48 protein-coding genes (1 of these 48 running past the window's edge) are annotated in these 57,671 nt (G+C 70.1%); 18 read left to right on the forward strand and 30 right to left on the reverse strand.

Going from position 1 to position 57,671, the window contains the following annotated elements; translation table 11 throughout:
* Positions 1–255: 255 nt before the first annotated feature.
* Both MU407_RS02405 and MU407_RS02410 read left to right on the forward strand, forming a co-directional pair.
* Complete coding sequence (locus tag MU407_RS02405; RefSeq protein ID WP_246955019.1) at positions 256–1,110, forward strand: BRCT domain-containing protein; 855 nt, start codon at positions 256–258, stop codon at positions 1,108–1,110.
* Positions 1,111–1,130: 20 nt separating this feature from the next.
* Positions 1,131–2,321 carry a PD-(D/E)XK nuclease family protein gene (locus MU407_RS02410; RefSeq protein WP_246955022.1) on the forward strand — a complete coding sequence of 397 codons (1,191 nt, stop codon included), beginning with the start codon at positions 1,131–1,133 and terminating at the stop codon, positions 2,319–2,321.
* Positions 2,322–2,336: 15 nt separating this feature from the next.
* Here MU407_RS02410 and MU407_RS02415 read toward each other — a convergent pair whose 3' ends face one another.
* The gene (locus MU407_RS02415) at positions 2,337–3,209 is read right to left on the reverse strand and encodes a GIY-YIG nuclease family protein (RefSeq protein ID WP_246955025.1); all 873 of its coding nucleotides are present in this window, start codon (positions 3,207–3,209) and stop codon (positions 2,337–2,339) included.
* Between the two features lie 237 nt (positions 3,210–3,446).
* Between MU407_RS02415 and MU407_RS02420 the strand changes: the two genes are divergently transcribed.
* Positions 3,447–4,631 (forward strand): aminotransferase class I/II-fold pyridoxal phosphate-dependent enzyme, encoded by a 1,185-nt coding sequence (locus MU407_RS02420; RefSeq protein ID WP_246955028.1) that lies wholly within the window; start codon positions 3,447–3,449, stop codon positions 4,629–4,631.
* A gap of 108 nt (positions 4,632–4,739) precedes the next feature.
* A complete protein-coding gene (locus MU407_RS02425) occupies positions 4,740–6,005 on the forward strand; it encodes a DUF4143 domain-containing protein (RefSeq protein ID WP_246955031.1) in 1,266 nt (421 codons plus the stop codon).
* A 33-nt stretch (positions 6,006–6,038) separates the two neighbouring features.
* Here the strand turns inward: MU407_RS02425 and MU407_RS14300 are convergent, their stop codons facing one another.
* The 5 genes from MU407_RS14300 to MU407_RS02455 form a co-directional block, all read right to left on the reverse strand.
* Entirely contained in the window at positions 6,039–7,268 is a 1,230-nt protein-coding gene (locus MU407_RS14300; protein ID WP_281507554.1) for an amino acid deaminase, read from the reverse strand.
* Positions 7,269–8,090: 822 nt separating this feature from the next.
* Positions 8,091–8,696 carry a hypothetical protein gene (locus MU407_RS02440; protein WP_246955034.1) on the reverse strand — a complete coding sequence of 202 codons (606 nt, stop codon included), beginning with the start codon at positions 8,694–8,696 and terminating at the stop codon, positions 8,091–8,093.
* 507 nt (positions 8,697–9,203) lie between these two features.
* Positions 9,204–9,857 carry a DUF6318 family protein gene (locus tag MU407_RS02445; protein WP_246955037.1) on the reverse strand — a complete coding sequence of 218 codons (654 nt, stop codon included), beginning with the start codon at positions 9,855–9,857 and terminating at the stop codon, positions 9,204–9,206.
* 179 nt (positions 9,858–10,036) lie between these two features.
* Positions 10,037–10,180 (reverse strand): hypothetical protein, encoded by a 144-nt coding sequence (locus tag MU407_RS02450; protein WP_158239449.1) that lies wholly within the window; start codon positions 10,178–10,180, stop codon positions 10,037–10,039.
* A gap of 96 nt (positions 10,181–10,276) precedes the next feature.
* Positions 10,277–10,486, reverse strand: a complete 210-nt coding sequence (locus tag MU407_RS02455) for a CsbD family protein (protein ID WP_102236720.1) — start codon at positions 10,484–10,486, stop codon at positions 10,277–10,279.
* A gap of 135 nt (positions 10,487–10,621) precedes the next feature.
* Between MU407_RS02455 and MU407_RS02460 the strand changes: the two genes are divergently transcribed.
* From MU407_RS02460 to MU407_RS02470, 3 genes are all read left to right on the forward strand, one after another.
* Entirely contained in the window at positions 10,622–11,644 is a 1,023-nt protein-coding gene (locus tag MU407_RS02460; protein ID WP_246955039.1) for a LacI family DNA-binding transcriptional regulator, read from the forward strand.
* Position 11,645: 1 nt separating this feature from the next.
* Positions 11,646–12,896, forward strand: coding sequence for an alpha/beta fold hydrolase (locus MU407_RS02465; protein ID WP_246955041.1), 1,251 nt, complete (start codon positions 11,646–11,648; stop codon positions 12,894–12,896).
* Between the two features lie 645 nt (positions 12,897–13,541).
* Positions 13,542–14,090 (forward strand): DUF559 domain-containing protein, encoded by a 549-nt coding sequence (locus MU407_RS02470; protein WP_246955043.1) that lies wholly within the window; start codon positions 13,542–13,544, stop codon positions 14,088–14,090.
* Between the two features lie 127 nt (positions 14,091–14,217).
* On the opposite strand, the gene MU407_RS02475 is transcribed toward MU407_RS02470, so the two are convergent.
* Entirely contained in the window at positions 14,218–15,081 is an 864-nt protein-coding gene (locus MU407_RS02475; RefSeq protein WP_348647998.1) for a formylglycine-generating enzyme family protein, read from the reverse strand.
* Positions 15,082–15,437: 356 nt separating this feature from the next.
* On the opposite strand from MU407_RS02475, the gene MU407_RS02480 reads away from it, so the two are divergent.
* Positions 15,438–16,907 (forward strand): DUF1343 domain-containing protein, encoded by a 1,470-nt coding sequence (locus tag MU407_RS02480; RefSeq protein ID WP_246955045.1) that lies wholly within the window; start codon positions 15,438–15,440, stop codon positions 16,905–16,907.
* Between the two features lie 186 nt (positions 16,908–17,093).
* Positions 17,094–18,788, forward strand: coding sequence for a glycoside hydrolase family 3 protein (locus tag MU407_RS02485; protein ID WP_246955047.1), 1,695 nt, complete (start codon positions 17,094–17,096; stop codon positions 18,786–18,788).
* A 172-nt stretch (positions 18,789–18,960) separates the two neighbouring features.
* Here MU407_RS02485 and MU407_RS02490 read toward each other — a convergent pair whose 3' ends face one another.
* Positions 18,961–20,103 carry a DUF4185 domain-containing protein gene (locus MU407_RS02490; RefSeq protein ID WP_246955049.1) on the reverse strand — a complete coding sequence of 381 codons (1,143 nt, stop codon included), beginning with the start codon at positions 20,101–20,103 and terminating at the stop codon, positions 18,961–18,963.
* Between the two features lie 116 nt (positions 20,104–20,219).
* On the reverse strand, positions 20,220–21,791 hold the full coding sequence (locus MU407_RS02495; RefSeq protein ID WP_246955051.1) for an MFS transporter: 1,572 nt from the start codon (positions 21,789–21,791) through the stop codon (positions 20,220–20,222).
* A gap of 182 nt (positions 21,792–21,973) precedes the next feature.
* On the opposite strand from MU407_RS02495, the gene MU407_RS02500 reads away from it, so the two are divergent.
* Positions 21,974–22,603, forward strand: coding sequence for a helix-turn-helix transcriptional regulator (locus MU407_RS02500; protein ID WP_102236728.1), 630 nt, complete (start codon positions 21,974–21,976; stop codon positions 22,601–22,603).
* Here MU407_RS02500 and MU407_RS02505 read toward each other — a convergent pair.
* Positions 22,533–23,624: a DUF4185 domain-containing protein gene (locus MU407_RS02505; protein WP_246955053.1), complete on the reverse strand. Its 1,092-nt coding sequence runs from the start codon at positions 23,622–23,624 to the stop codon at positions 22,533–22,535. The genes MU407_RS02500 and MU407_RS02505 overlap by 71 nt on opposite strands.
* A gap of 259 nt (positions 23,625–23,883) precedes the next feature.
* The gene (locus MU407_RS02510; protein ID WP_246955055.1) at positions 23,884–25,104 is read right to left on the reverse strand and encodes a DUF4185 domain-containing protein; all 1,221 of its coding nucleotides are present in this window, start codon (positions 25,102–25,104) and stop codon (positions 23,884–23,886) included.
* A 211-nt stretch (positions 25,105–25,315) separates the two neighbouring features.
* Here MU407_RS02510 and MU407_RS02515 point away from each other — a divergent pair, with 211 nt between their 5' ends.
* On the forward strand, positions 25,316–26,170 hold the full coding sequence (locus MU407_RS02515; protein ID WP_246955057.1) for a glycosyl hydrolase family 32: 855 nt from the start codon (positions 25,316–25,318) through the stop codon (positions 26,168–26,170).
* A 56-nt stretch (positions 26,171–26,226) separates the two neighbouring features.
* On the forward strand, positions 26,227–26,619 hold the full coding sequence (locus MU407_RS02520) for a hypothetical protein (protein ID WP_146007757.1): 393 nt from the start codon (positions 26,227–26,229) through the stop codon (positions 26,617–26,619).
* A 25-nt stretch (positions 26,620–26,644) separates the two neighbouring features.
* Here MU407_RS02520 and MU407_RS02525 read toward each other — a convergent pair whose 3' ends face one another.
* From MU407_RS02525 to MU407_RS02535, 3 genes are read right to left on the reverse strand one after another with little or no spacing between them, the layout of a single operon-like run.
* Complete coding sequence (locus MU407_RS02525; protein ID WP_199173917.1) at positions 26,645–27,538, reverse strand: carbohydrate ABC transporter permease; 894 nt, start codon at positions 27,536–27,538, stop codon at positions 26,645–26,647.
* Between the two features lies 1 nt (position 27,539).
* The gene (locus MU407_RS02530) at positions 27,540–28,523 is read right to left on the reverse strand and encodes a sugar ABC transporter permease (RefSeq protein WP_102236740.1); all 984 of its coding nucleotides are present in this window, start codon (positions 28,521–28,523) and stop codon (positions 27,540–27,542) included.
* Positions 28,524–28,531: 8 nt separating this feature from the next.
* Entirely contained in the window at positions 28,532–29,887 is a 1,356-nt protein-coding gene (locus tag MU407_RS02535; RefSeq protein ID WP_246955059.1) for an extracellular solute-binding protein, read from the reverse strand.
* Between the two features lie 307 nt (positions 29,888–30,194).
* Between MU407_RS02535 and MU407_RS02540 the strand changes: the two genes are divergently transcribed.
* The 4 genes from MU407_RS02540 to MU407_RS02555 all read left to right on the forward strand — a co-directional run bounded on the left by MU407_RS02540 (position 30,195) and on the right by MU407_RS02555 (position 34,971).
* A complete protein-coding gene (locus tag MU407_RS02540) occupies positions 30,195–31,319 on the forward strand; it encodes a glycoside hydrolase family 172 protein (RefSeq protein ID WP_102236742.1) in 1,125 nt (374 codons plus the stop codon).
* A 26-nt stretch (positions 31,320–31,345) separates the two neighbouring features.
* On the forward strand, positions 31,346–32,995 hold the full coding sequence (locus tag MU407_RS02545; protein WP_246955061.1) for a fucose isomerase: 1,650 nt from the start codon (positions 31,346–31,348) through the stop codon (positions 32,993–32,995).
* Positions 32,996–33,005: 10 nt separating this feature from the next.
* Positions 33,006–34,019, forward strand: a complete 1,014-nt coding sequence (locus tag MU407_RS02550) for a LacI family DNA-binding transcriptional regulator (protein WP_246955064.1) — start codon at positions 33,006–33,008, stop codon at positions 34,017–34,019.
* Positions 34,020–34,083: 64 nt separating this feature from the next.
* Positions 34,084–34,971, forward strand: a complete 888-nt coding sequence (locus MU407_RS02555) for an aldo/keto reductase (protein WP_246955066.1) — start codon at positions 34,084–34,086, stop codon at positions 34,969–34,971.
* 64 nt (positions 34,972–35,035) lie between these two features.
* On the opposite strand, the gene MU407_RS02560 is transcribed toward MU407_RS02555, so the two are convergent.
* Positions 35,036–36,520 carry an Hsp70 family protein gene (locus MU407_RS02560; RefSeq protein ID WP_246955068.1) on the reverse strand — a complete coding sequence of 495 codons (1,485 nt, stop codon included), beginning with the start codon at positions 36,518–36,520 and terminating at the stop codon, positions 35,036–35,038.
* Between the two features lie 251 nt (positions 36,521–36,771).
* Between MU407_RS02560 and MU407_RS02565 the strand changes: the two genes are divergently transcribed.
* Complete coding sequence (locus MU407_RS02565) at positions 36,772–37,269, forward strand: FBP domain-containing protein (protein WP_246955070.1); 498 nt, start codon at positions 36,772–36,774, stop codon at positions 37,267–37,269.
* 6 nt (positions 37,270–37,275) lie between these two features.
* Here the strand turns inward: MU407_RS02565 and MU407_RS02570 are convergent, their stop codons facing one another.
* The 14 genes from MU407_RS02570 to MU407_RS02635 all read right to left on the reverse strand — a co-directional run bounded on the left by MU407_RS02570 (position 37,276) and on the right by MU407_RS02635 (position 56,206).
* Positions 37,276–37,908 (reverse strand): nucleoside/nucleotide kinase family protein, encoded by a 633-nt coding sequence (locus tag MU407_RS02570; RefSeq protein WP_102236747.1) that lies wholly within the window; start codon positions 37,906–37,908, stop codon positions 37,276–37,278.
* Between the two features lie 51 nt (positions 37,909–37,959).
* A complete protein-coding gene (locus tag MU407_RS02575) occupies positions 37,960–38,226 on the reverse strand; it encodes a type II toxin-antitoxin system RelE/ParE family toxin (RefSeq protein ID WP_246955073.1) in 267 nt (88 codons plus the stop codon).
* Complete coding sequence (locus MU407_RS02580) at positions 38,223–38,453, reverse strand: DUF6290 family protein (protein WP_102236749.1); 231 nt, start codon at positions 38,451–38,453, stop codon at positions 38,223–38,225. Before MU407_RS02580 ends, MU407_RS02575 begins: the two co-directional genes overlap by 4 nt.
* A 9-nt stretch (positions 38,454–38,462) precedes the next feature.
* A complete protein-coding gene (locus MU407_RS02585) occupies positions 38,463–41,654 on the reverse strand; it encodes a UvrD-helicase domain-containing protein (protein WP_246955076.1) in 3,192 nt (1,063 codons plus the stop codon).
* Positions 41,655–41,657: 3 nt separating this feature from the next.
* On the reverse strand, positions 41,658–44,345 hold the full coding sequence (locus MU407_RS02590) for a PD-(D/E)XK nuclease family protein (protein ID WP_246955078.1): 2,688 nt from the start codon (positions 44,343–44,345) through the stop codon (positions 41,658–41,660).
* A gap of 9 nt (positions 44,346–44,354) precedes the next feature.
* Positions 44,355–44,876, reverse strand: coding sequence for a hypothetical protein (locus MU407_RS02595; protein WP_246955080.1), 522 nt, complete (start codon positions 44,874–44,876; stop codon positions 44,355–44,357).
* Entirely contained in the window at positions 44,873–46,327 is a 1,455-nt protein-coding gene (locus MU407_RS02600; protein WP_246955082.1) for an arylsulfatase, read from the reverse strand. The genes MU407_RS02595 and MU407_RS02600 overlap by 4 nt, the downstream gene beginning before the upstream one ends.
* Positions 46,328–46,359: 32 nt before the next feature.
* The gene (locus tag MU407_RS02605) at positions 46,360–47,499 is read right to left on the reverse strand and encodes an SPFH domain-containing protein (RefSeq protein ID WP_102236754.1); all 1,140 of its coding nucleotides are present in this window, start codon (positions 47,497–47,499) and stop codon (positions 46,360–46,362) included.
* Positions 47,500–47,558: 59 nt separating this feature from the next.
* Complete coding sequence (locus MU407_RS02610) at positions 47,559–48,470, reverse strand: PfkB family carbohydrate kinase (RefSeq protein WP_246955084.1); 912 nt, start codon at positions 48,468–48,470, stop codon at positions 47,559–47,561.
* Between the two features lie 26 nt (positions 48,471–48,496).
* Positions 48,497–50,506: an NADPH-dependent 2,4-dienoyl-CoA reductase gene (locus tag MU407_RS02615; RefSeq protein ID WP_246955086.1), complete on the reverse strand. Its 2,010-nt coding sequence runs from the start codon at positions 50,504–50,506 to the stop codon at positions 48,497–48,499.
* A gap of 134 nt (positions 50,507–50,640) precedes the next feature.
* Positions 50,641–52,233: an HNH endonuclease signature motif containing protein gene (locus tag MU407_RS02620; RefSeq protein ID WP_246955088.1), complete on the reverse strand. Its 1,593-nt coding sequence runs from the start codon at positions 52,231–52,233 to the stop codon at positions 50,641–50,643.
* A 102-nt stretch (positions 52,234–52,335) separates the two neighbouring features.
* Positions 52,336–54,927 carry an ABC transporter permease gene (locus tag MU407_RS02625; protein ID WP_246955090.1) on the reverse strand — a complete coding sequence of 864 codons (2,592 nt, stop codon included), beginning with the start codon at positions 54,925–54,927 and terminating at the stop codon, positions 52,336–52,338.
* Positions 54,915–55,622, reverse strand: a complete 708-nt coding sequence (locus tag MU407_RS02630) for an ABC transporter ATP-binding protein (RefSeq protein ID WP_246955092.1) — start codon at positions 55,620–55,622, stop codon at positions 54,915–54,917. Before MU407_RS02630 ends, MU407_RS02625 begins: the two co-directional genes overlap by 13 nt.
* Positions 55,619–56,206 carry a PadR family transcriptional regulator gene (locus tag MU407_RS02635; RefSeq protein WP_102236760.1) on the reverse strand — a complete coding sequence of 196 codons (588 nt, stop codon included), beginning with the start codon at positions 56,204–56,206 and terminating at the stop codon, positions 55,619–55,621. The genes MU407_RS02630 and MU407_RS02635 overlap by 4 nt, the downstream gene beginning before the upstream one ends.
* Before the next feature lie 120 nt (positions 56,207–56,326).
* Here MU407_RS02635 and MU407_RS02640 point away from each other — a divergent pair, with 120 nt between their 5' ends.
* Complete coding sequence (locus MU407_RS02640; RefSeq protein ID WP_246955094.1) at positions 56,327–57,517, forward strand: AAA family ATPase; 1,191 nt, start codon at positions 56,327–56,329, stop codon at positions 57,515–57,517.
* Between the two features lie 13 nt (positions 57,518–57,530).
* On the opposite strand, the gene MU407_RS02645 is transcribed toward MU407_RS02640, so the two are convergent.
* On the reverse strand, positions 57,531–57,671 hold the final stretch of the coding sequence (locus MU407_RS02645; RefSeq protein WP_246955096.1) for a MerR family transcriptional regulator. The gene runs 900 nt beyond the window's last position; 141 of the gene's 1,041 nt are visible here — the last part of the coding sequence; its start codon lies off the right edge, out of view — the gene reads right to left on this strand; the stop codon is at positions 57,531–57,533.

Genomic DNA, 57,671 nt, shown 5'->3' on the forward strand with positions numbered 1-57,671 from the left:
AGCCGCGCAGCGTTTCGGAGTTGACTCCGAGTTGCTCGCCGACCCGGCGGAAGACTCCGCGCTGGGAGCCGGGGTCGTCTTCGAGCGCATCGAGAACCATACGAACCGCTCGCTCACGCAGCTCGTCGGGGTACTTGCGTGGTGCAGGCATGACAGGGAAGTCCTTTCCGTGGCTTCACTGCCTCCATCATCCCCGGGGCGATCCACACCATGGCGCGCCGCGAACTGACGCTCGGCTCGTACAGACTTCCGTTCGTGGCTCGAGCGCTTGACCTGCCCGTGCTCCCCCACCACGACGCAGCTGCTGATGCGCTCCAGGCTGCACGCATCGTGCTCGCCCTCGCGAAGCGCCGCGGGGCCACCTCGCTGGCGCAGCTCGGAGCGACTGCTGTGCCTGGCGTCGCCCCCGGAGGTGGGGCACTCCGTTCCACCGGTGATTTCTCCGCGCTCAGCGCGAGCGACGTCATGGCCGGGGAAACGGTCGTATTCACCGGCAAACTGTTCATGTCCACGCGGTCCGAAGCGGAGGCGCTGGTTGAGCGATTCGGCGGGATCGCGCAGAGCGGGGTCACGAAGAAAACCACCATCGTCGTCACCGGAGACCTCGACCCCGCCACACTGCGCCCGGGGGCCACGATGTCCACCAAACTCGCGAAGGCCATGGCGCTCGCCGAGAAGGGGCAGCCCATCGAGATCTGGACCGAGGACGAGTTCCACCAGCATCTGGAGGTCGGCGAGGAAGAGCTGGAGGCCGCAATTCGGGCGCAGCGCGTGGTCGCGCAGGCCAGCAGCCTGCCGAGCTACGTGCTCGATCAGGCGCGAGCAGCTACGGCGTGCGGAGAGGACTATTACGGCTGGCTTCGGGCTGCGCTGAAGCACCCCGCCGGACGTGCTGCAGCCGGTGACCGCTGCGTGCGCTGTGACGGTGAGATCGAGCCCGGCACACCCTGGCGGCTCAGCGAACGGCATGTGTGTTCCAGGGACTGCAATGAGCGACTGAAGAGCGCAGCGAAGCGCCGTTTCCGTCGTGAGGGGATCAGCTACCCGAAGCCGCCGGAGTACACCGGTTGGAGGAACCGGGATCGCACCAACCCGGCGTTCGGCGTGTGACCGTCAGCTACCCTCTCCCCATGACCACCCCCGGCGTTCACTGGGACTCGATGGTGACGGGACTGCTCCCGTCGCTGTCACGCAGCCTCGCGGAGGAGTTCAACATCTTCCGCGTGATGCGTCACGGCACCCACGAGAAGCAGCTCTCGAACGTCTTCGCATGGCTGCTGGATCCTGTGGGCACGCATGAGCTCGGTGGCCGGATCCAGGAGCGGTTCCTTCGGCGCGTGAACGCCCAGCGCCCGGATCGTTCCGCGCTCCCGCTCACCGGGTATCGCGTACGACAGGAGGTGGACACCCGCACGCCGGATGAGATCGCGGCCTCGGCCGGGATGGATATCGCAGACATCGTCCTCCTCCAGCCCGGGGCTGCCGTCGTCATCGAGAACTACGGCACGTCCGACGGACACGGCCACGGCTTCACCCGCTACCAGCAGTTCGCTGCCGCGGGGGAGCGAGACTCCGCGGTGGTGCTGCTGTGCGGGCAGCACGAACAACACCTCCTACACGACGGCTGGGAGAACGCCATCGTCATCACCTACGACGACCTCGTCTCCGACGTGAGCTCCTTGGTCCAGCATGACCGCGCCTGGCAGCGCTCTCACCCGGAGCAGCTGTTCTTCATCCGTCAGATGCACCACCACTTCGTGGAAGGACCCGCCGCCGTGAACGCCGACGACCAACTGGACTTCCTCCTCACGATGTGTGAGACGGGGGAGAGCGCCCGGTATGCCTACCGGCCGCAGGACAGGGCGGCTGATGAGTTCGCCGAGCTTGTCGCGGAGCACGCGCGGCGGCAGTTCGCGGACGGTCGCGCGATGCTGCAGGTCCTCAAGGCGAACCTGCGGTCGTTCGCGCGCGGCGTTCTCATGGCGCAGCTGAACGAGGTGCTCGACGATGGCCCGGTCCTTGCGGTGAGCACCAGGTTCGTCGGGACCTGGGAGTGGATCGTGGAGCTTCAGCGGCCGGAAGGCTTCGACGATATGCGTATACCCTTCGGGCCGTCGGCTGTGGCCGAGAATGCGACGATGCCCGAACCACTTGCGACCCCCGACTACTCGCGGGTGTTCGTGAGCCTTGGTGGTCGGGACCGTGCGGCACACGTGCTCCAGACCGATGTCCCGCTGCGCGAGGTCCACGCCGGGCTCGATGTCCAGGACACGCGTCTGCGGGATGCCGTCTTAGAGCTGCTGAGGCAGACCTCCCGCTGAGGGGCACCCCGCCCCTCACTCCTCCCACGCCGCGAACGTCCGCCCGTCGTCGGTGATCCATGCGGTGCGGCCATTGAGCGACACCCGCCCCAGCACCACCGCCCCCGCCTGCGACGGCGAAGAGAAGACGACGTCGCGGGTGAGCCGGGCGGTGCCATCGGTCAAACGCTTGATCGAACCATCCTCGAGCAGCGCCTCATGCTGAGCTCGCCGTGCCTCGAGCTGGCGCTCCGTCGAGGTGCTCACGCGGCGCGGTGTGCCCACCTTCGCCGCGACGGTGGAGCCGGTCAGGACCGTGAACTCGCCGTCGATCACCTGCGCCCGGGCATCGATGCCCCGCTTGGGCTGGAGCAGGCGGAAGACCGGCGACTCTTCGGGCTTCGGCGCCGGAGACTCCTCCATCGGCAGTTGCGGAGCGGTCGAGGCCGGGGACGAGACCGGCCGCGTCGCGCGACCGCGAAAGAGATCCACGCCGAGCACCGGCAGGATCACCTTCACCTGCTCAATGAAGTACTGCATGTCCGAGGCATCGGCCTCCGGTAGATCCGCCCCACCCGTCGGCCGGTTTCCGTTCACCAGCGGCACCCGGCCGATCGACTCTGCCAGGGCGATCAACCGTGACTCCAGGTAGCGAGCATGCGCGCTCGTGATGTTTGCATCCTTGCTGGTGATCAGCAGAACCTCGGTCCAAAAGTCCTTCTTGCGCTCATGCTCGTACAGGCGGGTGGCGATGTTGTCGCTCTGCCCGATATACCCCAGTCGGCGTGAGGGATCCTCCGGGTCATCGCCCAGCAGGATGTAGACGCCGGTGCGCTGCGCTTCCGGGCGCTGGCGAATCGCCTCGAGCTTCTCTCGCTTGCCCTTGAGGACGTGGCCCGTCCAGTTCATGATGACTGGACTGCCACTCGGGTGTCGGCGGCGGAGGTTCCAGCCCTGATCGCTGGGGTCAAGGGGATGGACGGCCGCGGCTACAGCGGGGAGCACCTGCGTGAGCTCATCGCGCAGCCGCCGGAGGATAAGTGCACGAGTGCCGAGCTCGGCCTTCCCGTCGACGACGGTGATACGCCCACAGCCCGGTGAGAGACCTGCCCCCGTCGGCCCCCACCCATACGGCACGATGGATCCATGTCCGAGCCTCGCACCCCGCCCACCGACCCGTCGGCCCTGGATGCCATCACCCTGGATGACCTGCGCACACGAGGCGCCATGAAGTGGAGCCTGCCCGATGGGGCGATCGGCGCGTTCGTCGCCGAAGCGGACTTCGGCACCGCCCCCGCGGTGATCGACGCGGTTCACGCGGCGGCCGATGAGGGCCTGCTCGCCTACCTCCCGCCGCACAAGCTCGCCGCGCTGCGCGAGGCGACCGCGCAGAAGCAAGCTGGTTACGGCTGGGACGTCGACCCCGGCTGGGTGCAGGGGCTGCCGAGCGTGCTGGCCGGCTACCGCGCCGCGCTCGACCACCTGCTGCCCGCCGATGGCGCGATCATCATCCCCACCCCGGCGTACATGCCGTTCCTGTCGCTCGCGCGGCTCCACGGCCGGGAGGTCATCGAGGTGCCGATGCGGTGGGAGGGGGAGCGGCACGTCAACGACCTGGACGGCATTGCCCGGGCCTTCGATGCGGGCGGCCAGGTGCTCGTGCTGTGCAGCCCGCACAACCCCACCGGCCGCGTCTTCGACCGCCGCGAGCTCGAACAGGTCGCCCAGGTGGTCGAGGCCGCCGGCGGCACCGTCCTGGCCGATGAAATCTGGGCGCCGCTGACCCTGGATGGTCGGCGCTACCTGCCCTACGCCTCCCTCAGCGACGCGACGGCGCAGCACACCATCACGCTCACCGCCGCGTCCAAGGCGTTCAACATTCCCGGGCTGATGTGCGCGCAGATGATCCTCAGCAGCGCGGCGCATCGGCAGCGGTGGGAGGCTCTCGCGCCGGAGTTGAAGGAGCGGCCGTCGGCCCTGGGGATCGCCGGCACCATCGCCGCGTACCGCGACGGGCAGGAGTGGATCGACGGGATCGCGCGGTACCTGGAGCGCGGGCGCGACCTCACCATCGAGACGATCGAGCAGGGGCTGCCGCTCGCGCGCATCACCCACGCCGAAGGCACCTACGTGGCGTGGATCGACCTGAGCGCCTACGACCTGCCCGGCGGGCCCGCCCAGTTCCTGCGCGAAAAGGCGGGCGTGGCCTGCACCGACGGGCTCGCCTGCGGGGAGATCGGGGCAGGGTGCATCCGGCTGATCACCGCCATGCCGCACCCCGTGCTCCGCGAGGCGGTGGGGAGGATCGTCGCGGCGGTGCAGGGGCGGTGAGGGGGTCTGCAGTTTTCCGGTTGGCAGTCCTGCAATCGTCCGCTTAGGAGTCCTGCAAAGTTCCGGTTAGAGGGCCTGCATTCTTCCGGTTAGCGTTACGATGGTTGCGTGGATACCTACGCTGTACTGGGCAGACGCTACGAGCCGCGGATCATCGATCGGCAAGTCACTGAGCTGCTTCGGACTGCGGGCGCGGTGGTCATCGAAGGACCGAGAGCCTGCGGTAAGACCATGACGGGACTGCACCACGCCAAGTCCCTCGTGCAGCTGGACAGCCCAGGGGCCCAGTTCTTCATCGACAGCGATCCACAAGCTCTGCTCGCGGGAGAGGCGCCTCGCCTCCTGGATGAATGGCAGCTGGCACCCCAGCTGTGGAACATGGTGCGCCGTGCCGTGGATGCTGCATCGGCCCCGGGCCGGTTTATCCTCACCGGTTCCGCTGTTCCGGCAGACGACATCTCCCGCCACACCGGCGCCGGACGCTTCCTGCGACTGCGCGAACGCACCATGACCTGGTATGAGCGCGGCGCGAGCACCTCTGCTGTGCCCCTGGAAGGGCTGTTCGCCGGAGAGGCCATGGTGCCCGATCCCAGCACCCCCAGCCTGCAGAGCGTGGTGGACAACCTCAGCACTTCTGGGTTCCCTGCGATGACCGAGCTGACTCTCGAGCGCCAACAGACTCTCCTGCGCGGTTACCTCGAAGAAGTGGCAAGAGCGGACCTCCCGCGCCTTGGCAGGATTCGGCAAAAGCCCGCCGTGCTGAGCCAGCTGCTGCGGTCTATCGCCCGCATGACAGGTGCGGAACTGAGCTACTCGGCGCTTCTGGCGGACACGAGGGCCGTGGCTCCTGACATCCGGCTCGAGACCGTGTCCAGCTATGTCGAACTCCTCGGGCGACTGTTCATCGTCGAGCTAATCCCGCCGTTCGCCACCAAGCTCCGCTCACGGGCTCGCCTGCGCACTACCCCGAAGATCCACATGGCCGACCCGGCACTCGCGATCGCCGCGCTGGACGCGGACCCCGCCGATCTGACTGCTGATCCCGCGACCCTCGGGTTCCTCTTCGAGTCCGCTGTCATTCACGACCTCACCGTGATGGTCGAAGCAATGGGCGGGCGCCTGTCCCACTACCGCGACTCCAACGGGCATGAGATCGATGCCGTGCTGGAGCTCCCCGGTCGAGGCTGGGCAGCCGTAGAGATCAAGCTCGGCGGCAGGCGTGCTATTGAAGCCGCTGAGTCGTTGCGGCGAGCGGTCGCGCAGATCGATGCCCCGCAGCCGCCCGCGTTCATGGCTGTGATCACCGGAACCGGATTCACCGCACCTATCGGTGATGATGTCGTGACTTTCCCGCTCGGGGCGCTCTGTCCGTGAGCGACGGGCTGCCGTACCCGCTGGCGATCTCTCTCAGAACAGCGTCTCCACAGCCTCCCGCACGCGTCCGTTCTCATCGACGACGGGGATCAGCCGCCAGCGGTCGAACGCCGTGCACGGGTGCGAGATGCCCAGGCGCACCACATCGCCGACGCGTAGCTGCGGGCCGTCGGCTGTGTGCAGGAAGGCGTGCTGGTCGTTTAGCGCCGTGATCTCCCCGGCGAGAGCCTCCTCAGGCCCGCCGAGCGTGCGGGCGACCGCGCGGGGGATCGGCAGTCCGTCATCGAAGGGGACGTCGCGCCGGCCCGCATCCAGCAGCGTGAGCCCCGGCTCCGGGGCGGAGACGACACGCGCGAAGACGCTCATCGCCGGGCGGAGGCTCTCCTGTGCCGGGTCGGTGCGGCGCGGATCCAGGGGTGAGACGGAGCTGTAGAAGCCGTCGTCGTGCGTGATGTACGTGCCGCAGCGCAGGATCCGACGGTGGCCCGTGAGCGGCGCGAACGCCTCCGCCACCAGGTCCGGGTAGGCGCTGCCGCCCGCCGAAACCCAGGTGGAGCCGTCGATATCTGGGGCGATCAGCTCCGCCAGGCGCGCCAGATCTGCCAGGTAGCGCGTGATCCGGTCCAGCGACTCTGTGGTGAGGTCATGGGCGAGCGCGCCCTCGTAGCCGGCGGCGCCGCGCAGCGTCAGCACCGGTGAGACGGCAACGCGGTGGGCGAGGTCGCGTGCCTGCTCGACGCTGCGGGCACCGGTGCGTGCCCCGTCGGCCCCCAGCTCCGTGAGCACCCCGACCCGCGCCTCCGCCGGAAGATGATCCTCCAGCAGGTCGATCGTCTCCGGGCTGTCCGCCCAGACCACGAGCTCCTGCTCCGGGTGCGCGACCAGATGCGCGCCGAGCGCCCGCAGCTGCTGCGGGTCCGCGCACGTGTTCGCCAGCTGCACCACCGGCACCCCCGACGTGAGCGCCACTAGCGCCTGCCAGCCCGTCGCCGCCGTGATGCCCGACGCGCCCGCCCGCAACTGCCGCTCCCACAGCACCGGGGACATCGTCGTCTTCCCATGCGGCATCAGCTCCAGGCCGCGCTCATCGCACCAGCTCTGCATGAGGGCGATGTTGTGCGCGAGCGCCGGGCCATCCAGCACCAGCAGCGGCGTGGAGAACTCCGCGAGCTCGAGGTCCAGGTGGGCTGCGGGCAGGCCCGCGGCGGCGGGCGGGAAGGACTTGTCGGTGAGGGCGATCGTGCGCGGGGGAGCGATGGTCATGGTGGCGGGGCCTTGGGGGGGGGGGGGGTGGTGGCTGCCAGTATCGCGGTTATCCGCAACCGTGCGGTGGCTCACGGCCCCGTGCTGCCCTCTATCTGGAAGTCCCGCGACACCGCTGAGGCCCGAGACCCGCGCAGCGTGACGGTCCCAGAGCTGGATCCCTTCACCGACCGGCTGCTGGACCTGGTGATCGAGGAATACGGCCACCTCAGCGGCAGGCAGCTCAGCGCGATGACCCACCAGGAGCTGCCCTGGCGACAGGCCCGCGGAGGCCTTTCCGCCGGTGAACCCTCCAGCGCCCCCTCTGGATCCGAAGCTGATCACGCAGACGTTTTGCACCGAACATGTTCTGTGTGGAAGCAGCGCCTCCGAGCTCGCGGTGCTGGGGCTGCCCGCGGCTGAGGAGCCCGCGGCCGATGCGCCAATCGGGATCCCTTCCATTCCGGTGGATGACATGCCTGAGGATGAATGGGGCGGAGCGAACCTCGTGGAACCGCGGCCGTCTGCTGCGCGCTGACGCTCGCCGATGCACCAAGTACTTTGCATGAGCAGGGGCAAAGGCTTCTTGAAGGACTATCGCGAGGGGAAGCTGAGCGGCAGCGTGGCGGTCCACGCGCCCGCCGGGCTGCTGTCGTGGCTGCGTGCGCAGCGACGCGGCGTGCGGCCGGGGTCCCGGTAGCGGGGGAGGCCGGCGTTGGCATGCCGGGCGAGTGTTACTCCTTCTCGCCGCGCGGCGCGGTCGGTGTCCTCGTCCGTCCTGGGGGAGGCGGAGTGGCAAGGCGCGGGCATGCCGTGCACCGCGTGCGTCGCACCGGTGCTTGTTCAGACCCTCCGGTGGTGGGCTTCGGGGTCGATGGGGCCTTCGGTGTCGGGGGTGCGCTCGGGGATCCAGGGTTCTTCCTCGTCCTCATCCTCCTCGTCATCGGTGGTGCTGCCGTTGACGAGGCGGGACTCGAGCGACTTTGCGAACAGCTCGACGGGATCGGATTCGATCTCGATGCTGCCCTCGATGTCCTGCCATTCGCCGCCGTCGACGGAGAACTGTCCGGTGAAGGTGGTGGTGAGGGTGATGTCGTACCAGCCCTCAAACCGGTACTCGGAGGAGATGCGCTCCGACGGGAAGGGCTTGCCGGGATCGGTGGTGGTGATGGTGTTGCCGTCGCCTAGGTCCCAGTGGAACTCGACCGGGACGGCGCGGATCCGCACCGGGGTGCCGAGCAGCTCGGTCTCCAGCTCCTGGGTGTCGGCGTCGGTGTGCAGGACGTTGACCATGTTCACCGGCAGCCAGCCGCGCTCAGGGCCGGCGTGGGCGGCGGGGGCTTTGACGGGGAGTTCGGCGAAGTCCTCGGCTGTGATCACGATCTGTGCCGCGGGGCTGCCTGCCTCGGGGGCGCCTGGGCGGACGCAGTCCCAGCCCAGGTCCGTCACCGTGTTCTCTTTCCGGTTGATCTGCGTGCCGCGAACCGTGGAACCCTCCCGAGGAGCCCCACCGGCACGCTTGACTCCAGCAGTCAACGTGAAGACGTCATCCCCGCTAACTCGATAGTCCGTGGACGCCCCACTTCCCTCGTGGCAGCTGTTCGTCGGAGGCGCACACGAGATCCGATGCCCAGCCCCCGTCGCACACTCGATGTTGCCCGGGTCCTCGATCACGGACCAAGTGGTCACTATGTGTGACAACTGGGTTCTCGTCCTGACGTTACCGGTTGTGTCGGCGCCGATTTGGGACTGTCGGGTCTCTATGATATCGATTGATGCGGCAAAAGCTGGTGGCCTATTCTCGCTGTCTTGTGGAGATGTTTTAACACCATCTAAGGGGTCTGAGCCGTCGGCGATGGCGTGGGTTTGGGCCAGGAGGGCGGCTAGTAGAAGTGTCAAACTAAGAATGGCGGCACGGTACCAGCTGCGTAGTCTGTGGTGGGTGCGCATCGCCGATCACGCTCCCGCCTGGGTTTCGGTTATCTGAATTTCGTTTACGAGCCACGAGCCGTTGGACCATGTCATTCCGCCAAGGGAAGTGTACTTCTCCTCGGCGATATTGTGCACCTTGCCGTCAGGGGTTGCGATGGAGTGCTCGCCGACGATGTATATATACCCAACCTCAATCTCGTAATTTTCTGACTTGTAGTGCTCGGCACTCTCGGTCGTGATGGGTACCGGGCTCCAGTCGTAATCCTTGTCGATGCTGATCTCGACCTGGTCGATGAGGTCATCGCATCCACTGCAATCTTCGGAGTGAAGATTATTGAGCTTGCTGGTGGAGCCATCCTGATGACTCCAATACACCATCGCGATGTAGTAGCGGAATGCCTCCACTGCTCCGGAATGTGTGTGCTTATCCATCCCTGGGAAATCTTCTGGGTCGGGCGCCGGAATGTCGGGGGCCGCCCGAGTTTCTCCCTCGTCGCTGGCCCCGGCGTCGCCCCCGCCGTCGCTTGCGCCGCTCTCGTCGCCCCCGCCGTCACTGGTCTGGGGCTCGAAGCCGAGATCCGGGGGCGGGGTGGTCACCGGGCCTTTGCCGTCGTCGCAGGCGGCGAGGCCGAGGATAAGCACAGCGGATGCCGTGGCGGCGAAGAGGCGTCGGGTCATGAGGAGAGCTCCCTGTGTGTGTCCTGGAACACGGCCACGGTAGCGACCCTGCTCCACCGCGTCAGCCAACTCCCCAAAATTGTGGATAACTTTCCCAGGGAAGCCCCTCCGGGGTCGGCGTGCCGTTTGGCCCACGCCATGCCGCCACAGAAGGGGCGCGTCCAGTCGCGGTCGCCTGCTCACGCGACACCGAGGATCCTCGGCGCCTCCCCCGCGCCGCGCGCGAACAGCTCCGCCGCCGCAGCCTCCGGCATCGGCCCCAGCTGCCCGAACGCCTCCGCGCTGATCGGCCCCACCAGCAGCGCCCACGCGCTCACCGCCACGACCCACCCAGACGCGACAACGGCGGCCTCCCCACCCAGGGAGGCCGCCGCAGGTTCCGGCGCTCCGTGCGCCAGCTGCCGCCGTCGACGCAGGCGTCAGTTCTTTGTGTCGTCGCCGAACAGGCTCTTCGCCGCGCCCTTCACGGAATCGCGGGCGTCCTGCACCTTGCCGCGCGCATCGGCCTTGCCCTGATCGGTCTTGCCCTCGGCCTCGGTCTGCTTATCGCCGGTCAGCTTGCCCAGGCCCTCCTTGATCTTGCCGCCCATCTTGTCGCTCGTGTTCTCGAACTTCTCGTCGACGCTCATTGCGCCTCCTCACACTTGGGGATTGTGGCCGGGAGCATAGCCGGAACGCAGCTGCGGGAGCTGACCTATCGGTCCAGGCCGATGTGGCCAGTAGGATCAGCGCAGCTGTCCCGCGAGGAGGAGGTCACCGCACGCATGCCGCGCAGCCCCGTCACCCTCGCCGAAGTGGCCCGCGCTGCCGGAGTCTCTCCGGCCACCGCGAGCTTCGTCCTCTCCGGGCGCGGCGGCTCCCGCTCCGCCGGCTCCGCCGAGACCAAGAAGAAGGTCCGCGCCGCCGCCCAGGCCCTCGGCTACGTCCCCAACCGCCACGCCCAGGCCATGCGCACCGGCCGCGGCGGCGGCATCGTCCTCGCCCTCGGCGACGTCGAAGACCCCTGGGGCCTGCAGCTCGCCCACCAAGTCCGCGAGGACGCCCTCCCCCATGACCTCTCCACCCTTCTGCTCGCCGACGAACGCTGGTACCAGTACCTCCTGGGGGCCAGCGCCGACGCCGCCCTGGTCACCTCCATCGACTTCCTCCCCGACGGCCCCGACCAGGTGCGCCGCCTCGCCAGCTCCACCCAATCCGGGATCGTCGCCTTCAGCGTGCGCATGCAGCCCGACGGCTTCGACGTCATCGCCTCCAGCCCCTCGACCGCCATCGGCGAGGCCTACCGCCGCCTGCGCGCCCGCCACGACGTCGTCCACCTCCTCGCCCCCGAACTGCTCGACCGTCCCGGCGGCAGCCTCGCCCACCCCCGCACTACCGCCTTCCTCAACGCCGCCCGCGACGCCGACGACGGGCCCGTCGAAGACCTCGTCACCGTCGCCCCTGCGACAGGGCGCGGCACCTACCAGGTCAGCGTCGACTGGCTCGATGGCCCGCAGCGCCCCAGCGCCGTCGTCTGCTTCACCGCCTTCCAGGCCGTCTCCCTCCAGCTCGCTGCTGAGCGCGCCGGGCTGCGCGTCCCCGAGGACCTCGAGCTCATCTCCATCGGCGACGTCCCCGAAGCCTCCCAATACCTCGGTCCCATCAGCTACTACGGCGTGAAAGACGTGTTCGCCCGCATCTCCGCGGTGCTCATCGAGCGCGCCACCGACCGCACCGACCGCCCCGGCGAGCTCCACACCTTCGACTGGCAGTTCTTCCCCGGGGTGACCACCCGAGAGGAGACCTGACATGCAGCGCACCACCTGGACCGTGCCCGGCCTCGAGCTCACCGACCTCACCCTCGACGTCCCCCTGGACCACGACCGGCCAGGCGGCGAGCAGATCTCCGTGTTCGCCCGGATTGTCGCCGAACCGGGGGCCGACGACAAGCCGTACCTCGTCTACCTGCAGGGCGGGCCCGGCTCCGAAGCGCCGCGCGTAGGGTCGATCGGCGCCGTGCCATGGCTGGCACGGGCGCTGCGCGAGCACCGCGTGATCATGCTCGACCAGCGCGGCACCGGCCGCTCCACCCCCGTCGGCCCGCAGATCCTCGAGGGCCGCAGCGCCCGCGAGGCCGCTGAGTACCTCACGCACTTCAGGGCCGATGCGATCGCGCGCGACGCCGAGCTGCTGCGCGAGGCCCTCGGCGTGGAGAAGTGGTCGCTGCTGGGCCAGTCCTTCGGCGGCTTCACTACCCTGCGCTACCTGTCTGCGCACGGTGAAAGCGTGGAGAAGGCCCTGTTCACCGGCGGGATTCCCGCGCTCGGACAGCAGCTTGATGACGTGTATACGACGACGTGGCGCGGCATGATCGCCCGGTCCGAGCGGTACTGGGCGCGCTTCCCCGGCGACCGCGACCGTTTCCGTGCCCTCGCCGATCGGGCCGAGGCCGGGCAGCTGCGCCTGCCGGACGGGCAGCGCGTGGGCGTGGAACGGCTGCGCCGCCTGGGCCTCATGCTGGGCGGCACCGGTGGGGCGGAGCGCCTGCATCACCTGCTGGAGCTCGACCCCGAGGCCCCGGCCTTCGCGCATGACCTCGCCGCCGCCCTACCGTTCTCTGGCCGCAACCCCATCTACGCGGTGCTGCACGAATCCTGCTGGGCCGACGGTTTCGCCACCCGCTGGGCCGCCGACCGGACGAAGCCGCGCGAGGTCGCCGAGGACCCCACCCTCCTGGGCGGCGAGCATGTGCACCGCGACCTGTTCACCGAGGACCCGGAGCTGGCCGTCTGGGCGGAGGTCGCAGATGTGCTGGCCGAGCATGAGTGGCCGCGGCTGTATGACGAGGAGGCGCTGCGGGGGTGCGAGGTGCCCGGCGCCGCGGCCGTCTACTACGACGACGCCTACGTGCCGCGTGAGTTCTCCCTGGCCACCGCTGCGCTGCTGCCCCGGCTGACGCCGTGGATCACCAGCGAATACGAGCACAACGGGCTGCGGCACGGCGGCGCGCACGTGGTGGGGCATCTGCTGGACCTGGCCGCGGGGCGGCGGGAGGCCTGAGGCCGGGGCCGATTCCACGGAAGGGACTCTCCTGACCGGCCGCGTGCAATATGCAGGCGGCCGGTCATCTGCGTACCGTCCGTGGAAGTGCCCAGCGGGTAGTCCAGGGGCGGACGGCGGGGCCGGACGGGCCACGAATGGCGGGTGGCGGGGATAGCCGGACCGGAGCGGCTGCTGCAGGCGACCTCTCCTCCCCAATGCCCCGTCATCCACAGGCCGCCGCCACGAGCTGCGAGGATGGCCAGTGGCTGAGATCTTCTGGGCATGAATGACAGCAGCGCGACGAGGGACGAACGCAGCGCCCTGAAGAAGAAGCTCGGTGTGTATCACCGCCGCGACCTCGACGACCTGGGAGTGGGCAGGCCGGTCCGCGAGGCTGCTATCGCGAGGGGAACTCTCATCGCCCACGGGAACGGCTGGTACACCAGGCCGAGCACACCGGCTGAGGTGAGCGGCCCGCTCTCGCGAGGGCACCGTGCCACGTGCGTCACTGCTGCCGAGGTGTATGGGCTCTGGGTCCCGCGGACGGCGGAGGTGCATGAGGTTGCACGCCGTAATCGAGGGACAGCGCCGCCCCATGTGGTCCTTGCCCACCGTCCAGTTCTGCGCGCTTGGCCTGATCAGGAACCGATTCTGCCGCTGCTCGTGGCTGTCCATCACGCCATGCTCTGCCTGGATCCCGAAGCAACAACGGTGATGCTCGAGTCTGGGGTGGAGAGACGCTTGCTGCGCCCCCACCAGGTGCGGGATCTACTGGCTGCAGTGTCGATCAAGCGGCGGCGCGATATCGGCAGGATCAGCACTCTTGCTGGGTCGGGCACGGAGACTCGGGTCCGCAGATACCTCGAGAGGCGCGGAGTCCGGGTTCGCGAGCAGGTGCAGATCGAGGGCGTGGGTCGCGTGGACCTGCTGGTGGGGGAGCGACTCATCATCGAGTGCGACAGCGTTGCCCATCACGACTCTCCTGCCGCCTACTACGTGGACCGCCGTCGCGATGCCGATGCAGTGGAGCGCGGGTTTGTGGTACTGAGACTGACCTGGGAGATGGTCTGGCTGGATTGGGAGGCCACGCAGAGGCAGCTGCTCACGCTGATCCATGGCGAGGTTCACCGGGTGCGCCGTTCCTTGCGTCAGGGAGACGGGCGCCGCGTGATTGGACCGCGCGAGCGGATTCCACGAACGGGACTCTCCTGACCGGCCGCGTGCAATATGCAGGCGGCCGGTCGTGAGCGTCCCCTTCGTGGAAGTGCCTCGTGAGTAACGGTGGGGTTGGGAGGTTGAGGGGGGCCCAGCCCAGCCGGCCCTGCCAGCCCACCCAGCCTCACCCATCCACCGCTAGCCGGAACCCCTTGTTCCCGCTCGAGTCCTCGGCGGCGGTGGCGGAGCGGGCGGCAACGCGGTAGCGGTTGCAGTAGGAGTCGTGGCACAGGTAGGAGCCGCCGCGCATGACCCGCACGTCCCCATCCATGGACGGCGCCGTGCCCGTGGTCCACCGGTCCGAGCACCACTCCCACACATTGCCCGCCACCTCGTACAGCCCGAACCCATTGGGCGGGAAGGACCGCACCGGCGCGGTGGCCAGGTAGCCGTCCTCGAGGGTGTTGCGCACCGGGAAGGCGCCCTGCCAGATGTTGCAGCGGTGCTCGCCGCCGGGCGTGAGCTCATCACCCCAGGCGTATCGCCGCTGGTCCAGGCCCCCGCGGGCGGCCTTCTCCCATTCGGCCTCGCGTGGCAGACGCATCGAGCACCAGACGGCGAACGCTTCGGCATCCCGCAGCGACACATGCACCACGGGGTGCTCGGCCCGCTGCTGCACATCCGATCCGGGACCTTCGGGCCGATCCCACCGCGCCCCCTGCACGGCCCGCCACCAGGGCGTCCCCGGCGGCTTCGGGCTCGCGCGCCGCAGCTGCGCCCCCAGCAACGCCCCGAACACGAAAGACCACCCGAACTCCTCCGCCTCCGTGACATAGCCGGTCTCCTCGACGAAGGCAGCGAACTCGGCGTTGGTCACGCAGGTGGGGTCGATGCGGAAGGCTGGTACGTCCACGGTGCGCACCGGCCCCTCGCCGTCCAGCGGGTTCTGGTCGCGGTCCACGGTGCCCATGCGGAACTCCCCGGCCTCGATGAGCACGGCCTGCTCGGCGCGGGTCCGCACCGCGGCGGGATCGGCGGCGATCCCCACCGCCCCTGCTCCTGGGCGCTCGTGCTCCACGGCTTCAGCGCCAGCCCCAGAGTCAGCCCCAGGCGCAGCGTCAGTCTCAGCCCGAGCCCCAGCCCCGGCCTCACCGCGAGCCCCCGGCTCTGCCGCTCCCGGCCCGCCTCGCCCGTCCGGCACCCCGCGCCCCAGCTCATCTACCGCGGCCCGACCCGCCGCGCAGCACGGCCCGTGCCCGGTGCTCCCTGCCTCTGACTGCGTCATCGCCTGCTCCGTCCTGCGTCCCGATCCTTCACCGTAGCCCGCGGCGCCATCCGCTCTCACCTGCGCATCGTCACCGATTCGTTGTGATGTGGGGCACAGCGCTGCTACCGTGGCGCACCATGCGCCGCCCGGCGCTGCCCCCTGGCCGCCATGTGCCGGGTATCGCGACCGCGCCCCGCCCGATGCTCGGCGCCGTGCACGATCCGACGATGTCGACGGAGGTCTCCCTCGTGAACCACACCCCCGATGCTCCCGCCCGCCCCGGGCGCCGACACCTCCTGGCGGGCCTCGGTGCCCTGCCCGGCGCGGCGGTTCTCGGTGCCGGCGCCGCACACGCCGCCCCCGCCCCCGCGAAAGGCAAGGGCAAAGGCAAGGGGAAGGGCAAGGGCGGCAACCGGAAGGGCGATTTCCGCCTGGGCGTGGAGAACCTCCTAGATCCCGAGCGCCTCGAGGTGCTGCGCGGCAAGGCCGTCGGCCTCATCACCAACCCCACCGGCACCGACTCTGCCCTCCGCTCCACGATCGACATCCTCGTCGATGCCCAGGAGCAGGGCGGCTTCACCCTCACCGCCCTGTACGGTCCTGAGCATGGGGTGCGCGGCGCCGAGCCCGCCGGCGGCTACGTCGAGGACTACATCGACGCCACCACCGGGCTGCCCGTGCGCTCCCTGTACGGCAAGACCCAGAAGCCCACCCCGGAGATGCTCGCCGATATCGACGTGCTCGTCTTCGACATCCAGGACATCGGCGCCCGCTTCTACACGTACATCTGGACCCTGTACTACGCGATGCAGGCCGCGGGGGAGAACGGCAAGTCCTTCGTGGTGCTGGACCGCCCGAACCCCCTGGGCCCGGAGGCGGAGGGCTTCGTGCTCGAGCCGGAGCTCGCGAGCTTCGTGGGGCTGCGCGAGATCCCGCAGACCCACGGCCTGACCGTCGGCGAGCTCGCCCGTTACTTCGCCGGGGAGTTCCTCGAGGACGCTGCGCCGGAGCTGCACGTCGTGCCGATGACCGGCTACGACCCCGAGGATCCGCTGGCCGCGGAGCTGCCGTGGGTGCTGCCCTCCCCGAACATCCCCACCGCCGAGACTGCCGTGGTCTACGCCGGCACGGGCCTCATCGAGTCGCTGAACGTCTCTGAAGGCCGCGGCACCACCACCCCGTTCCTGTGGTTCGGCGCCCCGTTCATCGGCGAGGAGCAGATCGCGGCGATCATCGCGCGGCTGCGCGGCGCAGACCTGCCGGGCGTGCTGTATCGGCCGATGTTCGCCACCCCCACCGCCTCCAAACATGAGGGCGAATTCTGCGGCGGCGTACAGATCCACATCACCGACACCGCAGCGTATGAGCCCGTGCGCACCGGCATCCACGTCATCGCCGCACTGCTGTACGAGGTTGAGGAGGTGGACTGGCGCGAGGGCGAGAAGTGCCGCACCGAGGCCGATGTCTGCTGGATCGACCGGACCTCCGGCACCAAGCGCACCCGCGCCATGCTCGAGGACGGCGAGGACCCGGAGGCGATCGTCGCGGCGTGGCGCAAGGAGGCCCGACGCTTCACCGCCACCACCCAGCCCTACCGCCTCTACTGACCGACCTGATCGACCGCCTCTGCTGAGCTCGGCCGCGCACAGCCCCCGCCTGCCAAGCCCCGCCTCGGACCCAGCCCCGGCGACCGCTCTCCCCAGACAATCCGGAAGGACCCGATATGACTGCCCGTTCTCCCCACACTCTGACCCGCCGCGCCCCGGGGCGCGAGCGCGCTCGCGGGAGCGGCCGTGGCCGCCGTGCCCGCTACCGCCCACGCCAAGGGCCGCGCCCCCGGCCGCGAGGATGCCCGGATCGACGAGCTGCTGGCGGGAATGAGCCTTGAGCAGAAGATCGGCCAGCTGTTCGTGGCCGTCGGCTACGGCTCCCGCGCCGACCAGCCCCATAAGTCCAACACCGAGACCACGGGCGTGGACACGATCGCCGAGATCATCTCCACCCACCACGTGGGCGGGCTGATCTATTTCGCCTGGAGCGACAACCTCGAGAACCCCGAGCAGGTGGCGACGCTGTGCAACGACGCGCAGGACGCAGCGCTCACCTCCGGCGGGATTCCGCTCGTGATCAGCGCCGATGAGGAGCGCGGCGTGGTCTACCGCCTGCCTGCCCCCGCGACGCCGCTGCCCGGTCAGATGGCCCTCGGCGCGACCGGTTCGAAGGCCCACGCCCGCAAGGCCGGGCGGATCGTCGGCGAGGAAATGCGGGCGCTCGGCCTGCACCAGGCGTTCTCCCCGGTGGCCGATGTGAACGTCGAGGCGCAGAACCCGGTGATCGGCGTGCGCTCCTTCGGCGCGGACCCCGAGGCGGTGGCGCGCCTGGCCGCAGCGCAGATCAAGGGCCTGCAGGGCGCGGACTGTTCGGCGGCGGCCAAGCATTTCCCCGGCCACGGCGACACCGCGGTGGACTCCCACATCGGGCTGCCGGTCATCGAGCACACCCGCGAGGAGATCGACGAGCTGGACCTGCCGCCGTTCATCGCCGCGATCGACGAAGGCGTGGACGCCATCATGACCGCCCACATCGTGGTGCCGGCGCTCGACGACTCGGGCGTGCCCGCCACGCTCTCGCACCCGATCCTCACCGGGCTGCTGCGCGAGGAGCTCGGCTACGACGGCGTCATCGTCACCGATTCCCTGGCGATGGAGGGCGTGCGCACTCTGTTCGGTGACGAGCGGGTGCCGGTCGAGGCGATCCTCGCAGGCGCCGACCAGATGCTCATGCCGCCGGATCTCGCGCTCGCCATCGGCGGGGTGCGCGACGCGGTCGACGCCGGTGAGATCACCGAGGAGCGGCTGGATCAGTCGGTGCGCCGCATCCTGCGCCAGAAACTGCGGCGCGGCCTGTTCACGGACGACCTGCACGTGGATCCCGCTGCTGCGGAGTCGGCGCTCAGCACCCGGAAGTCACTGCGCACCGCCCGGAAGATCGCCGAAGACTCCGTCACGCTGCTGATCGACGAGGCACTGCCGCTGCCGTACGGAGCGAGTGTCCTGGTCACCGGTGAGGGCAGCGCCGAGAAGATCGACGTGGCCGTCGAGGCGCTGAACGACCTGGACTTCACCGCAACCGGGCTCGCAGAGGCGAACGCCAAGGACGCTGCCGCGGCCGCGCAGGACGTGGACGCGGTGCTCGTGTTCACCTCCTCCAGCGGTTTCGAGACTCCCGCGGAGCAGGTCGCCGTCGTGAAGGCCCTCGCCGCGACCGAGGCGACCGTGGTCCACGCCTCGCTGCGCAACCCCTACGACGTGGTGCACGTGGGCGAGGTGGGCGCCTCGATCGCCGGGTACGGCAACGCCGATGCGACCCTGCAGGCCATCGCCGGGGTGCTCGCCGGGGAGGTGACGGCCGGGGGCACGCTGCCGGTCGCGATCCCCGAGGCCGACGGCACCGGTGAGGCCTACCCCCTGGGCTTCGGCCTGGGCTGATCCACCGCGCGGCGGGGGCCGATGGCGCCCCTGCCGTCGCCGCACACCACAGAGCCGGCCGGCGCACCCCGCACCGGCCGGCTCTGCTCGTGCCTCATCGATGCCTGCCCGTCGGCTCCTGCCCCGTCGGCGCCGACCGCGTCGGCTCCTGCCCCGTCGGCCCCTACCCCGCCTATTCCGCGCAGCGGCGCCGCAGCGGGTCCTCGATCCGGTACTGCTCCACGTGGTACGGCCAGTCCGGGCCGGTGTGCCATTGTGAGCACACCAGGTGCAGCACATCCAGCGTGGAGCCGGGCACGATGTAGGGCCCGTACAGCTGGGCGACGACGTTGTGCCCCTCCTTGCCCCACTCCCCGCCGTGCAGCAGCACGATCGGCTCCGCCTCGGCGAGCTCCTCTGGGCTGTCAGCAGCGATGATGCATGCACGGTAGTTCCCGGCATCGAAGTACGTCAGCAGCCACTGGTCCTCCACGACCCGCAGCGTCATCTCGCCGATCGACCCCTCCAGCACGATCAACGGGTCGCTCGCATCACCCCAGGTCCCGTCGGCCTGGAGGGTTTCGTAGGCCGCGGGCTCGAGGATCGAATCCTGCGGCACGCGGGAGAGGATCAGGCCCTTGTCGCGCTGGAATCCGGTGGTCAGCAGGTACACGTGACCGTCGGTGGGGTGCGGGTACCAGGTGCACTGCTGCATGAACCCCTCGGCGTGGTCGCCGGGGAACATTTCGGCGGTGCGCGCCCACGTCTCCCCAGAGTCCTCGCTGGTCCAGATCTCGCTCATGGCGACGTTGCCGAGGCCGTGGTTGACCATCATCCACAGGTACATCGTCTCGCCGACGGTCAGCGGGTCGCCCGGCAGGATCGTGGAGACGGGGTTGTCATCGTGCTCGTAGTCCACGAGCTGCTCGGCGGTCTCGCCGCCAACGGCGCTGGTCCAGGTGATGCCCTCATCCAGGGGGACGTCCGGATCGGCGAAGAGGCCGACGGGGGAGCGCCAGAACCCGCCTCCCACCACGGCCGCCTCGAAGGTGTCGCCGAAGATGAACAGGATCCGCCCGTCGGGGGTGACGGCGGGGGCGCCGAGGTCGGTGGCTTCCATGCGGAAGCGCGTGGTGATCTCGGGGCCGGTGATCGGGCCCATGCGCTCCACGACCGGGCAGGCGCTGCGGTCCACCTCGCCCCAGGGGGACTGCTCGGCGGTGGCCTCAGGGTCTTCGGGGCCCGAGCCGCTGTCGCCGCCGGAACAGGCTGTGACCAGCGCGCCGGCGCCCGCCAGCACCGCCGATCCGCGTAGGAACTGGGAACGATCGATCACGGGGCCTCCTCGCAGCGTCATCGCGGTGCAGCATCGTGCATTCCAGCGTACGCATGGAAAAGCCCACGAGCAATCGTTTACCGGGGCGTGGGGTAGCCAACCCCGTCTCCGCCCGCTCAGGCCGTGCGGAACGGGTCCTCGGGCTCCTCGCCCCAGCTGGTCCCTTCGCCCCAGCCGGTCCCTTCGCCCCAGCCGGGCACGTCGCGGATCACGGGGATCTCGGAGGTCAGCAGCGCCCGACCTTCCCCGGCCATGCCGTACGGGTCGCGGACGACGGGGATCTCCGAGGTCATGAGCATGCCGGGCTCCTCGGTGCGCTCGAGCAGCTGCTCCTCGCGCACCACGGGGATTTCGGCGGTCAGCAGGGCAGTGCTGCCATCGGCCGCCCCGAACTCCTCCGCCATGTCGGTGAGGGCGGGAAGCTCCGCGGTGGTGAGCGGGATGGAGCCGGTCGTGGTCTCGCCATCGGGGGAGGCTGCGGCTTCCAGCTGGGCGAGGGCGGCCGCCTCGCGGGAGGCGAGGGCCGCGCGGCGCTGCCGGACACGCACGTAGTCGTGGGTGAACACGGCGCCGGCGGCGGTGCAGGCGGCCAGCACCACGCCGAGCACCACCCAGAAGGTGCGGGAGAGGTCCCCGGCGGCGATCAGGGCGCTGGCCGTGATGACGCCCAGCGCATTGGCGGTGCGCAGCATCGCGAACACCTCGGCCCGATGCTCGGGCGCCACCAGCTGATCCAGCACGAGCGAGTAGTAGGTGGACAGCGGCGCGAGCACCGCACCGCCCAGCACTGCGCCGACGATCGTGAGCGTCACCGAATCGCCGAAGCCTGCGAGGGCGAGCCCCACCCCGATCGTCACCAGCCACGCCAGGACGGTGCGTCGGCGCGGGATGCGATTGCGGATGCTCACCCACACCCCGCCGGTCACCGAGGCAGTGCAGATCGCGACCGGGAAGATCACGCCCCACGTCGGCTCCAGTCCGTAGGCGACGGCGAGGGAGACCGCACCGATCTCGATAGTGCCGATCGCGGCGGTGGTCGCCCCACCGGCCAGCAGCCACATGAGGATCGTGGGCGTCAGCTCCAGTCGGCCCGCCGCGGCCCGCGCATCCGGCGCCGGGGCCGTCGCCGTGGGCAGCGACGGCAGCAGCACCAGCGGCGAGCCGCCCAGCAGCACCATCGCCCACACCGCGAGCGCCGGGGAGATTCCGCCCAGGCCCGCGGCGATCACCGGGGAGGCCACGAACGCGACTTCGTTCAGCGTCGCGGCGATGCCGAGGGCGCGCGGCAGCTGCGCGGCGGAGACCAGGTGGTTCAAGGTGGCGCGCAGGTGCCCGTAGGCCGCGCCGGCGGAGAGCCCGGAGGCCGCGGCAGCGGCGAGCACGAGTGGGAAGGGCGCCCCGAGGGTGGCGAGCAGCGCCACCGCCACCAGACCCGCTGTTCGCAGGCCGATGAGGAACCGCAGGTAGGGCATGGGGGCGAAGCGCTGTCCCAGCCGCGCGAGCGGTACCGCGCCCACCACCTGGGCGATGGTCATCGCCAGCACCATGGCCGCACCGGAGCCCGGATCACCCGTCAGCGGCAGCGCGATCAGAGCGAAGGCGATCGGTGACGCGGACTGCGGGACGGCGAAGGCTGAATACGAGCCGAACCAGCGCAGCAGCGGGGTGGAGAGCGGGCGGGCGGACAAGGAGCCTCCTTCTGGGGTGACCAGTGCGAACATCGAAAAGCCGCGGCGCCAACCGCGGCTCTATGCGCAACATAGTGCCCACTCGACCGGTTGCGCAATATAGTGCCCATCACGTCGTGATCGGGGGTGGGCCAGTCCTCCGGCGAGTAGGCTTCACACTCCACCTGACCAGGAGGAATCCCATGGCTGAAGGCATGCGACCGGCGGTCGTCGCGCAGCTCGGGGAACGGATCCGCGCGCTGCGGCAGGACCAGGACCTGTCAGTGGCAGCACTCGCGGAGGCCAGCGAGGTGTCCCGTCGGATGCTCACCCAGATCGAACTGGGGCAGGCGAATCCGTCGGTCACCATCCTGGACCGGATCGCCGACGGGCTCGGCACCACCTTCGCGGCCCTCATGGGGGTGGGGCCGGACGCCCCGCCGGAGGGCGTGGAGGTGTGGTCCACCGACGACGGGTCCTGGGCGATCCTGCTCGACGCGGTCGAGACGCCCGATGGGACCGTGGTGGAGACCTGGAAGTACTGGCTGCTGGGCAACGATCAGGTCAGCGGCGGCACCGAGGACCCCTCACCGGCGATGATGCTGCACGTCATCGAGGGGGCGCTCGAGGTGACGACGCCGCGCGGCACGGAGACGATCGAGGTGGGCGGCTCCGGGCGCGTGCCCCGCAACGCCCCCTATCGTTTCCGTGCCGTGGACGAGCGCGGCGCCGGGTTCCTCGCCGCCTCGCTGATGCCGCGCCTCAGCGCAGCCCGCGCACGCGGAACTGCTGGGTCCAATACGGCCAGCCCGCCCCGGTGTTCCACTGGCTGACCAGCAGGTGCAGGTCCGAGAGGGTGGAGCCGGGCACGATGTAGCCGCCGTAGGGCTGGGCCATCAGGTTGTCACTCTCCCCGCCCCAGTGCGTGGAGTGGATCAGCTGGTGATGCTCGGCGGTAAAGAGGTTCGCGGTGGGCCCGTCGTGCAGGAGCACATCGATCGTGCCGTCCCCGGCGTTGAACCAGGACAGCACCCAGGTGCCGTCGATGATGCGCCAGCACATCTCCCCGAACCGGCCTTCGCGCACCGGGGTGGGCGGATTGCCCCAGGCCCACTTCCCGTCGCGGTAGCCCCACGGCTCGTAGGCACCCGGATCCATGATCGAGCCGCCGAACACGCGGTGCAGGATGATCGGCTTGTCCCGCTGGAACCCGGTGGATAGCACGTACACGTGGTCGTCGGCATGGTTGTAGGTCCACGTGACCTGCTGGAACATACCGCCCAGGTGGTCGCCGGGGAACATGTACGGGTTGTGCTGCCAGGTGGCGCCGGAATCCTTCGAGGTGAGGATCTTGGTGTGGGCGACGTTGCCGAAGCCGTGGTTCTCCATCACCCACAGGTACATCGTGTCGCCGAGGGTGATCACATCGCCGGGCAGCAGTGTGGTGACCGGGTCGCGCGGGTAGTCGACCAGCTGGTGGGCGTAGTCGCCGCCCACCGGGGCGGTCCAGGCGATCTTGTCCGCGAGCGGCCGGTTCTGGTCCGCGTATAGGGCGATGGGCGCCCGGTTCGGGCCCTCCACGCGCGGGGCGTCGAAGGTGTCACCGAAGACGGTGAGGATCCGCCCATCGGGCGCGATGGCGGGGACGCCGAGGTCCGTGGAGTGCGCGCCCCACATGTCCGTCAGGCCCGGGCCGGTGACCTCGCCCAGACGCTGGACCGACGGTGCGGCCTGCGCCGATGCGGACAGCGGGCCCGCCTGCAGCCCGGCGGCGCCCAGGCCGGTCGCGGCAGCGGTGAGGCCCGTGAGCTTCAGGAATGAGGCGCGGGACAGGGGAGCGGACTGCGGGGACATGCGGACCTCCTGCGGGTCGGGACGCTGATCCCTCCCAGTCCAGCCGCTCGCGCGCGAGCGCACCATCGGCCATCGGTGCGAAACCTCGGCGGGCAGATGGGTCGAAGGTGCTGGGGACTCACTCCCACCCCAGCGAAGACTCCCACCCCAGCGGAGAGCGCTGCGTTTTCGTGGGAATAGCAGTCGACTTCCCACGCAAACGCAGCGGTCTTGGGTGAGGGGAGCGGAGGGCGGGCCCGGGCAGGCCCGGGCGCCTGCGTCAGGCGAGCGACTCCATGGCCCGTCGGACCCCTTCGACGCGGTACTGCTGCACGTGGTAGGGCCAGCCCGCGCCGGTGTTCCACTGCGAGCACAGCAGGTGCAGGTCATCGAGCGTGGAGCCGGGCAGGATGTACGGGCCGTACAGCTGCGCGACGCGCTCATGGTCCTCCTGGCCCCAGCCGCAGCCCCACAGGATCGTCTCCGCGTAGGCGGGGGTGCGGATCTCCTCGGGGGAGTTAGCCAGCAGCATGTCCACGCGGTACAGGCCCGCGTTGAACCAGGTGAGCACCCACTTGTCCTCGACGATGCGCAGGCACATCTCGCCCACGTGCCCGCCGAGCACCGGGGTGGGGGCGTTGCCCCAGGCCCACTGCTGCTGCTCGCCCTCACCGGTGGCGCCGTAGGTCTCGTAGGCGTCCGGGTTCAGGATCGAGTCCTGCGGCACCCGCTGGAGGATCACTTCCTTGTCACGCTGGAACCCGGTGGTCAGCAGGTACACGTACCCGTCGGTGGGGTGGGCGAACCAGGTGCACTGCTGCGAGAACCCGTCGAGGTGATCTCCGGGGAACATCTCCGCGGTGCGCTCCCAGTGCTCGCCGGAGTCCTGGGAGGTCCAGATCTCGGTGTGGTCCACGTTGCCGAAGCCGTGGTTGACCATCACCCACACGTACATGGTCTCCCCGACGGTGAGGATGTCACCGGGCAGGATCGTGGAGACGGGGTTGCCGCTGTGGTCGTACTCGACGAGCTCCACCGCCTCCTCGCCGCCCACCGCGGAGGTCCATTCGAGGCCGTGCTTGAGCTTGCGATCGGGGTCCGCATACAGGCCGACGGGGGAGCGCCACCAGCCGCCGCCCACCGCGGCATCCTCCCAGGTATCGCCGAAGATCACGAGGATCCGCCCGTCCGGGGTGACGGCCGGTGCGCCGAGGTCCGTCGCCTCCATGCGGAAGCGGGTGGTGATGCCGGGGCCGGTGACGGTCTTGAGTCGCGTGATCTCCGGGCGACGGTAGCCGGGGTTCGGATCGACGCCGCGCCCGGTGCCGCGGCCGGGCTTGTCATCGGGGGTGCGGTCCGCGTGGGCGGGCCCGCCCGCGGCAAGAGCGGCGCCGAGCGTGCCGGCGCCGAGGGCGAGGGAGCCGCCGCGCAGGAACCCGGAGCGGGACAGCTCCGCCGGGGCAGGGCTCGAGGGCTGGGCAGAAGGTGTGGTCGAGCGCATGGAAGCCTCCATTGGCGTGTGGTGCGAGTCACGGTCTGCGGGGTGCAACTCTAGAGGCTCGGCGCATGGAGAGCAATCGTTTACGCATCCGTTTTACGTGCTATCTGCCCAGTCCAGGAGTGATGCGACTGGCGGCCTTCTCCCGTACTCTGGGGGACGCTGAGAAATCGATATGCTGGTCACGTCGTGGCCGCGGCGACGAGGAGCCCCCATGAGCATCCAGCTGGTCCCCGGCGAGAAGACCCGTCTGTTCGACTCCGCGCCTCCCGGCCAGAAGCCCTGGTACATCAACGACCACACACTGATCCAGGATGCCGAGGGGCGCTGGCATGTCTTCGGGATCTGGCATGCCGAGCCCGCGGATCCGCTGGATGAGACGATGTTCCTGCATGCCTCCACCGCGGACCTCCGGGATCCGTCGTGGACCGTGCATGACCCGGTGCTGCATGCCCGCACGGAGATCGGTGAGACCCACGTGTGGGCCCCGCACGTGATCCGCCACGACGGGCAGTATTGGATGTTCTACGCCGGAGGGACCGCGGACCACACCGCCTACCGCATGACCCTCGCGACCAGCGAGGACCTGTTCACCTGGACTCCGCGAGAGGAGCCGCTGTTCGCCGAGGGTTTCGATGCCCGCGACCCGATGGTGCTGCGGGTGGGGGAGCGCTGGCTCATGTACTACACCCGCACCGCCCGCAACGACGGCGGAGAGCATCAGGTCGCGGTGCGCGAGAGCACCGACCTCGTGACCTGGTCGGCGCCGCAGGTCGCCTTCGGCTCCGGGGTGGAGGGCACCTACGGCGGGCCGACGGAGTCCCCGTTCGTCATCACCGTCGACGGTGGTTACATCCTGTTCGTCTGCGAGTCCACCGAGTACGACCGCACCCTCGCCTACTTCTCCACCGACCCGCTGCGCTTCGAGCGCTCCGCCCTGATCGAGGTGGACCTCGATGAGCACTGCGCCGAGATCGTGCAGGACGGGGAATGTGCCTGGGTCACCGGCGGCGGCTGGGGCCGCGGCGGATTGACCATCCGGCCACTCGAGGTGCAGACAGGCCGCTGAGGCCCGCGCTTCGGCGTACGGTTCGGTTGCGATAGGGGGCGGATATGACGCACAAGATGACGCGACGACGGTGGATGACCACGATCTGCGCAGGGGGCGCAGCGCTCCTCGCGGCCTGCACGCGTGATGACGCCGAGGAGCGGATGGTGGACGTTGACCAGTCGCGCCCCTCGCCCACGGGTTCTGTCCTTGCGCTCCTCGTGGAGGATGGCGACACACTGCGCCCGGCCATCCAGGACGCAGAATCCGGCGACGAGCTGTGGCGCGATGACCTGCCGCATGTGGAGCGCTATCGCCCCGGCGTGCTCTGGGAGCAGGACGCCGATGTGCTGTGGATCCTCTCCACCGATCACGGCCATGCCAGCGTCCGCGAAGACAGTGCGGGCGCGTGGGTGAAGACGATGGGCTCGGAGGGGATGCCGGAGGATATCGCCGCGCTGGCCCGCTGAGAGAGCGAACCAGCGCGGCGGGATATCACTTCAGTCCGGCCATCTTGATGTTCGCGATGATCGACCGCTGGAAGATCAGGAAGATCAGAATGATCGGCATCGCGGCGCAGGCAGATCCCGCCATCAGCAGCCCCAGCTCGCTAGCGCGCTCGCCGCGGAACGTGGCGAGGTACTGCTGCACCTGGTAGAGCTCAGCGCTGGTGATCGTCATGACCGGCCACACGAAGCTGTTCCAGAAAGCCATGAAGCTCGTGATGCCCACGACCACGAACGGGGCCTTGGACAGGGGCAGGAAGATCCGCAGATAAACACCCCACTTCCCGCAGCCATCCACCACGGCGGCCTCCTCCAGGCTGGAGGGGATGTTCAGGTAGAACTGCCGCACGAAGAAGATGTGCCCCGCCCCTGCGAGGCCCGGAAGGATCAGCACCGCCATGGTGTCCAGCATCCGCAGGTTCGTCACGACGATGAAGCTTGTCAGCAGGATCGTCATGCCCGGGATGAACATCGTGGTCAGCACGATCGGCCACACGAATCGCTTCCCAGCGAACTCCAGCCGTGCGAACGCGTAGGCGGCCATCGAGTTCACCGTGATGGACCCGATGGTGAACAGCACCGCGCCACCGCCCGTGATCGCAAGGGTTCGCAGGAACGAGGTGTCAGAGAGGATCTGCGTGTAGTTCTGCCACTGCCAAACCTCAGGGAAGAACTGGAACGGGGTGGTGACCACCTCGGTTCGGATCTTGAACCCGGAGATGATCATCCAGGCCAGCGGGAACAGGGCCAGGAAGATGATGATCGCCGAGAACAGAGCCTTCACCAGAATGCGGGCAATACGCGTCGGCTGCAGCATCTGCTGTCGGCGCGCCTTGCGGCGCAGCTGGACAGCGGACAGCTGAGCATCGGTCGAAGTCGTCATCTCAGTCCACCAGCTTCTCGGAGTTGACGATGCGGAAGATCACGGAGGAGATCGACCCCAGCACCACGAACAGCAGCAGCGCTGCGGCGATGGAGTACCCCACGTACGCGTCCCCGCGGAAGTGGTTGAAGATGAAGAGGTTGGGGAGCTCGGTGGCGCGGTTGGGCCCGCCTCCGGTCATCACCAACGGCAGCTCGAACTGCTGGATGGCCCCGACGAATCCGGTCACTAGCAGGAACAGCAGCACGTTTTTCATCTGCGGAATCGTGATGTAGATGGTCTTCTGCCACCAGTTCGCCCCCTCGAGCTCCGCGGCCTCGTAGAGACTCTGAGGGATGTCCAGCATCGCAGCGATCATGATCAGCGTGGTGATGCCCATGCCCAGCCAGACGGCCGGCACGGCGATCGCACCGAGCGCCCATCGCGGATCCCCCAACCACGCCTGATTCGGGGCGCCGAAGATATTGATCAGCGCGTTGAGCAGACCGCCCGAGTAGTCGTAGATGATCACGAAGGTGATGGAGGCGATGACGCCGGAGATCACCGACGGGATATAGATGCTGACCTTGAGCACCTGCGACAGCTTCTGCGACACCGAGGTGGCGAGGGTCGCCACGAGGAAGGAGAGCACAAGCTGCAGCGGAACCGTCATGAGGACGAACTGCAGGCCACGAACCACCGCGGACCAGAACTGATCATCGGTGAGCACGTTGCGGAAGTTCTTGAACCCGACGAACTCGGATTCGGTGTAGAAGCTCCAGTCGAAGAAGCTCAGGTAGATCGCCTGGATCGCTGGCCAGATGACGAAAATGCTCAGCAGGATGAGAACCGGCGTGAGCATGATGTACGCCATCGAGGTGTCACGGCGCCGATTGGGGTGCACCCGACGTTTCGACGGGCCCTGCCCGGGGGTGACCCCGGGGACCCCGGCCGCGCCGGGGGCTCCGGTGCCACCTGCAGTGGATTGGGTGGCGTTGACGGTCATGAGACTTCTCAGCCCTCCATCTCGGCGCGCACCTCGGCGAGGCCCTCGCGGTCGATGACCTTCTGGATCTCCTTGTTGGCATCGGCGAGCGCCTCTTCGGGGGCCTTCTCACCGAGCATGCCGGCCTGGATCGCATCACCCATCGCCATGTTGACGTCCCACGGGTAGCGGGCCTCGGGGATGCAGTAAGGCACCACGTCATCGAAGACCACGTCGGACCAGTGGGCGTCCTCTGCCGCGGGATCAGAGTTGACGACCTCAGTGACCTCGTCACGGGCGGGCGCCTTGGTGAACTGGGTATCGATGAAGAAGGGCTTCAGCACCTCGGGGTCACCACCCAGGGCCCACTCGATGAACTTCGCCGTGGCCTCGGGCTCCTTGGCCTTCGCGTCCACGACCCACTTCATGTTGCCGATGGTGGAGACCTCTCGGGTCAGGTCGCCATCGGACTGCACCCACGGCGCCACGCCGGTGACCTCGACCATGTCCGGGTAGTCGGCCGCGATCTCGGACATACCCCAGGAGCCCTGGGACATCATCGCGACCTTGCCTTCGCCGAACGGCTGAGCGGAGTTGCCTGCGCCGAGCGCCTGGCGGGGGATCCAGCCGTTCTCCTGAAGGGTCTTGTAGAAGGTGATGAGCTCGGCGTACTTCGGGTCCTCCGCATCCGCGGTCGCCCAGTCATCGGAGATCGGAAGATGCCCGGCCACGTGCTGCTGGGCAGCCACCGTCGTCCATCCGAACGTTCCGGAGTCCACAGCGGTGTTCAGCGCGAACTGGCCGTTGCCCATGACGCTGGAGAGGGCCTCGCAGGCGTCGTACATCTCATCCCAGCTGGTGGGCGGAGTCTCCGGGTCAAGGCCCGCCTTCTCAAACAGATCCTTGTTCCAGTAGAGCGTCATCTGCGGCTCCACCAGAAGGGGGAATGCGTAGAACTTGCCCTGGTACTGGCAGACCTCGGCGGTGATGTCGGTGATCGAGTCCAGAACCTTCTGGTCGATGAGGCCGTCGAGCTCCATCAGGGTGCCGGTACGGGCGGCCGTGTCCAGACGGCCGGCCTGGACGTAGAGGTCAGGGGCGTTGCCGGCGGCCTGAGCTGCCTTGAGCTTCTGGTCCCAGGCATCCCCGGGGACCACCTGATAGTTGATGAAGACCTCATCCTGGGCGGCGTTGAAGTCCTCCACGATCTTCTCGTACCAGGCGTTCTCCGGGGTGGTGAACACGTTGCCCCAGAACTCCACCTTCGTACGACCCTCAGCTGCGGGGTCGTCCTTGGCCTGTCCGGGGGTGCCACTGCCGCAGGCGGCGAGGCTGGCGGCTCCTGCGGTGGCTGCGGCGGCGGAGAGGAAGGTCCTGCGCTTCATGGTGCTGCTCCTCGTCTTCGGGGATTGAGCCGGGTGTGATTCGCGCGGGTGACTCCGCGGGGAGATCACTCGGCAGTGAGTAATCGTTTCCTCGTACCGTAGTGATCCGTCAGTGCCGCTGTCAACGAAGACTGGGTCACGCGCCGATCACAACTTACCGTGCCTGGTGAGCTTGGGGTCGGGATGGTCGTCCCGCCCGCGGTTGACGCCATCGGCCCTCGCCTCTAGAGTCGCAGTAATCGTTTCCCGATCGTGGTGCCTTCACGCCACCAGATCACCGTCGATCCGCTCCAGGGAGAGTGACACCGTGACCCCTCCGGCCCCCGACCACCGCAGCCTCGCAGCCCTGCGCCCCGTGCTCACCCGCTCCATCTCCGCAGAGAACTTCGATGGCTCCCCGGGCGGTGGCGGCCGCGCCACCGAAGGCACCGGGCAGCGTGAATCCCGAGACCTGGGGCAGGGCTGGAAGGTCTCGCCCAGCGTCGACGTCAAGGCGGGGGAGACCTTCACCCTCGCGGACATCGACTCCGCGGGCGTGATCACGCACATCTGGATCACTACCCACACCGACCACTGGCGCCAGCTGGTGCTGCGCGCCTACTGGGACGGCAGCGAGGAGCCCGCCGTCGAGGTCCCTTACGGTGACTTCTTCTGCAACGGCTGGGGCGTGTTCGCGCAGGTGGACTCGCAGATGATCGCCGCGAACCCGCACGGCGGCTTCAACTCCTACTGGCCGATGCCCTTCCGTGAGGGCGCGAAGCTGACGCTCGAAAACACCTCTGATCAGGACGCTCGCGTCTACTTCCAGGTGACCTACGAGCTGGGCGGAGACCACTCCAACGACGCCTACTTCCACGCCCAGTGGCGGCGCTCCAACCCGCTCGATGAGGCCACCCCGCACGTCATCCTCGAGGGCGTTGAGGGACAGGGTCAGTACGTCGGCACCTACATCGCCTGGGGTGTGAACTCCAACGGCTGGTGGGGTGAGGGCGAGATCAAGTTCTACATGGACGACGACACCGACTTCGCGACCATCGTGGGCACCGGCACCGAGGACTACTTCGGCGGCGCCTGGAACTTCGACATCCCCGGTGAGGGCTACACCGCCTTCTCCACCCCGTACCTGGGCATGCCGCAGGTGATCCGGCCCGACGGGCTGTACATCGCCCAGCAGCGCTTCGGCCTGTACCGCTGGCACGTGGCGGACCCGATCCACTTCGCCAAGGGCCTGCCCAAGGTGGACATCCAGGCGCTGGGCTGGAAGAGCGCCGGGCGCTACCTTCCGCTGCGCGACGACATCGCCTCCACCGCCGTGTTCTACCTGGACCGCCCCGCCACCACGCGCCCCGCGGCCCCGGACTTCGACGGCATGGAGATTCACCTGGGCACCGGCCCCGGCCCCCACGTCCCGACCGGCCCCGCCCACGCCTGAGCCCCCAGATCTCAAGGAGCATCCCCATGACCAGCACGTACCAGATGCCAGCTCTGCGCGAAAAGACCCCTGCGCCGGAGAAGACCGTCTACCTCACCCCGTCGGGCGACTCCCGCGAGAGCGCGAATCTGCCCGCGTGGCCCTACCAGCAGGAGCTCGAGCGCCTGGTCACCGAGGTGATCGAAGCCGCCGGGTGGAGCGTCCAGCGCGCCTTCGAGCCCGACGCCGAGTTCGGCCACGGCTTCATCCGCTCCCAGCGCATGGGCATCGAGGTGTTCAAGAACATCCCCGCCGATGCCCCGCTGATCGTCGCCACCGCGAACTGGCAGTACTCCCACCACGTCCTCGCCGGCCTGCGCAGCCACCGCGGCCCCGTTCTCACGGTCGCGAACTTCGTGGGCGCCTGGCCGGGCCTGGTGGGTCTGCTGAATCTCAACGGCGGCCTGACGAAGATGGGCCGCGAGTACTCCTCGCTGTGGACCGTGGACGGCTCCGACGACTTCTTCCGCGATGGCATCGCCACGTGGCTGAACACCGGCACCCTCGAGCACGACGCCTCGCACGTGAAGCCCCTGCCTGCCCTGCCCGAAACCGCCGAAGTCCAGCTGGGCCGGGCGCTCGCCGACCAGCTCCTGGCGGACAAGGCGATCATCGGCATCTTCGATGAGGGCTGCATGGGCATGTACAACGCCATCATCGACGACGAGATGCTCAACGCCCTGGGCATCTACAAGGAGCGACTCTCCCAGTCCGCCCTGTGGGCCGAGATGCAGGAGGTCACCGACGAAGAGGCCGACGCGATCGGCACCTGGCTGACGGACGCCGGAATGACATTCAAGCTCGGCACCGATGAGGCCACGGAGCTCACCGAGACCCAGCTGCGCTGGCAGTACAAGATGTACATCGCCGCGCTGCGCATCAGCGACGACTTCGGACTGGACGCCGTCGGCATCCAGTACCAGCAGGGCATGAAGGACGTCGCCCCCGCCTCCGACCTCGTCGAGGGCCTGCTGAACAACGTCCAGCGCCCGCCCGTCACCAGCCGTGACGGCTCCCGCGTGCTGTGGGAGGGGGAGGCTCTGCCGAACTTCAATGAGGTCGACGAGGGTGTGGCCGTCGACGCCCTGGTCACCAACCGGCTGTGGACCGCGATGGGCATGGACCCCGCCACCACGCTGCACGACGTGCGCTGGGGCGAGGAGTACGACGGCCAGTACGTGTGGGTGTGGGAGATCTCCGGCTCCGTGCCGCCCAGCCACTTCGCCGATGGGTACAAGGGCGCCGAGGGTTGGCGCCAGGGTCCCGCGTTCTTCCCCGCCGGCGGCTCCACCATCAACGGCATCTCCAAGCCCGGCGAGATCGTGTGGTCCCGCGTGTACGTCCAGGACGAGGGCCTGCACGTGGACATGGGCCGCGGCACCGTCGTGGATCTCCCGGCAGAGGAGACGCAGCGCCGCAAGGACGCCACCAACCCCGAGTGGCCCATCGCCTCGGTGGTGCTCCACGGCGTGACCCGCGACCAGTTCATGGGCCGTCACAAGGCCAATCACGCTCAGCTCGTTTACGCTGACGACGCCGATGCCGCCGATCGCGCCCTCACCGCGAAGGCCGCGTTCTTCGACCGGCTCGGTGTCACCGTGCACCTGTGCGGAGACGTGTCCCTCGTGACTGACTGAGGAGCTGCGCATGGCGTCGTCGACACGACCCACGATCATGGACGTCGCCCGCGCCGCGGGCGTCTCCTCCGCGACGGTCTCCCGGGTCATCAACGGCGCCCCCACCGTGGACAAGCAGCTGCGGTCCAGGGTTGAGGAGGCAGTGGCCGCCACCGGCTACGTCCCCAACGCCCTGGGCCGCTCGCTGCGCCGCGGCGGCACCTCGCAGATCGCCGTCGTCGCGCCCGATGCCGCGAACCCCTACTTCACGCAGATCATCTCCGAGGTGGAGCGGATCGCCCGCGGCCAAGCCCATTCGGTGACCGTCGCCCACACCGAAGAGGACCTGCAGCTCGAACAGCAGTGCTTCGCACAGCTGGTGGGTCGGCAGGTCTCCGGGGTGCTGCTCGTCCCCGTCGACTCCGCACGCACCGATATCTCCGTGCTGACCAGCGCCGGGATCCCCGTCGTGCTGGTCGACCGCGACATCGAGGGGGCGGAGACGGATCTCGTGGCCACCGACAACCTCGACGCCGGTCGGCAGGCGGCCCGCCACCTGTACGAGCGCGGGTTCCGCAAACCCGCCGTGATCGCCGGCCCCGAATCGCTGCGCACCACCGAGGACCGTGCCCTCGGCTTCCTCAGTGCCTGGCAAGCAGCCGGTGGAGAGATCACCACCGATGCCGTGCACCGCGGTGACCTGCACGTGGAATCCGGGCGCAAGCTCGTCCAGGCCCTCGCGGGCGGAGAGACCGACTGCCTGTACGTCACCAACAACCGCATGTCCGCCGGGGCGTTCGAGGCGCTGCGCGGCCGGACCGATGCGCCCGCGCTGCTGGCCACCGACGATGACCTCTGGACGCGCCTGGTGACCCCGTCGGTGTCCGTCGTGGTCCAGCCCGTGCGCGCCACCTCCCGGGCGGCCGCACGAATGCTCGGCCAGCGCATGGCGAACCCGGAGGAGGAGCCCTCCACCACGCTGCTGCGCTCGAAGATCATCGAACGCGAATCCACCGCCCGCGGCACCGGCTCGGTGGGTGCCTGAGGCGCCAGCCCCGTCGGGCCTACGGCCCCTACCGGCCCCGTGGCGCCTCACCTAGGCTCGAGGCATGACCACCACGCAGCGTCGCATCGGCTCTCTCACCGTCTCCGCGATCGGCCTGGGGGTGATGCCCCTGTCCCAGGGCCGGGGGACGGTCGCCACGCGCGAGCAGTCCCGCGCCACGGTCCACGCCGCCCTCGACGCGGGCGTGACGCTCCTGGACACCGCGGACATCTACGCCCCCAGCTGGGACACCATGGGGCACAACGAGCAGATCGTGGCCGACGCTCTGGCCAGCTGGGACGGGGATCGCTCACAGGTAATCGTGGCCACCAAGGGCGGTATCACCCGCGGCGAGGGGGAGAGCTGGGGCCGTGACGGCTCCGCCGCCTACCTGCGCTCCGCGCTCGAGAAGTCCCTGGTGAACCTGCAGATGGAGCAGGTGGACCTCTACTACTGGCACCGCCCGGACCGCTCCATCCGCTACGCCGAGGGGGTGGAGGCGCTCGCGGCCCTGCAGCAGGAGGGGCTGATCCGCGAGATCGGCATCTCGAACGCGAACACGGAGGAAATCGACGTGGCGCTCGAGGTGCTGGGCGACGGGGGTCTCGCTGCGGTGCAGAACCAGTTCTCACCCACGTACTTCCACACCTCCCTGCCGGAGCTGCGCTACTGCGCCGAGCGGGGTATCGCCTTCGTGCCGTGGTCGCCGCTGGGTGGCACCGGCGGTGGCGCGGCCGGGATCGGCACGCGCTTCCCGCAGATCGCCCGCGTCGCCGCCGCGCATGATGTCTCCCCGCAGCAGGTGGTCCTCGCGTGGGAGCTGAGCCTCGGCGAGCACGTGATCCCGATCCCGGGGGCGAGCCGCCCGCAGACCATCCGCGACTCCGCCGCCGCGATGACGCTGCAGCTCACGGACGACGAGCTCGCCGAGCTGAATCAGATCATCGGCTGAGCGAGCGGCTGACGTCGGCCCAGCCGACGTCAGCACAGCCACCATCGGCCCTGCTCACCCCGGATCACGCCGGGACGGTGAGCGCGCAGTCCCGCGTGAACCCGGTGTCCAGATCTCGCAGGCGCACGCTGATCACCCCGGACGCATCCACCCGGTAGGTCTCCTCGATCTGCGGGCCTTCGGCGCGGCGCTCCACCGCGGTCGTGCGCAGCTGCGCCTCGTCCGCTCCCTGCAGCGCCGGGTCGAAGGGGAACAGCACCTCGGCGTGGGGGATAAGGTCACCCTGCGGGTCCTGCCCCTGCCCGGTGTGCTCCACGAACCGGAACCAGCCCAGGTTGTGGGCGGCTCGGTAGCGGCGCACCACCGCGACCTCGCCGCTCGGCGGCAACGGGGTGTCCTCGCCGAGCAGCGGATCCAGCACCATGCGTCGTCCCGCCTCCGCCTCACGGAACACGCCGAGGGAGCGCGAGAGTCGATCCTGCAGGTGCATGCCCGCCTCCGGGTCCGCGGCGATCGCCAGCCCGATCGCAGTGGAGGTCGAGGGGTAGGGGGAGCGGTGAACGCGCCGCCCGAACCGCTCACGCAGCATCCGCGGCACCAGCGGCAGCGCCGAGCTGCCACCCACCAGGTAGATCCCCGCGACGGCGGAGTCCGGGCCAAGCTGTCCCACCAGCTGCTCCATCGCCTGCAGTGAGCGCTCCACGAGCGGGGCGACCGCCTCCCGGACCGCGTCCACGGAGAGGATCACCCCGTTCTCCCCGCAGGCCTCGATGCCCGGGTCGATGAACAGCCGACGGGCCTGCGCGGTCAGGGACTCCTTGGCCTCCCGGCAGGCCTCCAGCAGGCGCGCCTGTTCGGCCGCGGACAGCTCCTCGGCGCGCGTCCCGGTGCGCTCCAGCACCAGGTCCGCGAGCGCCTGGTCGATGTCCTCGCCGCCCAGCCGGTTCACGCCCGCGCTGCCGAGCACCGTGTGCGTGGACCCGTCGGACTCCACGAGCGAGGCATCAAAGGTTCCGCCGCCCAGGTCGTAGACCGCCACCTGGGTGCGGCGGGAGTTCAGGGTGCCGCCGTGACGGTGGGTGTACTCGAAACCAGCGGCGGAGGGCTCGTTGAGCATCGCGAGCACCGTGAACCCGGCGCGCCGGAACGCCTCCAGGGTGAGCATCCGCTGCGTGGTGTGCGCATGGGCTGGGACTGACACCGCTGCTTCTCGGGCCTGCTCCGGCAGCTGCTCGCGCACATGCGCAAGGAAGGCGGTCAGCAGGTCCAGCAGCGGGAACTGCTGACCGCCGAGCGGCACCGTGGTGGCCGGGTGCGCATCCGGATCCCCGAGGATCCGCTTGATCGACCGCACATGCGGGGCGCCGCGACGGGCAGCCTCCACGGCCGCAAAGCCGTGGACGAGCTCGCCACCGTCGAGGGCGATCACGGTGGGGATGTGCTCCTGGGCATCCCCCGCTGCATCGGGGAAGGTCAGCACGGGATAGTTGCCGCGATCCGCGGCGGCGACGATGGTCCTGGTGGTGCCCAGGTCGATTCCGATGCGCATGGCCACCACGGTACCCGCGTGAGGTTCCTCGCCGCCCTCTCCGCAGTGATGGTCGGTGATCCGATTGGAGAGTACGGTGGATGGGTCCGTAAGAGGAGAGGAGTCGGCATGCCCACCGTGCATGCAGGGAGCGAGGCGGCCCACGTGGCCTGCTCGGTGTGATCGCGCGCGCCGCACGGCGCGCCATCGCTGATCGATCCCCTGACTCCTGCACGCCCTGAATCCGGGGCGTGTCTCCGAGAGGACCCCTCATGCATTCCCTGACCGAGAAGCAGATCCGTTCCAGCTTCGTCAACGCCTCCAAGGGCGACGCCCAGCGCGCCGTGCTGCCCGACCTCGCAGCCGTGGCGTGGGAGGACATCGACTACCTGGGCTGGCAGGATCCCCGTAAGCCGGAGCTGCACTACGTGGTGCTGGAGGTCGACGAGCAGGTCGTCGGCCTGTTGCTGCGCGGCACCGGACGCCCGCCGGTGCGCAGACAGCTGTGCGCCTGGTGCGAGGACGTGATCGACGGGGTGGGCGCCGCCTCGTTCGTCGCGCCCCTTGCGGGGACGGCGGGCCGACGGGGCAACACGAAGGGCACTGCAGTGTGCGCGGATTTCCGCTGCAATCGCAACGTGCGCCGCGCCCCCGCCGCGTGGGAGGTGCGCACGCAGGACCCGGAGCTGCTGGCTCACCAGCGTGAGCAGCGGATCGCCGGGCTGCAGGATCGCAGCGCCGCCTTCGCCCGGGCGATCATGGCGGGCTGAGCCCTCTCAGCCCAGCTCCACCACCGCGTCGGCTCGGCCTCGGGTCGCCGTGATCCGTCGAGCGTTCTTTTCATCGGGCCCAAGGGCCCAGGCTCGTGCAGCCGCGGGATCCTTTCCGAACTCGAGGTGCCGGGCGATGAGCCGCTCCTGCCGCAGCACCTCTGGCGCCTCCACGTACCAGCACTCATCCAGCAAGGCGCGGACCTGCGCGAAGGGACCCTCGTCAAGCAGCAGGTAGTTGCCCTCGGTGATCACGAGCGGCGTCTGGGGCGGGATCTCGATCGCCCCGGCGATGGGTTGCTCGAGGTCGCGCTCGAACATCGGCGCCCACACCGGCGGATCCGTCGGCCGCGAGACGCGCACGCGCTGCAGCAGCGCCGCGTACCCGGCGGCATCGAAGGTGTCCGGGGCGCCCTTGCGATCGGCGCGACCCAGGCGCGCGAGCGCCACATCGGCCAGGTGGAAGCCGTCCATCGGCACCACGACGCACTGCTCGCCGAGGGCTTCGCGCAGCGCGGAGGCGAGGGTGGTCTTCCCGGCGCCGGGCGCGCCGGTGAGCCCGAGGAGCCGACGCCCGCCCGCCCGCAGCGCCGCATCCAGCAGCACCCGCGCCGCATCGACCGCCTGCTCAGGAGTCATCGCCCGCACCCAGCGTCACCTTCCCTCAGCTGAAACGCGAAGAACCTGTCCTCAGTCGTCGTACACCGTGGAGCGATGACCGACGTCAAGCGCGATGATGATCAGCTCGCTGCGTCGGATGTCCATGATCACGCGATAGTCGCCAACGCGCAGGCGCCACATGCCCACGAGAGGTCCAGAGAGTGCCTTGCAGGCGCTCGCTGGGTCTTCGCGCTCAGCGAGACGATGCATCGCATCGGTGACGCGCCGAGCAACGGGCTTGTCGAGTTTCCGGAGCGCTTTCGCAGCGCGGGGCGCGTAGCGAACGGCCCAGCTCATGTGAAGAGCTCCGCCTCCAGCTCATCGCTGCTGATCGTCTCGATCTCCCCGCGTCTGATCGCCAAGGCCTCTTCCTGCAGCCGATATGCGTACTCGAGTTCGTCGAGGTGTTCCAGCAGGGCTTCGCGCACGTAGAAAGCAGCCGATCGCCCGGTTGCTGTGCTCAGGGCGTCGAGGCGCTGCTTGATCTCTGCATCAAGCCGGAAGCTCACAACGGCTGTAGACATGTATACAGCTTAGCTGTTCGATGCTGCACCCGCACCCAGCTGCACCTCCAGCACCTCGCCGCGCAGCGGCAGGTGGATCAGCACCCGCGCCACCTCATACCCCGCGGCGGCGAGAGCCTGGGCGTAGGTGTGCAGCTGCCCCAGGTACTGCTCGCGCACATGCTCCACGGGGTCCTCGCCCGGGTAGGACTTGTGGTCCACGAGCACCACGCGCCCATCGGGCAGGCGCAGCAGCGTGTCGATCCAGCCCTCCATCGCCTGCGCGTCCTCGTTCCACCAGGAGATCGGCTGTTCGGTGAGCTGCACGGCCCCCGGGAACTGCGCGGCCACGAACTCCGCCCACGCCTGCCCGGCGCGGCGCAGCACATCGGCCCCCACCGCACGCTCCACCAGCCAGCGTTGCACCAGGCGCTGCGCGGCCCGCTCCTGCTGCGCGGCGCTCATCACCGAAAGCGGCAGCGCGAGATACCCGTGGATCGCCTCGCCCACGCGCTCCCAGCGCTCCCCGCCACCGGTGACGAGCCGCTCTCCGATTCGCTGCGGCGCGCCGACGATGCCCAGTCCCTCCGCGGACTCCACCCCGGAGGCCCGGAACCGCGCGGCCAGACGCTGCGGCGAAGCCTCTGGGCGCACGGGGATGTCCGTTGCGGCCAGCGGCTCCGTCGGCTCCGGGAGGGCCGACGGGGACTGCACCGCCTCCTTTGCATCCACCACGATGCAGCGGCCCGGCAGCTCCCGGCCGCGCACCCGGATGCCGCCCTCACCCCAGGACACCAGGGCGGGCTCGGCCGGCGCGAGCTCCTCGAGCACGCTCGTCGGCCCGCCGACCGCGAGGATCTGGGAGTCGATCGCCCGCGTCAGAGCCACATACTGCAGCCGCGCATCCTCCGCCGCTGCTCGCGCGGTGCGCGTGCGCGTGAACTCCGCAGCCGCAAGAGCCTCCGTGACGTCGCTCGTGGTGGGCATCTTCGGCCAGAACAGCAGGCCGCGGCCGGCCAGAGGCGCCGTGACATCCACGGTCTTCGGCGAGGTGACCACCACGCCCCAGGTGCGGTCGCGCTCCCGGGTGGCGGCGGGCAGGTAGGTGACCACATGCGGCCACTCCAGGCCCTTCGCGCCGTGGATCGTCCCCACCCACACCGCATCGGCGAGGGCCGACAGATCCGGGCTGCCCTCCCAGTCCTCGAGGTCTGCGCGCAGCCCCGTGAGGGTCACCGGCGCCCCTGCGGCGCGGCGCTGCTCCGCGGTGGTCGCGGCGAGCGCCCGCAGCGCATCCAGGGAACGCCGACGGGAGGCCTGGCCGGACCAGGGTTTGATCCGCTGCGGCAGATCCAGCGCATCGATCAGCGCCTCGATCATCTCCCCGGGCGTGTATCCCACGCAGGCGCGGCGCACCGCCCGCAGGCCCTGGAGCGTCGGATCCTCCCACCAGCGGGTGAATACGGCCGACGGGTCCGGCGCGGCCATGAGCTCGTCGAACCACGTGTCGTGGGCGGCATGGTCCTCCAGCAGCACCACCAGCTGGGTGAGGGCGAGGGTGTCCGAGTCATCGAGCGCAGCAGCGAGCCCTGCTCGCACCAGCTGCACCTCCCGTGCGGCCGCGAGCTCGCGGGTGGCGCCAGCGGTGGGTACCCCGCGCTCCTGCAGCGCCGTGATCACCGCGTCCCGCTCGGCGTTCTTGCGCACCAGCACCGCGACTTCCCCGGGCCGCCAGGTGCCTGAGCGCAGACGCTCGGCGATCTGCTCGGCGATCACCGCCGCGTGCTTGGCCTGGGAGAGCGCGCCCTTGCGCTGCTGGGCGCCCTGCCACACCTCGAGCTGCCCGCCGGTGGCCTTCTCGGCGCGCTGGGCCGGGATGGCGAGCTCGATCTGCCCGCGGTCCATGCCGGCGCGTTCGAACACGTCGGTGAACACGGCGTTCGTGAACTCGACGAGCTGCTTGGTGGAGCGCCAGGAGTCCGTGAGGGTCTCCGCGGTGCCCTGCCCGAAGATGGTGCCGCCGCGTTCCAGCGCGGTGATGATCGCGGCCATCAGCGCGGGGTCCGCATCGCGGAAGCCGTAGATCGCCTGCTTGGGGTCACCCACCCAGATCCGGTCCTCGATCAGCTGCGAGAGCTCGAGGAACAGGGCGAGCTGCACGGGGGAGGTGTCCTGGAACTCATCGACCGCCAGCAGGTCGAACCGTCCACGCACGGACTCGCGCACCCGCGGCGAGGTCTGCAGCAGGTGCAGCGCCTGCACCTCCTGGTCGATGAAGTCGATCAGGCCCAGCTCCCGCTTGTGCTGCTCGTAGTCCTCCAGCGAGCTCGCCGCGGTGGTGAGCACCAGCGCGATGAGGTCATGCACATCGCGCTGCCACGCTCCGTCGGCCGGAAGATTCTCCCGGATCTCGAGGGACAGCGGCTCCAGCAGACGAGCGGTCACCGCGCCGTAGGAGCCGGCGGCGATCTTCGTCCACCCCGACCAAGGGGCCCGCTCGTGGCGGGCGAGGATCCGCCGCTGGCGGCGCAGTGTCTCAAGGTCGGTGGTGGTCTTGTTGACTGAGCGGGCGGGGACGGTCCCGGCCTCGAGCTCGGCCTGGATATCGGCGATGCGGGCATGGAGCTCATGCAGCCACCGGGCCCGCTGATCGGGCACCGGATCGGGCAGCGCTGCGGCGCGGCGGTACGCCTGCCAGGACTGCTCGGCCGCTGCCCGCAGGGCGTTGGCGTCCAGCAGGTTGGTGCGGGCGGCGTCGGCCACGTCCCGGACGCGCGCCTGCCAGGCCTGGCCACGGCCGTAGGGGGCGTCCTCATCGGCGTCATGTTCGGTGCGGGCCAGCAGATCCGCATGCGCCACCTGCGCCTGCGCGGCGGTGCGGGAGATCGCGGCCGCGAACGCGGCCTTCTGCGTGTCCGCATCCAGCACCGTCACCTCGGGGGAGATCCCCGCATCCAGCGCATACTCGGCCACCAGGCGCCCGGCCACGGAGTTCACCGTGCCGATGAGCGCAGAGTCGATGCCGCGCGCCGCCGCGACCTGCCCCTTATCCAGCAGGGTGGAGCGCACCCGCCCGGCGAGCTCCTGCGCGGCCTTCACGGTGAAGGTCGTGGCGATGATCCGCGAGGGGTCCAGGCCCTGCCCGATCCGCTCGGCGAGACGCTGGGTGAGGGTGTACGTCTTGCCGGACCCGGCGGAGGCGGTGATCAGCGTGAACGGCATCGGTCAGCTCCTGTCCCCGGCGAGCCCGCACAGCAGCGCGAGATCGCAGTAGTCGCAGCGCGCATCGACCACCAGCTCGCCGCGGCTCGCGGCGGCCTCCCGGGCGCGCTCGTAGGTGCGGGTGGCCTCGCGTCGCGGAGTGGAGAGGTCCTGCCCGGCATCGAGCAGAATCTGCCCGCTGCGCGCCCCGACGGCGCCGGCGCGAATCGCCTCGAGGGCCTGCTCCATCCCGGTGCGGCCCTTCTCCCACAGCTGTGTGAGGGGCAGCGGGGTGCGTCCGGCGGGGTCCAGCAGCGGGTTCGCGGAGACGAACTCACCTTGGGAGAGCAGGAAATAGCCGACGTCCGTGCCTGCCCCGTCTGCGCTGTCCGAACCCAGCGACCAGGCGTAGGAGGCCAGCTGCAGCGCCTCCCCGGTATCGAACAGATCCGGGTACTTCTTCGCGGCGTACGTCCACTTCAGGTCGATCACGACGGGTCGGCCGTCGGCGTCGTGAGCATCGACGTCCCGGAACCCGCGGAACGGCACGGTCGCCTCCCCGCCCGCCAGGTGCAGGGTGAGCGGGCGTTCGAATCCGGATTCCGCCGCGGTGATCGTGATGCCCGCCGCCGCGAGACGGTCGAAGAACTCGCGCAGGGAACGGACGGCGCGCTCACGCATCTCGGCGAGCTCCGCCTCCCGCCCGGGCAGCAGCAGCTCGGAGGCCAGGCGCGGCACCTGCGCGGTGAACTCCGCGCGGATCCGCTCGGTGCTTGGGGCACTGGCGGCCCCGGCGCGCACGAGCTCTTCGACGACGGCGTGGACGAGGGTGCCCACCATCTGGTTGCCGGTGGGGACGTTCGCGCCGGTGGCGGGGCGGATCCGCAGGCCATGGCGGTACACCCACTTCTGGCGGCAGCCCAGCAGCGTCTCCGCCTGGGAGTAGGAGAGGCTGCGGGGCAGCAGATGCGGCGCCGGGGCAGCGGTGCGCGTGAGGTCCGCCGGCCGCGGTGGGATCACGGTCCGGGGCGGGATGCTGAGCGGCCGCGCAGCACCGGCGAGGTGGAAGCTGCCGGGGCCGACGGTGTCCGCGGCCGGGCGGGTGCGTGCTTCCAGGACCTTCTCCACGGTGCCGCCGTCTGCGGTGCTCTCGGCTGCGAGGTGCGCGAGCAGGGGATGCGGGGCGGTGGGCTCTTCACATCGGTGCGCGGCCCGCACGGCGATGATCCGCCGCGCGCCGCGCAGGGCCCGCAGGCCGGCGTCGGTCTCGAGGGCCGCGAGCTGCGCCGGGGGCAGCAGATGCGCACCCAGCCGAGTCAGTGCCGCGGTCTCCTGCGGGTCCCACTGCACGGGGGCCGATGGGGCCGGTCGTTCAGCGCCCCACCACAGCACAGCCCCGCCGGTCGGCAGCAGCTGGGCGGGCCGGGCGCAGGACCGCCACGGCGCCCCCGCCTCGGGGCGGGCGAAGGGGGAGGGGGAGCGGCCCCCGGTGGCGCCGATGATCCGCGTGAGCTCCCGCGGCGCGAGAGGGCGCTGCGGCTGAAGACCCTCGAGCACCTCGCGCAGAACCTGCAGATGCGTCGCGGCGCGCAGCAGCTCCGGATCGCCCTGCCCGAGCCGGTGCAGCCGCGTCCCGAGCGGCTCCAGCACGGCGAGGAGCCGCGTCGGCGTCAGCTCTGTGGTCTCCAGCGGCGCGGTGACGGTGCGGTCGATCCACCGTGCCACCTCGCGGGCGCTCTCCGGCAGGTCGGGATCGGCTTCGAGGGTGGCGAGGGCCGCGCGCCAGGCCGGCCCGCCCACTCCGGGCTCCTGCTCAAGGGCCGCGAGCAGCTGCCGACGCACCCGCGCGGGCACGAGCCCCACATGCTGCCCGCCGTCCTCCGGGGCATCCAGCACCCGCAGGTCCAAAAATGCCGCGAGCTGCTGCACATCCACCGGCGCGACCGCGATGGAGAGGAACAGCCCGATGATCTGCCCGGCGGTGCGGTCGGCCGATGGGGCCGCGATGCCGAGCGCGGGCAGGTCCCGGCGGTGCAGCTCCTGATCCAGCAGCACCGTGCCCGTCGTCGCAAGGACCTGCAGGCCAGCGCCGTCAGCGCGGTCGTGCCCGGCGAGGAAGCGCGCGGCGGCCTCTGCGGCGGTCCACTCGTCCTCCGCCTCGATGAGGAGCAGCTCCGGCTGACCCGTCGGCCCCTCCACGATCCGTTCCACGCGCACCCCCGCCGCGGTGAGCTGCGCGAACAGTGCGGGCCACAGGCCCGGCAGGGCGGCGGGATCCTCATGGCAGCGGATCTGCTCGATCCCGAGCGGCCAGTCCGCCTCGCCCGCCAGCAGGTCCACGACCTCCCGCAGATCATCCGCGGGCCCGGGGGCGTGCTGCAGCTGCTCATCCAGGGCCGTGATCGCGGCGATCCGCGCCGGCAGCTGCGGGCCGGGCGTGAGCTGCGCACCGGCCTCGACGGCGGCGTCACGAGCCCGCAGCAGTGCGGCCGCGGTCGCCCACGGGTCCGCGGTGAAGGAGGCGCGGGACCAGGGGTCATCCGCGGCGGCCAGCGCAGTCATCGCGCGTGCGGTGCGCACCGCCGGGGCCAGCTGCGGGCGGGTCAGGCCCAGGCGGCCCTGCAGCAGCTGCAGCAGACCGCGCGGCCCCGTGCGCACACCCGCATCGGCCCACGCCGTGCCATCCAGGGACCAGCCGAACTCGATGTCCATAGCAGCACTCTAGGGGTGGGGTGAGACAGCGCTCATCGGCCGGTCCCCGATCACCGCGGTCACGATGCCGGTGATGAACTCCGCGAGCCGCGCCGCCGGGATGACGACGATCAGCGAAAGGACGAACAGCGAGCCGAGAGTGTTGGCCATCTCGGGCACATCTGCCGCGCGCAGCAGCGCCGAGAGCCCCCACAGCGACGCCGGCAGCGCCGTCGCGAGCGCCACGCTGACCAGCAGGATCACCGAGAGAGCCCGGGGGTGACGGGGGAGCGTCACCACAGCCAGCACGCCCACCGCCAGATCCAGCAGGAGCTGCAGGATCCCGAGCACCAGCACGATCAGCGCCAGTGCCGTGGAGGCGAACGCGAGAGTCTCGATCGTCCCGGGATCCACCGAGCTTTCGCCCTTCCCGGCGCCGAGGATGGAGAACAGTGCGACCACGCCGGTGCCGAGCGTGATGATGCCGAGCACCGTCGTGACCGCCGCGCACACCGCCCCGCCGATGCTCAGCCAGCCCAGCGTCCGCCTCATCGCGCGAACTCGCGCACCCACTCGGCCTCGGAGCGCAGGGGCCGGCCGGCCACCAGTTCGTCGCCGTCCACGAACCCCTCTTCGCGGCCCCGCAGATGCTCGATCAGCAGTGCCCGATGCTCCGCCAGCAGCTCCGGCTCGTGCTCGGCGAGGTCGTGCTCTTCATGCGGATCGGTCTCGAGGTCGAACAGCTGCTCATGGCCGTCCCCGGAGAACCACAGGTACTTGTACCGCTGGGAGCGGATCCACTGCATCGAATGCCGACCCAGTGAGCCGATCAGATGCTCGCCGTGCAGGTGCTCGCGCGTCTCGTGGCGCAGGTCGATGCCGTCGACCCCGTCGGGCACCGGCACTCCGGCTGTCCCCAGCAGGGTGGGCATGAGGTCGCGCAGCTCCGCGATGGTGTCCACCGCCCCCGGCTCACCCCAGCCCTCACGCCACTTGTGCGGCACATGCACCAGCAGGGGGATGCGGGCCGAGCCCTCGTAGCCCACGGACTTGCGGTACATGTCGTGGTCGCCCAGCATCTCGCCGTGGTCGGAGACGAACACGATGATCGTGTCCTGCTCGAGCCCCAGATCCGAGAGCTTCTCCCGCAGCCGGTTCAGCTGCAGGTCGATGAACTCGATCGAGCCGTAGTAGCCGGCTCGCACCTGCTGGTGCACCGACTCCTTGCGGGTGGCGAACTCCGCTTCGGGATCGTGATCGCGCCGATGCTCATCGAACCGCGACACCCACTCGCCCATAGCCCGACGGGGGCCGGGTCTGTCGCGGTACTTGTCCCACAGCCACCCCGGCGGGTCGAAGGGCGCATGCGGCCGATGGAACGACATGTACAGGAAGAACGGGCGGGTGGGGTCGCGCCGCTCCAGGAAGCGGAAGGACTCATCGGCCACCCAGCGGGTGGGGTGCAGCCGCTCCTCCCGCTCCCAGGGCCGGGCTGTCATCGCATTGCATCCCACCCCGGTGTCCTGATAGTCGGCGCGGGGATCTCCGGTCTCGCGCCGCAGAAAATCCACATAGTCGTCGATCGCGCCCGTCGGCCCCCCGGACAGCTGCCGGGAGACGTGCAGGAACCCGTCATGCAGCAGCACATCGTCGAAACCGCAGCGCGCCCGATCGGGAAACACGTGCATCTTGCCCACCGCGAAGGTCTGGTACCCGTGATCACGCAGCGTGGACTGCAGCGTCACCGGGTAGGCGTCCGGGAAGGAGATGCGCTCGCGGTAGCCGTAGCGGCCGTGCAGCTCAGGAGACTTGCCGGTGAACATCGCGACCCGCGCGGGCACGCACGTGGGCGTGGCCGAATAGGCGCGGTCGAAGCGGTACCCGCCCCGCGCGAGGCCGTCGAGGTTCGGAGTGTCGATGTGGTCGTTGCCCACCACGCCGAGGGCGTCGGCGCGCATCTGATCCACGCAGACCAGAATCACGTGGGGACGGTCGACCATCATGCTCTCCTCGGCTCAGCTCGGCTGAGTGCTGCTCAGCCCTGCGGGTTCGCGCTGCCCGGATGCGCCCACGGCGGGGTGCCCGAGCCGGGATAGTCCGGGGGCATCTGCTGCGCGGCCTCGCGGGCCTGCTGCTCCGCCTGACGGCGGGCACGCTCGGCACGCTCCCGCTCCTGTTCGCGTCGGCGCTGCTGGGCGGCGGCGCGCTGCTGATCCTGCTGCTCGGTGTCGTCGGCGTGCGCATCGGCGTCCTGCGCGGCCTGCGACTGCAGCATCGCGTTGCGGATCTCCTCACCCATCTGGCCCACGGACCCGGGGTTGGAGGGCAGGTACAGCACATTGGAGCGGCCCTGGCGGGAGATCGACTCCATGGTGTCGAAGTACTGCGTCATCAGCAGCAGCTGCTCGGCCGAATGCTCGATGCCGACCTTCTTGAGCATCTCGTACTGGTCGGCGATACCCATGGCGATGGCCTTGCGCTGCGCGGCCACACCCTCACCCTGCAGGCGCTTGGACTCCGCCTCCGCCTCGGCCTGGGTGACGCGCTTGATCTTGTCGGCCTCCGCGAGGGACTGGGCGGCTACCCGGTCGCGCTGCGCGGCGTTGATGGAGTTCATCGAATCGCGCACCCGCTGGTCCGGGGAGATGTCCTGAACCAGGGTGTTGATGATGTTGAAGCCGAACTTCTGCATCGACGCGGACAGGGTGTGCTCCACGGAGCGGGCGATATCGTCCTTGGACTCGAAGGCGGCATCGAGTTCAAGGGAGCTCAGCGCCGAACGGACGGTGTCGAACACGTAGGAGCGGATCTGCGCCTCGGGGTTGGACAGCTCGTAGTACGCGGCGACGACCTGGTCCTTCTGGATCTGGTACTGCACCGCCACCGGCACAGTCACGAACACGTTGTCCTTGGTCTTGGACTCGATGTTCACCTCGAGCTGCTGCACGCGCAGCGACACCGGGCGGGTGATGTTGTCGATGAACGGGGTCTTGAAGTTCAGGCCGGCGTGGGCGACGCGCTTGAACTTCCCAAACCGTTCGACGATCACCGCCTCCTGCGTGTGGACGGTGAACATCATCGAGGTGCGCAGCCCGCCGAACAGCAGAGCGGCGACGATGGCCAGGCCGACGAGCAGGACGATGGCGATGACAACGAAAGCGATGAAGCCTTCCACCGGGGCCCCCTTTCAGGTAGTAGGTTTCCGGCTCCCAGCCTACCGGCGCGACGAGCTGGTCACGCGAGGAACTCGTCAACCTCCGCGCGGGTGGGCGCCGATTCCGGGCCGCGGCGGGTCACGGCGATCGCCGCGGCGGCGTTGGCGCGGGTCGCAGCAGACTCCCAATCCGCCCCGAGGGCCCGCTCGGCGAGCATCACCCCGGTGTGGGTGTCCCCGGCGCCGTTGGTGTCCACAGCCCGCTGCGGGAACGCCGGGATGTGGGTGCCGCGGCCGTGGTGGAACACCAGGCAGCCCCGGGAGCCGTCGCGCACGATGATCACGCTGCGCGGGGCCATGCGGCGCCGCAGCGCCAGAGGGGTGTCCACCAGTGCGTCGATGCCGCTGACGGCCCGGGCTTCATGCGCGTTCGAGGTCCACACCGTGGTGCGGGACAGCACCCGATCCTGCAGTTCGCGGGGGAACTGCGCGAAAGCATCCCCCGGATCGAGCACCACCTCCACCCCGGGCGGGAGGGTGTCCAGGAACTGCAGCAGCGGCTCCCGGGTGGGCTCGAACAGGGTGTAGCCGGAGACGCACAGCAGGTCCCCGGGCTGCGGATCCAGCCGGGCGAAGGACTCAGCGGTCACGTCCCGCTCAGCGCCGTAGACGGTCAGGAACGTCCGCTCGGCCGTCGGTTCGAGCATGACCAGGCAATACCCGGTGTCGGCGCTGGTACGCGGAGTGTCGGCGATCAGCACGCCGTCACGCTCCAGAGCCGCGCGGATCAGATCGCCGTTGGGTCCCGTGCCGTGCGCACCGCCGTGCACCGCCGACGCACCGGTGCGGGCGGCGGAGATCAGGATCGTGGTGGCCCCACCGGCGTAGCGCTGCTCCGAGCGGGCGTTGGTGTTCCCGCCGCGCTCGGGCAGGGCATCGACCTCCACGATGATGTCGACCAGTGCCTGGGCGGTGTGCAGGACGCGGGGCATGCTGGGGAGTCTAGGGGCCGACGGGGCTAGAGCGCCGCCGCTGTCTCCACGGCTTCGCGGATAGCCCGCTCTGCATCGAGCTCCGCCGCGACGTGGGCACCGCCGACGACATGCACCCGCGGGCCGCGTCGGCCCCTGAGCTGGGCTGCCAGGGAGTTCTCACTCTCCTGCCCCGCGCACACCACCACCGTGTCCACGGCGATGACCTGCTCGGTGCCGCCTTCGAGAATGTGCAGACCCTCGCGGTCCACGCGCACATAGGTGACGCCGCGATGCTCGATGACGCCGGCGTGGCGCAGCTCGGCGCGGTGCACCCAGCCGGTGGTGCGGCCCAGGCCCGCGCCGATCTTCGTCTCCTTGCGCTGCAGCAGATGCACCTCGCGGTGCAGAAACTCCTCCGGCCGCTCACCCACCCCGCCGCGTTGGGAGGGGTCCACACCCCAGTGTTCCCGCCATGTCTTGACGTCCAGCGTGGTGCCGGTGAGGTATTCGGCAACGTCCACGCCGATGCCGCCCGCGCCGATGATCGCCACGCGCTCCCCGGCCTCGGCGCGGCCCTCGAGGAGGTCCGCGTAGCTGATCACCGGCGGGGCATCCGGGGTGCGCGGCAGGTCGATCTGCCGCGGCCGCACGCCGGTCGCGACGATGACGTCGTGGAAGCCCGCAAGATCCGCGGGCTCGGGCTGGGTCTCCAGGCGCATCCCGACCCCGGCGGCGATCAGCCGCATCCGCCAGGAGTCGATCGCACGGGCGTAGTCCTCCTTGCCGGGGATGCGGGCGGCGAGCCGCAGCTGCCCGCCGATCTCGTCGGTCGCCTCGAACAGGGTGACGCTGTGGCCGCGCTCCGCGCAGGCGAGCGCCGCTTCGATCCCGGCGGGGCCCGCGCCGATGACGGCGACCTTGCGGGCCCGGCGCGGCGGGACCGGGGTGAGCACGAGCTCGGTCTCACGGGCGGCGCGGGGGTTCACCAGGCAGGAGGCACGCTTGCCGTCGAAGACCTTGTCCAGGCACGCCTGGTTGCAGGCGATGCAGGGAATGATCTGCGCCGGCGTCCCGGCGGCGAGCTTGCGCGGCAGGTGCGGGTCGGCGAGCAGCGGCCGCGCCATGGAGACCAGATCCGCCTGCCCGTCGGCGATGACCTGCTCGGCGACTTCGGGGGAGTGCAGCCGGTTCGAGGCGATGACCGGCGCATCCACCACCTCGCGCAGCGCCGCAGTCTCGGCGAGGAACGCGCCCTGCGGCACGGAGGTCACGATCGTGGGGATCCGTGCCTCATGCCAGCCGATACCGGTGGAGAGCACATCCACGCCCTGCTCGACGAGACCGCGGGCGAGGGCATGGACTTCTCCGGTGCTCTGGCCGCCCGGCACGAGGTCCAGCAGGGAGATCCGCCAGGAGAGCAGGGCGCTCGGGCCGATGGCCTCCCGGACCGCGGCAGCGACCTCGAGGGGAAAGGCGCGCCTGCCCTCGGCGTCCCGGCCCCAACGGTCGCGCCGACGGTTCGTCGCCGGAGCGAGAAACTGGTTGATGAGGTAGCCCTCGGAGCCCATGATCTCCACACCGTCATACCCGGCCTCGACCGCGGCGCGGGCAGCGGCGGCGAACTGGCCGATGGTGCGGTGGATGCCGCGGCGGGTCAGGCGTCGGGAGCGGAAGGGGGAGAGCGGAGAGCGCCCGCCCGACGGGGAGGCCGCGAGCGGATGGAAGGCGTAGCGCCCGGCGTGCAGCAGCTGCAGCAGAATCCGCCCGCCCGGCTCGTGGACCGCATCAGTGATCTGCCGGTGGGCGCCGAGGGTGCGCGTGGTGACCTGGCCGCCGCGCGGGGTGAGGCGACCGGTGCGATTGGGTGAATAGCCGCCGGTGACGATGAGGCCCGCCCCGCCGCGGGCGCGCTCGCCGAGGAACGCGGCGAGCTTGTCGGCATCGCGCGGGTCATCCTCGAGCCCCACGTGCATCGACCCCATGACGATCCGGTTGCGGACCGTGAAGGGGCCCAGATCCAGGGGGCTCAGCAGATGCGGGGTCGACGCCGACATGGTGTGATTCTTGCAGCTCCGTGGCCGCTGGAAGGCCCCCGCATGTCCCGGGCGACGGATGCCCTGGTGCGGGTGCTGCGCCAGCTTCTCGCAGCCGACGTGGAGGAGGTGCGTCTGTCAGGCGGGTCCCCTGGTCAAGCCCCTTCGTCGTCTTCGGCCGGGTCGAGCCGCTGAGCGCGCTGCCGGATGATCCGCGGCGTCGGCGAGCGGCCTAACGCCCCGTGCGGGCTGGACCAGGTCAGTGAGCTTCCGGCTGGCGACGAGAAGGGCTCGACCCGCATCCGTCCGGTCTCTTTGCGCAGGTTGCACGCTGCGCACAGCCCTTGGCCGTTGTCCAGGCTGGTCGGTCCGCCCTCCCGTACTGGGGTGACGTGGTCGATGTGGCGGATGCGGGCGCCGCACCACGGGGTGCGGCAGGTGGCATCCCGCCAGCGGATCATGCGAGCGAGCCCCGTGGGGAACGCACGGGCGGTCGATTCCATGGCGATGAGCTCGCCGCTGCGCGGAGCGGTATAGAGCCGCCGAAAAAACGCGGTGAGGGTGCCGTCGGGGTCGAGATCGTCTTCATCCTCAATCAGGTCGTCGGCGCTCAGGTGCCCGGGCGGGTGACCTTCCAGCGTGTCCACGACGATGTGGGCGGGCAGCGTCCCGTAGCCCTCGATGCGCGCGCATTCGGTGCCGTCGGCGCGGGCCAGCAGGGCCCGGTCGGTGATGACGATGCCCACGTCCAGACCGGGCCGGGGCCGACGAAGCGCGCCCGCGTCCTCGCGATCTGCGCCTGCGTCCTTGTGATCCGCGCCGGCCAGCACAGACTCCACCAGCAGGTCTGCCTCGAGGGCGCCGTGGGAGGTCTGCGACCCCGCGGCCCGCCGCGACCGCGCCCCGGCATCCAGCGCGTTCATGACCGCCACGCCGTCGATCGCTCGCAGCACAGCGCTCAGGCGCGCCATGCCGTCAGCGAGCGGCGTCAGCGTCACGTGCCGCCCACGGGCGGCCTGCTCAGCGCGTTCCCGGGACCGCTCCGGTTCAATCTGCTGGACAAGAGCCCGCACCCCGGAGCCGAGCCGTCGGCACCCTGCCCCATCCAGCACCTCCGGCTCTGCGGCGAGCAGATCATCGATCTGCGCACAGGTGGCCGGATCCGCGCCATCTAGGGCACGCATCACCGTCGTGACCTGCTGGTCGGTGACGGCACCGCGCCACAGCTTCTCGAGCAGCTCCGGCATGTGGGCGGCGAGCCGACGCGCCCCGGCGAGAGAACGGGAGGAGGCGGCCGGGGAGACACGGCGGGCCAGAGCGATCTCATGCGGGGCTCCGGCGCCCTGCTCGCCCTCCGGGGCTTCGCGGCTCCGGTCGGCCTCCCGGATCCGGTCCGCAGCCCGCACTTGCCACAGGCTGTCCAGCGCTCCGAGGGAGGAGCGCAGCTGGTCGATGCCCGCGAGCACCGCGAGCGCCTCCTCCGCGGTGCCGGGTGCGGTGTCCGGCAGGGCGTCACGCACCGAGTGCGTAGCGGTGAAGGCAGAGAGCACTGCGGTCAGCAGCGCCGCGAGCAGTGACCGCGCCTCCGGCGACGCCTCGAGCGTCACGAGCTCCGCGGCCACGTGGCGCAAGGGGTCGGGATCGGGTGCTCCGCCCGGCGGCGTCGAGGCGTCCCGAGCAGGCCTGTGCGCACTGCGCTTCTGCTCGTCCTCATCTCGGCCCTCGGGGGCCCGATCGCTCAAGTCCATACGGCGAGCGTAGGAAGCAGAATCAGCAGCGACCAGCGCCATCATTCGATTGTGGATACCGGGGCGTTGTGGAGGAGAGGTCGCCCTCGCGCCCTCGCGCCCTCACCCCCGCCGCGTCAGCACCCCACGCCGCGGCGCGATGACGAGTGCGCCCAGCAGCGACCCGCCGATCATCACCGTGAGCCCCACCGCGAGCGCCACGGGCAGCAGCGTCGGATGCAGGAACGGCCCGAACTCCTGTGAAGCCCGTAGCGCCGCAAGCAGCCCCACGGAGACGGCCGCACCCAGCACGAGCCCCGTCGGCACCCCCACCAGCAGCACGATCCCCGCCTGCGCGAGGCCGTAGCGCCGCACCTGCCCCGGCCGCGCCCCGATCGCCTGCATGGTCCCCAGGTCCGTCTCCGCATCCTTCCGCCCCAGGGCGAGCGCGAGCAGCGTGGCGAGCACCGCCAGGCACGTCAGCCCCCACAGCAGCGGACGCGCCGGGGAGGGACCCAGCCCCCATGCCGCGAAGCCCAGCGCATCAGGCGTCGGCTCCACGAGCGGCCACGCGAGCGTCGTGACCTCCCGGGCCTGATCACCCCAGGCTTGCGCCGCCGCGAGGTCCAGCTCCTGTTCGGGCACCACGATCTCTCCGACGTACCGGCTGGGCAGCTCCAGCTCCTGCGCCATCTGCGGGGTCATCGTGATCGACGGCTCCGCGCCGCGCAGGAAATGCCCCGGCACAGTGGCCAGCGGTGTGAAACCTGCGGCGTCGTCCGCGGAGGCCCTGAGCTCCACGGTGCCGTCGCTGTGCAGGCGCGTCGCATCGTTGATCACGACAGCCCCGGCGGCGAGCGCATCGGCCGCTTCCTCGGCACCGGGCAGCCCGGTCAGCCGCATCGTCTCCGGTTCCATGATCGTCACCTCGTTCCCGACCCAGGTGGGAAAGCCCAGCCCCGGTGACCAGGCTCGGTCCCAGCGCACACACTCGATGGGGGCCGACGGGTCCAGTGCCGAGCGGACCGACACCCCTTCCTCGGGCCCGCACTGCTGACGCGGAGCGGCCTCGAGCAGCGGGCCGTCTTTCGAGATGCTCCACAGCTCGCCGTGGGCCGCGACCGGCATCTCCGCGAGGACCGCGTGGATCACGGCCTGGTCCACCTCGTCACTGATCGGGGTCTCGATCCCCATCCCGGCCCGGCCGGGCGCGACCATCGCGGTGGCCTGATCATCCGCATTGGACTGGGTGGAGCCCACCATGATGCTGAGCGCCGTCAGCGCCGCGGTGCAGGCCAGCACCGCCGCGACGGCCGGGACGGTGCGGGCGCGGTGCCGCCCCGCATCGCGCGCCGCGAGCCGCAGCATCGTCGGCAGCGGCAGTCGCCCGAGCATGGTGCCCTCGCGGCGGGTGCGGGGCCGACGGGACAGGCGCCGACGGTCCGCGAGCGCATCCACCGGGTCCAGCCGCGCGACCGCCCGCGCGGCCGGCAGCGCGCAGAGCAGCGCCACCAGCACGGCCAGCAGCAGCGCCGCGGCAGCTGCGAGCAGCGGGAAGGGGCGAGCGAGGATTGCGGCGACCACCGCCGCGCCGCCCACCCCGAGCAGCCCGCCGGCCGCCCCCATCACCACGGCCTGCAGCATGAACACCGCTCCCGCCCGGCGCGGCCTGGCGCCGGAGGCGACCATCACGCCGAGCTCACGGCGCATCCGCGTCGCCCCCACGACGAACGCGGGGGTGACCAGCACGGCGAGCAGGGCGGTGATGCCCACGGCGGTCGTGCCCAGCAGCACCGCCATGATCGCGAGGCGCTCGAGATCCACCGGCACCGGGTAGAGCTCCGCGCGAGGCGGATAGTTCTCGAGCACGTCCCGGGAGATGACGAACACGCCGTCGCTGTTCAGCGTCTTCGTCTGCGACCAGGTGATGGGCTGCTCGCCGGTGACCAGGAAATGCCGGTCCACGCCCTTCTGATCTGCCGCGATCATCGGCGCGATCCACTCCGGCAGCGCCCAGGCCTGCGCCTGGTCGCCGGGGATCACCTGGTCCACGCGGTAGCCGCGCTGCGAGTTCTCGACCGCGCCGGACAGTCGCCCGTCGGTGGACATCCACCCGGTGTCCGGTGGCGCGATGAGCTGCAGGACCTCCCCCTCGCCCACCCCGGTCGCTTCCGCGGCGGCCTGGGTGAGCACGAGCCCGTCTGCCCCCGTCGGCGCGGTGCCGATGAGCAGCTCCAGGGTCTGCGCATCCGCCTCCCGCAGGGTCACGGTCGTCAGCTGTCGAGCCTCGAGGGACCCCACCACCTGTGCGGCCTCCGCCGGGCGGGTCTCGCCGGCGGGAAGATCCAGGGCTGTGGTCGCGATGAGCTCGGGGGAGACCCACCATTCGTGCAGCGTGCTGCCGGACGGCAGGGTGCGGGCGAGCTCTTCCGGCGCGGACGGGCGTGCGGAGGGGTCGCGGGGAACCGGCGGCAGCTGCTCAGGCAGCTGCTGCACGGGACCGCCCACGGTCGAGGCGGTGACGTCTGCGCGCGCCCCGTCCGGCAGGGCATCCAGGGCCTCTTGCCGCGGCGTGACCTGCGGGGTGAGGCTGCTGAGCAGGACAAGGACGGCGAGGATCGGCAGTGCGATCGTGGCGAGCATCAGCCCGGTGCGCACCCAATGGCGCCGTGCATCGCGCACGGCGAGCCGCAGCAGCGGCCTCATCCCGCCCATGGCATCTCCTGTGCGGCGGCGATACCCGAGATCCGGCCGTCGCGCAGCTGGATGGTGCGATCCGCCCAGGCGGCGAGCCGTGCCTCATGCGTGACCAGCACGATGCTGGTCCCGGCGTCGGCCTTCTCCCGCAGCAGGGCGACGATCTCCCGGGATGTGGCGGAGTCCAGCGCGCCGGTGGGCTCATCGGCCAGCAGCAGGCAGCGCTCGCCGATCAGGGCGCGGGCGATCGCCACCCGCTGCGCCTGTCCGCCGGAGATCTCCTCCGGACCGCGACGCGCGAGGTCGGCGATGCCCACGGACTCGAGCGCCGCCTGCGCCTCCTCGGCAGCGCGACGTGGTGAGATGCCCGCGAGCTCGCGCGGCAGCGCCACGTTCTCGGCCACGCTCAGTGCCGGCAGCAGGTTCAGGTCCTGGAACACGTACCCGATCTCATCGCGACGCAGGTCCGCGAGGGCCGCAGGGGAGAGGGCGCCCAGCGTGGTGCCGTGCACCAGCACCTCCCCGGATGTCGGTGTGGCGAGACCACCGGCGAGGTGCAGCAGCGTGGATTTCCCGGAACCGGAGGCGCCCATGATCGCCACGAACTCCCCGGGCCCGACGGTGAGGGACACCCCGTCCAGCGCTCGCACCTGCTGTTCGCCGGTGCCGTGGATCTTCACGGCCTCGTGCAGCTCGAGTGCCGGCGTGCTCATCGTCGGGCTCCCGAGCGCTGCTCAGCGGACGTCTCAGCGGGCCGGACGCTGGATGCGGGCCGACGGGCCGCGGCGCGCTCGAGCATCACCTCGATGTCATCCAGCCACCGCAGCTCCGCCTCGAGGGTGACGAGGTGATGATCGAGCACCAGCGCGGCGGGCAGGTCCGCGGGATCCACCTGCCGACGCACCCGGGTGGCCTCGTGGAGGGCGGAGAGGGTGGCGTCGCGCTGGGTCTGCACCAGCGCCGTGACGTCCACGCCCGGCACGGCGACGGCGACCGCGAACTTCATGACCAGCTCCTGCCGATCCGGCTGGGTGCGCTCCACGGCACTCATCCACCACAGGGAGAGCTCCTCACGCCCCGCCTCGGTGAGGTGCCACAGTCCAGCGGTCGCATCAGGGGCCGACGGTTCAGTGCGCACGATCCGGCCGTCCCGCTCGAGGCGCGAGAGGGTGGATGAGGCCTGCCCGATGTTCAGGGGTTTCACCTGCCCGGTGGCGTCGTCGAAGGCGCGCCGCAGCTGGTAGGTGGTGGCCGGCCCGACGCTCAGCAGGGCGAGCAGGGCGTGATGTAGGGCCATGGATGACCTCCGGGGTTACGCGGTAATCATTAGGGAGTAATCATGCGGTCCAGTGCCCGGACTGTCAACCTGGCCGGCCTCGGCCTGCACACACACCGACACACACGGCACGATGGCCGCATGGCAGCACGCGAACCCATCGGCCGATCCACCCAGAACCCCTTCACCCCCGGTTTCGGCCTCACCCCCGTGATCCTCGCCGGGCGCGAGATCGCGATCGAGGAGTTCACCGCCGCGCTGCGCGGCGAGGTCCCCGAGGCCCGCTCGATCCTCATCTCCGGGGCGCGCGGCGCCGGGAAGACCGTGCTGCTCGCCGAATTCCGTGAGCTCGCCCTCGAAGCGGGCTGGACCGACCTGCGCCTGCACACCTCCTCAACCTCCCTCGCCGAGGAGCTGCGCCGCCAGGCCGTCAGTGCCCTGCGCGAGCTCGACCCGGAGGCCGAGACCTCGCAGCTGACCAGCGCCCGCATCGCCTCGGTTGCCGCTGAGCGGGACATCCGCCGCCGCTACGACGGCGAAGGCGAGGACCTCACCACTGTGCTGGACCGCCTGGCCCGCCTGGCCGATGAGGACGGGGCGGGCCTGCTCATCACCCTCGATGAGCTGCAGTCCGCGAACCGCGACCAGCTGCACGCCCTGACCCAGCATGTCCAGGACCTCATCGGCTCCGGGCATGCCGTCGCGTTCCTCGCCGCCGGGATCCGCCCGGGCGTGGATGCGCTGCTGGACCACGAGCGCACCACCTTCCTGCGGCGCGCCCACCGCATCGAGGTGGGCAGTGTGGATGTGGGCACCGCCGCGGAGGCTATCCGCCTCACCGTCGCCGACACCGCGAAGTCGATCACCCCCGAGGCCGCGGTGCTCGCCGGGGAGATCTCCTGCGGCTACCCGTACCTCATCCAGCTCATCGGATCCAAGGCCTGGCAGAACAGCGGCGACGCCGACGTGATCGAGATCGAAGATGTGCGCGGCGCCCGCCCCGCCACCATCGCCGCGATGATCAAGAACGTCCACGGTCCGGCGCTACGCGGGCTGAGCCCCCGCAAACGCGAATACCTGCACGCGATGCTCGAGGATGAGGGCCCATCGGCCGTGGGGGACATCGCCCGCCGCATGGGCATCGACCCGCGCAACCAGTCCACCTACCGCGAGCGCCTCATCGAGGAGGAGCTGATCCGCCCCGCCGGCCGCGGTTTCGTGCAGTACGCCCTGCCGTACCTCGCCGAAGCACTGCAGCACCAGGAGAGCGAAGGGGCCGACGTCGAGCCCGACCGGGGCCTCACCCGGTCCCGGCGGGCTCGACGTCGCTGAGTCTCACCCCGTCTCACACCCGCGCGAGCGCGACCGCGACGTCATCCTCCCCGCCCGCAGCAGAGGCGAGGTCCAGGAGCTGATCCGCGAGCTCCTGCGGGTCCGACGGCCCTTCTGTGAGCAGCTCTGCGAGGTCTGCCGCGGAGACAGGCAC

The organism is Brachybacterium sp. Marseille-Q7125 (genome assembly GCF_023062615.1).
In the GTDB taxonomy this organism is placed as follows: Bacteria; Actinomycetota; Actinomycetes; order Actinomycetales; family Dermabacteraceae; genus Brachybacterium.

What these genes read in the sequence shown, in the direction of transcription:
- MU407_RS02630 (WP_246955092.1), bottom strand. Translation starts at nt 55,622, where the DNA reads ATGAGCACGCCGGCACTCGAGCTGCACGAGGCCGTGAAGATCCACGGC.
- MU407_RS02525 (WP_199173917.1), bottom strand. Translation starts at nt 27,538, where the DNA reads ATGACGACTTCGACCGATGCTCAGCTGTCCGCTGTCCAGCTGCGCCGC.
- MU407_RS02420 (WP_246955028.1), top strand. Translation starts at nt 3,447, where the DNA reads ATGTCCGAGCCTCGCACCCCGCCCACCGACCCGTCGGCCCTGGATGCC.
- MU407_RS02515 (WP_246955057.1), top strand. Translation starts at nt 25,316, where the DNA reads ATGAGCATCCAGCTGGTCCCCGGCGAGAAGACCCGTCTGTTCGACTCC.
- MU407_RS02595 (WP_246955080.1), bottom strand. Translation starts at nt 44,876, where the DNA reads ATGAGGCGGACGCTGGGCTGGCTGAGCATCGGCGGGGCGGTGTGCGCG.
- MU407_RS02500 (WP_102236728.1), top strand. Translation starts at nt 21,974, where the DNA reads ATGGCTGAAGGCATGCGACCGGCGGTCGTCGCGCAGCTCGGGGAACGG.
- MU407_RS02505 (WP_246955053.1), bottom strand. Translation starts at nt 23,624, where the DNA reads ATGTCCCCGCAGTCCGCTCCCCTGTCCCGCGCCTCATTCCTGAAGCTC.
- MU407_RS02460 (WP_246955039.1), top strand. Translation starts at nt 10,622, where the DNA reads ATGCCGCGCAGCCCCGTCACCCTCGCCGAAGTGGCCCGCGCTGCCGGA.
- MU407_RS14300 (WP_281507554.1), bottom strand. Translation starts at nt 7,268, where the DNA reads ATGACCATCGCTCCCCCGCGCACGATCGCCCTCACCGACAAGTCCTTC.
- MU407_RS02620 (WP_246955088.1), bottom strand. Translation starts at nt 52,233, where the DNA reads ATGGACTTGAGCGATCGGGCCCCCGAGGGCCGAGATGAGGACGAGCAG.
- MU407_RS02580 (WP_102236749.1), bottom strand. Translation starts at nt 38,453, where the DNA reads ATGTCTACAGCCGTTGTGAGCTTCCGGCTTGATGCAGAGATCAAGCAG.
- MU407_RS02575 (WP_246955073.1), bottom strand. Translation starts at nt 38,226, where the DNA reads ATGAGCTGGGCCGTTCGCTACGCGCCCCGCGCTGCGAAAGCGCTCCGG.
- MU407_RS02550 (WP_246955064.1), top strand. Translation starts at nt 33,006, where the DNA reads ATGGCGTCGTCGACACGACCCACGATCATGGACGTCGCCCGCGCCGCG.
- MU407_RS02415 (WP_246955025.1), bottom strand. Translation starts at nt 3,209, where the DNA reads ATGAACTGGACGGGCCACGTCCTCAAGGGCAAGCGAGAGAAGCTCGAG.
- MU407_RS02560 (WP_246955068.1), bottom strand. Translation starts at nt 36,520, where the DNA reads ATGCGCATCGGAATCGACCTGGGCACCACCAGGACCATCGTCGCCGCC.
- MU407_RS02600 (WP_246955082.1), bottom strand. Translation starts at nt 46,327, where the DNA reads ATGATGGTCGACCGTCCCCACGTGATTCTGGTCTGCGTGGATCAGATG.
- MU407_RS02570 (WP_102236747.1), bottom strand. Translation starts at nt 37,908, where the DNA reads ATGACTCCTGAGCAGGCGGTCGATGCGGCGCGGGTGCTGCTGGATGCG.
- MU407_RS02615 (WP_246955086.1), bottom strand. Translation starts at nt 50,506, where the DNA reads ATGTCGGCGTCGACCCCGCATCTGCTGAGCCCCCTGGATCTGGGCCCC.
- MU407_RS02640 (WP_246955094.1), top strand. Translation starts at nt 56,327, where the DNA reads ATGGCAGCACGCGAACCCATCGGCCGATCCACCCAGAACCCCTTCACC.
- MU407_RS02445 (WP_246955037.1), bottom strand. Translation starts at nt 9,857, where the DNA reads ATGACCCGACGCCTCTTCGCCGCCACGGCATCCGCTGTGCTTATCCTC.
- MU407_RS02585 (WP_246955076.1), bottom strand. Translation starts at nt 41,654, where the DNA reads ATGCCGTTCACGCTGATCACCGCCTCCGCCGGGTCCGGCAAGACGTAC.
- MU407_RS02590 (WP_246955078.1), bottom strand. Translation starts at nt 44,345, where the DNA reads ATGGACATCGAGTTCGGCTGGTCCCTGGATGGCACGGCGTGGGCCGAT.
- MU407_RS02635 (WP_102236760.1), bottom strand. Translation starts at nt 56,206, where the DNA reads ATGGCCCTACATCACGCCCTGCTCGCCCTGCTGAGCGTCGGGCCGGCC.
- MU407_RS02465 (WP_246955041.1), top strand. Translation starts at nt 11,646, where the DNA reads ATGCAGCGCACCACCTGGACCGTGCCCGGCCTCGAGCTCACCGACCTC.
- MU407_RS02510 (WP_246955055.1), bottom strand. Translation starts at nt 25,104, where the DNA reads ATGCGCTCGACCACACCTTCTGCCCAGCCCTCGAGCCCTGCCCCGGCG.
- MU407_RS02545 (WP_246955061.1), top strand. Translation starts at nt 31,346, where the DNA reads ATGACCAGCACGTACCAGATGCCAGCTCTGCGCGAAAAGACCCCTGCG.
- MU407_RS02535 (WP_246955059.1), bottom strand. Translation starts at nt 29,887, where the DNA reads ATGAAGCGCAGGACCTTCCTCTCCGCCGCCGCAGCCACCGCAGGAGCC.
- MU407_RS02520 (WP_146007757.1), top strand. Translation starts at nt 26,227, where the DNA reads ATGACGCGACGACGGTGGATGACCACGATCTGCGCAGGGGGCGCAGCG.
- MU407_RS02565 (WP_246955070.1), top strand. Translation starts at nt 36,772, where the DNA reads ATGCATTCCCTGACCGAGAAGCAGATCCGTTCCAGCTTCGTCAACGCC.
- MU407_RS02610 (WP_246955084.1), bottom strand. Translation starts at nt 48,470, where the DNA reads ATGCCCCGCGTCCTGCACACCGCCCAGGCACTGGTCGACATCATCGTG.
- MU407_RS02625 (WP_246955090.1), bottom strand. Translation starts at nt 54,927, where the DNA reads ATGGGCGGGATGAGGCCGCTGCTGCGGCTCGCCGTGCGCGATGCACGG.
- MU407_RS02455 (WP_102236720.1), bottom strand. Translation starts at nt 10,486, where the DNA reads ATGAGCGTCGACGAGAAGTTCGAGAACACGAGCGACAAGATGGGCGGC.
- MU407_RS02555 (WP_246955066.1), top strand. Translation starts at nt 34,084, where the DNA reads ATGACCACCACGCAGCGTCGCATCGGCTCTCTCACCGTCTCCGCGATC.
- MU407_RS02530 (WP_102236740.1), bottom strand. Translation starts at nt 28,523, where the DNA reads ATGACCGTCAACGCCACCCAATCCACTGCAGGTGGCACCGGAGCCCCC.
- MU407_RS02410 (WP_246955022.1), top strand. Translation starts at nt 1,131, where the DNA reads ATGACCACCCCCGGCGTTCACTGGGACTCGATGGTGACGGGACTGCTC.
- MU407_RS02480 (WP_246955045.1), top strand. Translation starts at nt 15,438, where the DNA reads ATGCGCCGCCCGGCGCTGCCCCCTGGCCGCCATGTGCCGGGTATCGCG.